This window comes from Nocardia sp. NPDC051832 (assembly GCF_040681285.1).
GTDB lineage: Bacteria > Actinomycetota > Actinomycetes > Mycobacteriales > Mycobacteriaceae > Nocardia.
Window position 1 is genome coordinate 1,423,419 of sequence record NZ_JBFAYL010000003.1, and the last position, 57,671, is coordinate 1,481,089.

Consider the following 57,671-nt stretch of genomic DNA (forward strand, 5'->3'; position numbering starts at 1 on the left):
TACCGACAGCCTCGGCGGTCTTGGCGGTTTCGACGACCTCGCCGTTTTCGGCACCCTCGCCTGCGGGCTTGCGGCGGCGACGACGGCGACGAGCGGGCTGATCCCCGTTGTCCGAATCCGCGTCCGCGTCGGCAGCCTCGGACACGGTCTCGGCGACACCGTTGCCCGACTCGGCCTCGGCGTCCCCGCCCGGCTTGCGCCGCCGACGACGCCGGCGCGCGGGCGCCCCGGACTCATCGGACTCCGAAACCGGCTCGCCCGCAGTACCTTCCGTGCTGACAGCGCCGTTCTCAGCGGCCTCGTCCAGCGGCTGACCGCGCAGCGTGCGGCGGCGGTTGCGCTTGCGCGGGGTCCGGGCCTCGCGTTCCACGACGACGGCGTCCTCGTCGCGCGCGGGCTTGGCCTTGCGGATCTGACCCGTCGCATCGGCGGGGATGCCCAGATCGGTGAACAGGTGCGGGGACCGCGAGTAGGTCTCCACCGGCTCCGGAATACCCAAGCCCAGCGCCTTGTCGATGCCGGCCCAGCGGTTCAGTTCGTCCCAGTCGATCAGCGTGACCGCGACGCCGGTACGCCCGGCGCGCCCGGTCCGGCCGATCCGGTGCACGTAGGTCTTCTCGTCCTCCGGGCACTGGTAGTTGATGACGTGGGTGACGTCGTCGATGTCGATGCCGCGCGCGGCGACATCGGTCGCGACCAGCACGTCGATCTTGCCGTTGCGGAACTTGGTCAGCGCCTTCTCACGCGCGATCTGGCCGAGGTCGCCGTGCACCGCGCCCACCGCGAAACCGCGATCGGCCAGTTCGTCGGCCACCTTCTGCGCGGTGCGCTTGGTGCGGGTGAAGATCATGGTCGCGCCGCGGGTCTCGGCCTGCAGGATCTTGGCGACCAGTTCGCTCTTGTCCAAAGCGTGCGCGCGGTAGATGAACTGCGCGGTCCGGTCGTGCACCGAGGACGCGTGCGCCTCCTCGGCCCGGATGTGCGTCGGCTTGGTCAGGAAGGTGCGGGCCAGGGTGATGATCGGGCCCGGCATGGTGGCCGAGAACAGCATGGTCTGGCGCTTGTCCGGAACCATGGTGAGGATGCGCTCGATATCGGGCAGGAAGCCCAGATCCAGCATCTCGTCGGCCTCGTCCAGGACCAGCACGCCGATCTTGCCGAGGATCAGGTGGCCCTGGTTCGCCAGATCCAGCAGGCGGCCCGGAGTGCCGACGACCACGTCGACGCCGGAGCGCAGCGCGGCGATCTGGGTGTCGTAGGGGCGGCCACCGTAGATCGAGGCCACCTGCAGCGGGCCCTGGTGGTTGGTCAGGTATTTGCTCGCGTTCTCCAGATCGGCGGTGACCTGGATGCACAGCTCGCGGGTCGGCACGATGATCAGCGCGCGCGGCGTGCCGTCCAGCGGCGTGGTGCCGGTATCGGCCGTGGCCACGCGATGCAGCAGCGGGACGCCGAAGCCGAAGGTCTTGCCCATGCCCGTGCGGGCCTGGCCGATGAGGTCCTCGCCGGCCAGCGCCAGCGGCAGCGTCAGTTCTTGAATCGCGAAGGTGCGTTCGATGCCGATCTCGCCGAGTGCGCGGACGATTTCCGCGCGCACTCCTAATTCGGCGAAAGTCGGGGCGGTATGCGTCTCGTCGAGTTCGGCGGTCAACAGCGTGTCCGCCACGCCGGGTTCTTGTTCGACAGTGATCTTGCTCAGGGTTCGTGCCTTCCTCGTATCGCGTCACGCGCGCACGAGGCGTGGGGCGAGCCGGTCGGCCCGCGATGACCACGTATCCGCCTGTGATGTTCACCGTCCGGCCGCTGGCGCGATGTCTGGCCATTTCGAGCGACCTGCAAGCGGTCGCTACGGGTAACGGGTGCCGTCCGAACGGCAGCTACCTGGGACATCGGCGCGGCGCAAGGGTGATGCGGATCTGGTGCGCGCACATTTTCTCGGACGTCGGGATTCGCCGCTTCAAGCGCGAAACTTTCCGTTGTCCACGGTGATTGTAGCGTGATATGGTGCGCGACCCGAATTGCCGCCTCCATAATTCCGAAATTGCGCCGCGGCCGGGATGCGAAATCATGACAAACCGGGCTTGCCTGTTACCGCCGGTACCGGGGTGTGTGAGACATTCTTCTGGTGAGTTTCGCTGACACCGTCACAACTGCCGCGCGCAACGCCTGGGCGCTGACCTTCGGCCCGGGAGTCGAAGCCCCGAATCCCACTCCGTCGACCGTGCTGTCGGACGCGCCGCACCGCACGCTGCGCCGCTTCGAGGGTGACGAATCCATCAGCGCCGCAGATGATTCCGCGGTTCTGCTGGTGCCGCCGCTGGCCGCCCCGGCCACCTGCTTCGACCTGCGCCCGGATCAGAGCCTGGCCCGGTTCCTGCTGGAAACCGGCCGCGCGCCCTACGTCGTGGACTACGGCGAGATCACCTTCGCCGACCGCCGCCTGGGCTTCGAGGACTGGATCGACGAGATCCTGCCCGACGCCATCCTGCGCACCTCGGCCGATCGCGGCGGCGCACCGGTCGACCTGATCGGCTGGTCCATCGGCGGCACCCTCGCGCTGCTCACCGCCGCCGCGCACGCGCACCTGCCGATCCGCTCGATCACCGCCGTGGGCGCGCCCCTGAACTACGACAAGATGACCGGCGTCCCGCAGCTGCGCGCGGTCGCGAAACTGACCGGCGGCATCGGCACCTCCACTGCCGTGCGCGCCATCGGCGGCATCCCCGCCGGGCTCACCCGCGCCGCCTACCGGGTCACCGCCTGGGACCGCGAACTCACCCGCCCCTGGTTCGTGGCGAGCAATATCGCCCGCACCGAAACCCTGGCCAAGATGGAATCCATCGACCGCTTCATGGCCGAGATGCCCGGTTACCCGGGCCGCTTCTACGGACAGCTGTGGGGCCGGTTCATCCTCAACAACGACATCGGCAAGGGCGTGCTGCGGCTCGGCGAACGGACCATCGCGCTGGCCGATGTCACCGCGCACGTGCTGCTGGTCGGCGGGCCCGCCGACGTCATCACCCCGGCCGCGGCTGTCGAGTCCGGTATTCGCACGCTCACCGGCGCGGCCTCGCTGCGCTACGAGACCGCGCCGGGCAGCCACCTGGGCATCCTCACCGGCGAGACCGCCCGGGACAGCACCTGGACATACCTGGACAAATTCCTGTCCGAGCTCTGAGGGGTGCGCGCGCCGCAGGTTTCGCCGGACGCGACTAGGCTGGGCGCTTATGGGAGAACAGAGTTCGGGAGCACCGGGATTTTCGTTGACCGATCAGGCGCTCGCGCCGATCGAATCGGACCATCCCGGCGTCACCGACCTGTTCGCCGTGCTCGCCTACGGCGAGATCTCGGCGTTCTATCGGCTGGCCGAGGAGGCCAAGCTCTCGCCCACGCTGCGCGGCAAGATCGCGGTCGCGAAGATGGCCGCCTCCGAGATGCGGCACTACCAGACCTTGGAGACGGCGCTGTCCGAGCGCGGCGCCGACGCCCTGGAAGCGATGGCGCCGTTCGTGCGCGCCCTGGACGCCTACCACGACTCCACCGACCCCTCCACCTGGCTGGAGTCGATGGTGAAGTTCTATGTCGGTGACGGCATCGCCGCCGACTTCTACACCGAGATCGCGGGCTCGCTGCCCGACGACGTGGCCAACGTGGTGCGCGATGTGCTCGCCGAGACCAGCCACTCGGAATTCGTGGTGGAAGAGGTGCGCGGCGCCGTCGAGACCAGCCGCGCCGAACGGGACCGGCTCACGCTGTGGGGCCGCCGTCTGCTCGGTGAGGCGATCACCCAGGCGCAGTACGTGATGGCCCAGCGTGACGAACTCACCGAGCTGGTGCTCGGCTCGGCCGGCGATCTCAACGGCATCGCCACGCTCTTCGAGCGCATGCAGGACAGCCACGCCAAGCGCATGGCTGTCCTGGGCCTCTGAATCAGCCTGCGGGCCGCGCCAATTGCGCGATCACGAGGTAATTGTTGTCGGTGGGTTCGCCACCGACGACATCGCAATTCGCGAGGATCAACCGGCCCGGCACCGGCTTGCGCAGGTCGTTGTCGCTGAGCAGCGACCCCTTCGCCAGCGGGCCGGCGCTTTCCACCGTGTACTCCAGCACCCCGTTGGGCGTGCGGAGCAGCACCCGGTCACCCGGCTGGACCACCCGCAGCGCCCGGAAGGGCGCGGCGCGTTTCGCGTAGTTGTGCCCGGCCACCAGCACCGTCTGCTTGGTTTCGGTTCCGGGTAAACCACTTTCGCCCCACCACACCGGCAATTCGTTCACCGGATTCAACTGCTGACCGCTCGCGCCGCCGCGCATCAGCTTCTCGGGGTGCAGCGGGCTGCTCAGATACGTCTCACCGCTGGGGGAGCGCAGCTCGATGTCGGTCGGCTCGGCGGGTGCGACCACCGCACCGTCCGCCGCCGCGATGTGCGACGGCACCGGCGCGCGATCCGGCGGCGGCAACGACACACTGTCGTCGCCGCAGCCGGCGATCGCGGCCAGCACGGCCGCGGCCGCCACCCAATAGCGGGCCTTACGCATGCTTCGGGGTTCGCTTGCGGCGCACCACCAGGGTGGTCGCCGTCGCCGCGGCGCCGAGGGCGCCCGCCCCGGCCGCCAGGGCCACCAGCATCGGGAGCTTCGAGCCGCCGTCTGGCGAATCACCGAGCGCCAGGTCGACCGGCGGCAGTTCGCCGGCCAGCGACTCGACGCCGTTGGCGTCGGTCCGGATGTAGTCGACGACCTCGAATTCGCCCTTGCCGTTGAAGATTCCGATCAATTCCAGGCCGGTCGCCACCACGACCACGGCGGTTTCGGTCAGCTTGGTGATCTCGATGCCGGTGAACAGCTGACCACCCAGGATCAGCGTCGCCGCGAGCGCGACGCCCGCGGCGACCGCGGCCGCCAGCTGCGCGTTCAGATCTACCTGGGCCTGCAGCGCGGCGGCCAGGTCCACCTTCGCGGCGTCCAGCTTGACCTGCCATTCGGTGACGAGCGCGGCCGCCGCGTCGGCGTCGAGTTTCAGTTGCAGCGCCAGCTCCGCGCCGGCCTTTGCCGCGGCGTCGAAGGCCGTTGTGGCCGCGAGTTGTAGCTCGGTCAGCTTGGCGGTCGCGCTGGTCACGCCGGCCTGTGCGGCGGCGACGGCCGCGTTCACCTTGATTTCGGTCGCGATGCCGGCCAGTGCCGCCGCCTTCGCCGCGGTCTTCTGGATCGTCGAGATCGCCGCCAGTGCCGCGTCGGCGTCGGCTTGCGCCTTGGCCGCCAGGTCCGCGGCGGCGGTCGCCTCCAGCTTTGCCTGCGCGGCCAGCTCGATTTTCACGCTCGCCTCCGCGCCCGTGGCAGCCGCCGCCTGCGCCTCCAGGGCGGCGGCCTTGTCGGCTGCCGCGCGGGCCGCCGCTGCCGCTTCGTCCGCGGTCTTCTTCGCCGCGGCCGCCGCGGTCTGCGCGGCCGACACGTCGGCCTGGGCCTTGACGGTGACCTGTGTCGCGATGACCAGGTCCTGGTCCGCCTTCGCGGCGGCGGCGGCCGCCCGCGACGCGTCCAGCTTCGCCTGTGCCGAGGTGACGGCCGCCTGCGCGGTGGCGTCACCGGCGTGCGCGGCGGCGGCCGCGACAGCGGCGGCATGCTCTTGCTCGGCGCCGGCCGTGGCCGCGGCGGCAGCGTTCACCGCGAGCGCGGCCTGGGCCCGCGCGTCCACCTCGGCCTGGGTCAGCGGCGTGCTGACCTGCAGTCCGGTCGTGTTCTCGAACCCGAACGTCCCTTGGGCCGGGACCGGCACGTCGAGCGTCGGCACGGTCACCGACGGACCCGGGACGTGCACGGCCACCGACGGCAGCTCCACGGCGGGGGCTGGGAGCTGCACGGTGGGTAACTGCGCTGATGGCACCGGTACCTGCACGGTCACATTCGGCAGCTGCGGGGTCGGCACCGGGATCTGCGTCGGGATGGGCAGGTTCACACCCGGTGCGGTGCTGGACGGCGCTGCCGCGGTGGTGGACGGCGCGGTGGTGCTGGTGGACGGCGCGGCGGTCTCCGAGGTCGGCTCGGCGGCCGCGATGGGCCCGGTAACTCCGGTGGCGAGCGCTAGAACGGCGCCGGCGGCCGCCAGCCGCCGTAGTCGAGACATGGCAATGGAACGCTCCGACATCAGGTTTACGACCCTCTCACTTCGTTGCTTCCGGCGCCGGGAAGCGGGGTCGCCCTTGCCCCGACAACGTCGGGCAACCAGAACGCACGTGCGCCGTGCAGGCGACTTGTTCAGCGCCTGCACGCATGTCGTCCTACAGCGAACAGTTGTTACCGGGTTCTATCGATCAATCTCCGGACACCAGACGCAGGCCGCGCGCGTTCGTCTCGACCTTGTCGGTCAGCCACACGACGACGCTCTGATCGCGGTCCGCGGACATCATCTCGAAGGGCACCTCGACCGTCCCATGCTCGGGATGATCGAAATGCAAAGTGCCGGAAGCGTCTTCGCCGATGCGGTGCGATTTCCACCGTTTCGCGAATTCGGGTTCCTTGCGCAGCGCGTCGATGGTGGCGCGCAGCGTGTCGTCGGCGGGCCAGCGGGCTTTCGCGCGATGCAGTGCCGCCACGAAATGATCCGCGGCCGCCGACCAATCCCGGATTACCTTGCGCGCGTTCGGATTCATGAAGGTGAACCACGCCATATTCGGCCCGTGCCCGCCGTCCAGCAACCCCAGCGGAGTGACGAAATCGGCCCACGCCGAATTCCAGCCGAGCACATTCAAACGACGGCCGACGACGAAAGCGGGCGTCGGGTTCAGCGCCCGCAGAATTGTCTCGATGGATTCCGGCAGTTGCTCCTGTGGCGTGGTGGCGCCGGGGCAGAGGCCGGAGTCCTCGCGACAGGAGGAGGTCGTGCCGGAGGCCAGGGCCAGCATGCTGAAGTGGCGGCGATCGGTGTCGTCGAGCAGCAGCGCGTCGGCGAGGGCGCCGAGCACCGCCGCCGAGGGGTTGCGGTCCCGGCCCTGCTCCAGCCGGGCCAGATAGTCGACGCTGACGCCGGCGCGCACCGCGACCTCCTCACGGCGCAGCCCGGGGGTGCGGCGCCGCCCACCGGTGGGCATCCCGACGTCGGCCGGGCGCAGTTCGCTGCGCCGGGCGATCAGGAAATCCGCGAACAAGTTCTCCTCTGCCACCGTTCCATGGTGCCTTGTCCGCGGATTCCTAGCCTCGCCCTGCCAGTGCCCGGATAACGGCGGTCTGGTTACCCCCGTGCCCCGCGGTGATCGTTGTTGCCATGACAACTTCGGAATCCACCACTGCCACCACGGTCCTGAAGCCCGGCGCCTGGGCGCTGGACACCGCGCATTCGTCGGTCTCTTTCACCATCCGCCATCTCGGCATCTCCAAGGTGCGCGGCGGCTTCACCAAGTTCGAGACCGAGTTCGTCGTGGACGAGTCCGGCGCAGCCACCCTCGGCGCCATCATCTATCTGGACTCCTTCGACACCGGTAATGCTGACCGGGACGCGCACGTGCGCAACGCTGACTTCCTCGATGTCGAGAGCCGCCCCACCCTGACCTTCCGCGCGCTCGAGCCCGTGCAGATCGGCGAGACCTTCACCGTCGAGGGCGAAGCGACCCTGGGGCAGGTCACCAAGCCGGTCACGCTCGAGGTCGAGTGGGGCGGCGTGCAGGAGGTCCCGCAGGCCGGTGAGCGGCACGCCGGGTTCTCCGCGACCGGCAGCATCAAGCGCACCGACTTCGGCGTCGGCGGTCCGATGCCGGGCATGCTCAGCGACAAGGTGCAGATCGAACTCGACATCGAGCTGATCGAACCCAAGTAGTACTTGTTCGCTGTCAGCGCAGACCGGCTGCCGCCCCGGCGCTCACGCCCTGGACTAGCCTTGATTCGACAGCACAGGACTCTAGGTTCGGAGGTTGGCCGTGGAGGTCAAGATCGGTATTTCGGATAGCCCGCGTGAGCTCATCATCAACAGCTCGCAGACCGCCGATGAGGTCGAGGCGCTGGTGTCCGGTGCGCTGAGCGGCGGAAGCGGCATCGTGTCGCTGACCGACGAGAAGGGGCGCAAGTTCCTGATCCAGGCCTCGAAGGTTTCCTACGTCGAGATCGGCACCCCGGCCAGCGGCCGCGTCGGCTTCGCCACGGTCTGAGCCCCCAGAACACGACTGAGCCCCTGCCTCCGAGGAGGACAGGGGCTCAGTCGTATCGGTCGTGGGAGCCGAGCCTCAGGAGCCGAGGCTGCGCGGCACGCCGTCGATCGGGTGCAGCGGCACGTGCGACAGGCCACCCCAGGCCAGCGTGACGGTGGTGTCGATGGCGTCGTCCTTGGGGATCGGCCGGTCGGCTTCCAGCCAGTAGCGGGCGGTGGTCTGGCTCGCGCCGACCAGGCCGACCGCGAGGATGCGGGCGCGGTAGGGATCCAGGCCGGAGTCGTGCGCGACGAGGTCGAAGACCGCGTCCACGCAGGCCTCGGTGGCCTGCTCGACGCGGCGCTGCACCTGCGGCTCGGAGGTCAGATCGGACTCGAAAACCAGTCGGAAGCCTTGCATCTCGTTGTCGACGAAGTCGAAATAGGCCGCGACGGCGGCGCGCACGCGCTGCTTGTTGTCGGTGGTGGAACGCAGCGCCTGGCGCACGCTCGACACCAGCATGTCGACGTAGTTCTGCAGCACCGCCAGATACAGCTCGAGTTTGCTGGTGAAGTGCTGGTAGAGCACCGGCTTGCTGACGCCGGCGCACTGGGAGATCTCGTCCATGCCTGCCGCGTGGTAGCCGCGCAGCACGAAAACCTCACTGGCCGCGTGGAGTAGCTGCTGTCGCCGCTCATCCCGGGGCAGCCTGGTCCCGCGTTTAGCAGGTGCCATGGCCTCGGACGATGATCTACGGGACGGCATCCGGTCCACGAGGTCGGTCATTTCGGCTCTCCCAGTCGAAGCCCCGGCGGAAGGGGTGGTGCACCGGGTATCCCCTGAACGATACCCGGTCGTAGGTCACACGCGGAGCCGGGTTGTACAACAACCCCTACTCCATGAGATATCGCACAGCGAACCTCTGTCGCATCGCGTAGCGAGTCTTTCGTAGTCGCGGTACGGCTCACTTGTCCACTGTGAGAGTCTGTTAGCCGTGACCGACCGAACGGAAACTCCGTCCGGAGGCGGGCGTGACACGCACCGCCCCGGCTCCGTCGCGTCCGGCGTAGAGATCTACGACCCCCTCGGTCTGTACCCGATCGGGGAGGAAGACCAGACGGATCGTTCGCATCAGCCGCTGCGGGCGCGCTGGGATCCGACCGCGCCCGAGGAGGGCAAGAACCGCGCCCACCGCCCGGGCCGGGTAGTGAAGAAGCAGAGCCGGCTGGGCCGCTTCGTGTCCACCTACGGCTGGCGGGCCTACGCGCTGCCGGTGCTGGCCGTGGTCACCGTGCTGGTGGTCGTGGACGCGGTGCGCGGCGGCCCGGACGCGGCCGGCGTCGGCAACCCCGGTTTCGGCGCGCTGAGCCCGCGCGCGGCCTCGGCGGGCATCATCGGCGGCCCGCGGGGCGACGGGCAGTTCCCGACCGATCTGCCCACCGGCGCGCTGCCGCAGGGCGGCGCGTTCACCGATTCGGGTGCGGGCACCTGGCGGGTGGTGCCGGGCACCGCCGAGGTCGGCGCCGACGCGAAGAACGTCTTCACCTACACCGTGGAGATCGAGGACGGCGTCGACACCTCCGGCATCGGCGGCGATCCGGCGGTCGCGAAGATGGTCGACTCCACCCTGGCCAATCCGAAGAGCTGGTCCCACGACAAGCAGTTCGGGTTCCGCCGGATCGACCAGGGGCAGCCCGATTTCCGCATCTCGCTGACCTCGCGCCAGACCACCCGCAAGTCCTGCGGGTTCGACATCCCGATCGACTCCTCGTGCTACAACGCCGACGCCGGCCGGGTGCTGCTCTCGGAGGTGCGCTGGGTGCGCGGCGCGATCGCGTTCGAGGGCGACATCGGCTCCTACCGGCAGTACCAGATCAACCACGAGGTCGGGCACGCCATCGGCTATCACCAGCATCAGCCGTGCGAGACCGACGGCGGGCTGGCGCCGATCATGATGCAGCAGACTTTCGGCACCGAGAACAACGACATCGCCGCGCTGGATCCCTTCGGCATGGTCCCGATGGACGGGAAGCGCTGCCGGTTCAATCCCTGGCCTTATCCGCGGGGCTAACCCCCGTGCATTAGTGGTACGTCCGTACGGGACGATAGAGCGGGAAGAACGGCCCGGCTTCCGGCGTTGCACACGCTGAGCTACGAGGCCTAACCGATTCGAGGAGACTCCGGACCATGTCCTTGGGAACAACAGCATCAGCAAAGCCCCTGCCGCCGCTGGTCGAGCCGGCCGCGGAGCTGACCCGGGACGAGGTGGCCCGCTACAGCCGCCACCTGATCATCCCGGACCTCGGTATGGACGGGCAGAAACGCCTGAAGAACGCCAAGGTGCTGGTGATCGGCGCCGGCGGACTGGGTTCGCCCGCGCTGCTGTACCTGGCCGCCGCCGGTGTCGGCACGCTCGGCATCGTCGAGTTCGACGAGGTCGACGCCTCCAACCTGCAGCGCCAGATCATCCACGGGGAATCCGATATCGGCCGCTCCAAGGCCGACAGCGCGCGGGACTCGATCCTGGAGATCAACTCCGGCATCACCGTCAACCTGCACAAGATCCGCCTGGAGCCCGACAACGCGATCGAGCTGTTCGCCCAGTACGACCTGATCGTCGACGGCACCGACAACTTCGCGACCCGTTACCTGGTCAACGATGCCGCGGTGCTGGCGCACAAGCCGTACGTGTGGGGTTCGATCTACCGCTTCGAGGGCCAGGTCTCGGTCTTCTGGGAGGACGCCCCCGACAACCGCGGTCTCAACTACCGCGACCTCTACCCCGAGGCGCCGCCGCCGGGCATGGTCCCGTCCTGCGCCGAGGGTGGCGTGCTCGGTGTGCTGTGCGCGTCCATCGGGTCGATCATGGTGACCGAGGCGATCAAGCTGCTGACCGGCATGGGTGATCCGCTGCTCGGCCGCTTGATGGTTTACGACGCACTGGACATGAGCTACCGCACCATCAAGCTGCGCCGCGACCCGGAGCGTCAGCCGATCACCGAACTGATCGATTACGACGCGTTCTGCGGTGTGGTGTCGGAGGAAGGGCAGGCTGCCGCGGCCGGCTCCACCATCACCGCGCGTGAGCTGAAGGATCTGCTGGACGCGGGCAAGGAGATCGAGCTGATCGATGTCCGCGAGCCCGTCGAGTGGGACATCGTGCACATCGAGGGCGCGAAGCTGATTCCCAAGGACCGCATCCTCTCCGGTGAGGCGCTCTCGGAACTGCCGCAGAACCGCCCGATCGTGTTGCACTGCAAGACCGGTATCCGTTCCGCGGAGGCGCTGGCGGCGCTGAAGCAGGCAGGGTTCTCCGACGCCACCCACGTGCAGGGCGGAATCGTCGCCTGGGCCAACCAGATCGACACTTCCCTGCCCGTTTACTAGTGGTTTGGGCGCGCCATAGGCGCGTCCTACCAAACTCGGCGGTACCGTACGGCCGTGACTTCTGTGGAACCTCCCGAGCACGTGCGCGCCACGTTCGGTCTGCGCGAAGTGACGCCGGTTGCGTTGGGGGACTGGGACGGTGGCTGGCGCTGCGGTGACGTGGTGCTCAGCCCGGTCGCCGATCACGCCCGCGCGGCGTGGTCGGCGAAGATCCGCGAAACGCTCAAAGTCGACGGCCTGCGGGTGGCCCGCCCGGTGCGCGCCACCGACGGCCGCTACGTCGTCTCCGGCTGGCGCGCCGACACCTACCTGGAAGGCACCCCCGAACCCCGCCACGACGAAGTGGTTTCGGTGTCCCTGCGCCTGCACCAGGCCACCGCCAAACTCGAACGCCCCCGCTTCCTCGTCCAACCCCCCGTCGCCCCCTGGGTCGACGTCGACGTCTTCGTGGCCGCCGACCGCGCCGCCTGGGAACCCGTCCCGCTGCGCAGCCTCCGCGCCGGCGGCACCCTCCCCACCTCTTCCCCCGACGGCCAGCGCAGTATCGAACTCATCGGCCAACTAGCCACGCTCCGCAAACCAGTCCAGGCCGCCCCCCAACTGGTTCACGGAGACCTATTCGGCACAGTCCTTTTCGCCGGCGTCTTCACCCCCGGCCTCTCCGACATCACCCCCTACTGGCGCCCCCCAGCGTGGGCTGCCGGCGTCATCGTCATCGACGCCCTCGCCTGGGGCGGCGCCGACGACGGCCTCCTCGACCGCTGGCGCTCCCTCCCCGAATGGCCCCAAATGCTCTTACGCGCAGTAATGTTCCGCCTCGCCGTCCACGCCCTGCACCCCCGCTCGACGCCCGAAGCCTTCCCCGGCCTAGCCCGCACCGCCGACATGGTCCGGCTGATGCTCTGAACTCAGTTCACTTCGGCATCACCCGCAGCGAATACTCGGCCGGGATGTGGCGCGGCGGGATCAGCGGCGGCCGGCAGTGGTGGTGATGAGGTCGTGCAGGTGACGTTGTAATTCGGGGTGGGGGGCCGGGGTGAGGGTGAATTCGTCGGGGGTGTGGTTGTGCAGGAGATAGCGGCCGTCGTGCGGCAGATAATCGAGCCAGTGCAGGCCGTGGCCGTCGGAGGTGGGGCGGGAATCGATGGCGGGGCCGCGGTAGACGGTGATTTCGCCGAGACCGGAGCGCGGGCGACCGGCGATGCGGCGGACTTCCTCGGTGGGGGAGAGGCGGGTCGGGTGTTTGGCGTATTGGGTTTGTTTCAGGTCGGAGCGGTGACCGGTGACCGCGGGGAAGCGTCCGCCCTCGCATTTGGGTAGGGCCGCAAGGATTTTCGGGACGACGGTTTCGGCGGACCCGTGCACGAGGAGGATGTCGCCGCCGTATTGCTGAGTGGGGCCCGGCTTTTGGATGGCCACCGTGGCCACGTCGCCGACAATGCCGGCGTGTGCGCGGACGACCTGCTGGAAGTCGCGGCCGTACAAGCCGTGGACCTCGACGCGAATGCTGGGTTCCAGCAAGACTTTCAGGGCTTCGAAAAGATCCTGGTTCGCGAAAGGAGCCATTTGCTGGGCAGTACGGGCGCGCAGACGCTCGAAATCCTCGCCTGTTTCGACCGCCGGGTCCTGCACCAGCACCCGGATCGGATACGGCAACCGATCACGTTCGAAGCCCTCGACCGCCATCTGAAACATCAAGCCGCTCAGCTGCCAACGGCGTTCACTCATTCTCTGCCCCGAAACATCACTCGCACCGACACCGTTGCCACTCGAACTAGCCGCCGATCACGCCGCCCGGCGGCAGCACGGGCGGCTGCTTGCCCAGCAACTCGTCACCGCGGTCGTAGATCAAGTAGTCCGGGATCGAATGCTCGTCGTCACCTTCGCCGTTGGCGCGCTGACCGCCCATGCCGCCCATGCCCGGCATGCCGCTGCGGCCGGTGCCGGCGGCGGCCTTGCTGCTGTTCGCCGACCCAGGGACGGCCGTGGTGGCAGGCGTGCCCGAGACGGTTTTCGGCGTTCCGGTGGTGCCTTTGGGGCTTCCGGCGCCCGGTGTGCCCGTGCCTGCCCTCGGCGTGCCGGTACCCGCCCTCGGCGTGCCCGCGCTCGGAACCCTCGAGGTCGGCACCGCCGAAGCCGGGGTGGTCGGGCTACCGGTCGGTGCCTGCGTCACGGGAGAAGTCGTCGGAACCTGGGTGGTCGACGGCGATTGCGTGCTCTGCGGTGTGGTCGAAGCCGGTGACGGTGTGCTGGGGACATCGGTGCTCTGCGGCTTGGTCGACGGATCATCGCTGGGCGATGGCACATTCGACTGCGGGCCCGACGACGGCGACGGGCCGTTGTTCCCCGGATCGTTGACGTTCGGCTTCTTCTCGTCGGTCGTGCTCTTAGGCTCGGGCAGCACAGGCACCGCCTCGGACACCTGCTGCACCTGCGGCGCATAGAACGTCTTCATGACGTAGCGTGCCTGGTTCTCGGCTTCATCGGCCCGGTAGGTGGGGCCCTTGAGAATGCTTTGGGCCGGCAGCGCGTCGATGACCTTGTCGCCCAATGTGAGATTGTCGGGCTTGCCGACCGACTGCTTGGCCTGGCCCAGGTAGCCCTCGATCAAATCCAGACGCTGGCCGACCATTTGGAAGGTAGCGGCCAGTTGGGTGAAGGTTGTGGTGAACTGTTTGGAGGCTTCGACCGCTTTGCTGGCCGACTTACCGTCCCACTTTTCTTCGACGGATTTGTTGACGCCCTTGGTGTAAGTGTCGATCGCGGTCCGCGCGTCAGCGGAAAGTCTGCGCCAGCCGTCAGCCGCGGAATTGATCAGACCCGTGTTGATGCCCTGAAGCTTGTTGTAGAGATCCTCGTGCGACATGGTGTCGAACGGATCGGTCTTGGTGAGCTTCATCTTCGGATCGGGCTGTGCGCCGCTCTCCGACAGCAGACTCGACCATTCCTTGTTGACGATGTCGCGGTCCTGCTGCCAGGTCGAATTCGCCTGGTTGGCTTTGTCCTGGTCGGTGGTCTTGTTCTTGGTCGCTTCATCGGACCCGCCGAAGACACTGCTGATCCAGGAACCCAGGTTCGCCACCATTACTTGTCTCCTGGGTTCACATTGTTGATGTTGGCGGCGTTCTGCTGGTCGCGGTCGCTGAGCTGGCCGATAGCCAGCTTCCAGGTGTCTTCCATCAGGCTGAGCACCTCGATTGCCTCAGTCAGGCGTTTGACGGCGGAATCATCGAAACCATCGGCCTTCTGCTCGAACTTGGCTTTGAGTTCGGTCGCGGAGTCCAATGTGCCCCACCCATCCAAATAAGCCAGGACCTTGGTTTGGTCCAGCATGGCCTGCAGTTGCTTCTTCATCGTCCCGGCGTGGCCCGCGAGCTCGCTGCCAATATCGGTGTCCAGCTTCAGCTGGCCTTCTTTGGCTTCGGTCTTGAACGCCGTCCACGTCCCGATCAAGCTTCCCAGTGTGGCAGCGTCGGTCCCTGTCACTGGTTTCCCCTTCCGCCCCCCGCCCGACGTTGTGCACGCCCCGGCTAGTTCGTGTTGCTGCTAGTTGTCTACCACGGTCATTTCGGGAGGAACGGCTCGAGTGCCTTCCCGTCCTCGATGACAAGGTCGCAAATATCGCGAGCTGTCTGCTCGCCGTGCTTCCACCCGGCTGTAACCATGATCGAGCCTCCTGACATGGGGAGACTCACGTAGCAGCGATCGTCGAAGCGCTTGTCCTTGTGGACGAGCCCAGTTCGGGGGCCGATTGGCACATCGCGGAAGTCGGTCAGCTTGTCGTTGTTCCTCGTATCGGCCAAGCTGTAGATCGAGGAGCCAATACTGACGTAGTACGGCAGGTCGGTCGCCTCCCACTGACAGATCCGGAACGCTGCGGGTCCCGACTGAGCGTCGGTAACCGTGCGCTTGGTCGCGGGATCCGCCCCAGCTGCCCGAATTTTCTCGTCGGAGAGGTCTTTGCATGGGTTATATACCACCGACTTCTCCCCGTTGATCAGAGTCGTATTCGCCCCCGTGGCATTCGCCTCTTCGGTCTTCGGGCTCCCACCCACCGTCGTCCCGCATCCGGCGATCAGCCCGCTGACCGCGACACCGGCAACCATCGTCCGCACCACGATCCCCCTGGACCCAGCGTTGATCGTTCGCATAGCTCTCCTGATGTTCGGCGCGGAGCAACCGTCACATAATCAGACGCACCGGATCCCCCACAGGTTCCCACTCGGGCCCTGCTGACCTTATCCGATTGCCTGCGCGAGGACGAGGCCGCACAAACGCAAAATGCCGCGCCGAGAATTCTCGGCGCGGCATTTTGCGGTGGCGATCAGACGTTGGCGTAGGCCAGGGAGGGGACCCGGCCGATGGCGAACGAGGACCGCAGGTAGAAGAACCAGGTGACGCCGGCCATGACGAGGAAGGCGATGGCGTAGGCCCAGAAGGCCGGGTTCATGCTGCCGAAGTTGATGTTGGACAGGCGGAGTGCTTGCTGGAGCAGGTAGCCGCCGGAGGCGCCGATCGCGCCGATGACACCGATCGCGGCGCCGGCTTGGCGCTTGGCCGAGGCGAGGGCGTCGGTGAGCTCCATGCCGTGCTCGGAGGCGTACTTCTTGGCCACCGCGGAGAAGATCGACGGGATCATCCGGTAGGTGGAGCCGTTGCCGATACCGGTGAGCACGAACAACATCAGGAACGCGGCGAGGTAGAGCGGGAAGCTCTTCAGCTCCAGCGCCGCCAGGATCAGCACCACCGCCACCGACATACCGCCGAAGACGAACACGGTGATCTTCGCGCCGCCGACCTTGTCGGAGACCCAGCCGCCGAACGGACGGCTGAACGAGCCGACGAACGCCCCGAGGAAGGCGAGGTTGCCGAGGGTGGTGATCCAGCCGATCTGCGCCAGATGCGGGAAGTTGGCCTTGATCAGGGTCGGAAAGGCGAAGGAGAACCCGATGAACGACCCGAAGGTGCCGATGTAGAGGAACGACATGACCCAGGTGTGCCGGTTGGTCAGCGCCAGCTTGTAGGACTTGCCGTCGGACTTGGCGGTGGCGATGGAGTCCATGTAGCGCAGCGCGCCGAAGGTGGCGATCAGGATGAACGGCACCCAGACCAGCACCGAGAGTGTGATGCCGAAGCGGTAACCCGCCGGATCCTTCGCCAGCAGATGCGTGCCGAGGGTGATCAGCAGCGGCAGCACCAACTGGGTCTGCGCGACGCCGAGGTTGCCGCCGGCGGCGTTGATGCCGAGGGCCGCACCCTTCTTCCCTTCCGGGAAGAAGAACGAGATGTTGGCCATCGACGACGAGAAGTTGCCGCCGCCGAAACCGGCCAGCGCCGCCAGCACCATGAACACCCACATGGGAGTGCCGGGCTGGTTCACGAAATAGGCCAGGCCCAGGGTCGGGATGAGCAGCATCGCGGCGCTGAACGCGGTGAACGCGCGCCCGCCGAATTTGGGAATGGCGAAGGTGTAGGGGATGCGCAGGGCCGCGCCGACCAGGGTCGGGGTGGAGGTGAGCAGCAACGCGTTGCTCACCGCGACCGGGTTGCCCTTGCCGAGTCCGGCCAGGAAGTCGAACCCGGCCAGGCCCATGCTGGTCACGACGGTGCCCCAGATGACCCAGACCGAGAAGCCCAGATTCTCGGCGAACACCGAGAAGATCAGGTTCTTGCGGGCGGTCTTGTTACCGCCGGATTCCCAGAATTTCGTATTGTCGGGCTCCCAGTGGTCGAGCCAGCGCCCGCGCTTCTGATGCTCGAACCCGGGGGTTTCGGACTGCTGGCCGGTGGCAGCAACTGTGGCAGTCATCGGCTTCCTCTCGATTGCCTCGCTGGTGGGTCGAGTCAAAAGGTAGAAGCCGGTTGTTGCGTCCTAATGGCCTTCGGTGACGTTCCCGGCAAATCGGACTCACATTGGGGAAACGTCGTCGGTGACCAGTTGGTTACCTCAGGTTCCGAATGCGGGACCAGTTGGACTTATGTTTGCTGTCGCAATAAATCCGGTAACTAGCGATCCGGATATTCCGCGATCAGTGACGCGAGGAAACAACGCGCGGCCGCCGCGGCCGCCTCCGGGTCACCTTCGATGATCGCCTGCACCAGTTCGTTGTGCTCGGCGTCGTAGGAATCGTCGGACTTCGAGGTCCGCGCTCGGATGACCTGCTCGATGGTCGGCAGCAGCGAGTCGTAGAACTCGAGGTACACCGCGTTGTGGCTGGCGACCACGATCGCGCGGTGCAACTCCACGTCCGCGGTGATGGCCGCGTGGTTGCCCTCGTCCCACTTGTTCTCGTTGCGCTCGTCGAGCAGCCGGCGCAGCGTCGCGATGTCGGTGTCGTCGCGCCGGCGCGCGGCCAGCGCGGCCGCGTTGGTGTCCAGCGCCAGACGCAGTTCGAGCACGTCGCGCTCTTCCGCGTCGGCGAAGTACTTACCGAGCGTGCCGCCGACCTCCGAGGCGGCGACCACATAGGTGCCGGAGCCCTGCCGCCTTTCCAGCATGCCCGCGTGCACCAGGGCCTGGACGGCCTCGCGCACGGTATTTCGGCCCGTCCCGGTGAGCTCGGTGAGCTCCGGTTCGGTGGGGATTCGAGAGCCGATAGGCCAACGCTCTGAACGGATTTCGGCACGCAGCTGCTCTGTTACCTGGGCAATGAGGCTGGTGCGCCGGACTGGTTGCACCGAAACAGAGTACCGCCCGTCACAAATCGTTGCCTCCTATCGTCGGGTCATCCTATGATTTCCGGGTGACAGCAACTCTCTCGGAAACCACAGTCCACGCGGAAACCGCAACCCCTCGACCCGGCATCGACCGGGTCGAGCGCCGTAAGCGTGGGCTCGTAGAGGGTCGGTTGCTGGTATTGCTGGCGATCGTGATGTCGGCGCTCACGCTGCGTGTCGCAGTCACCGCGTTCAGTCCGCTCGCCGAGCGGATCGGCGCGGATATCGGTTATTCGACCGCCGTCATCGGTGTCTTCGGCATGATCCCGGCGGCCATGTTCGCGCTGTCGGGCCTGTTCACGCCGGTCCTGGTCGGCAAGTTCGGCCTGGAGCGCACCGTGCTGATCGCCATGGTGCTTGCCGGCGGCGGCATGCTGATCCGGGCCGTGGTCCCGAACACCGGCGAACTCCTGGCTTTCTCCGCGCTCGCCCTGGCGGGCATGGGTATCGGCAACGTCGTGATCCCGCCACTGGTCAAGCGCTACTTCTCCGATCGGCTCGCGATCGTCAGCTCGCTGTACATCACGATGGTGCAGCTGGGCACGGTCATCCCGGCGCTGATCGCGGTCCCGGTGGCCAACGCGCACGGCTGGCGGATCTCGCTGGGCCTGTGGGCCGCGATCGGGTTCGCCGCGGCGCTGCCCTGGGTCTGGGTGCTGCGCGCCCGGCGCGGGCACGACCTGGCCGACACCACGGCGCTGCCGTCCGACGACGAGCCCAAGGGCCAGGTCTGGCGGTCGCCGCTGGCCTGGGGCATGGCCGGCATGTTCGGCATGACCTCGCTGATCACCTACGCCATGTTCGCCTGGCTGCCGCGCATCCTGGCGGACGCGGGCGCCAGCGACGCCTTCGGTGGCACCATGGTCGGACTGTTCGCCCTGGTCGGGCTGTCGGCGGCGTTCACCGCGCCGACGCTGGTGGCCAAGGTGCGCAACCCGTTCCCGTTCGTTCTCGCGTTCGCCGCGTGTTTCTTCGTCTCCTTCGCGGGTCTGCTGATCGCGCCGATGAGCGTGCCGCTGCTGTGGGTGGTGCTGCTGGGCCTGGGCCCGAGCACCTTCCCGATGTGCCTGACGCTGATCAACATGCGCACCCGGAGTTCGCAGGGTTCGGCGGCGCTGTCCGGTTTCGCCCAGGGTGTCGGTTACGCCGTGGCCTGCTCCGGTCCGCTGGTGTTCGGCATGCTGCACACCGCCTCCGGCGGCTGGGCCGCGCCGTTCGCGCTGCTCGTCGTCGCGGTGCTGGTGATGCTGGCCGGTGCGTGGCAGGCGTGCAAGCCGCAGCTGCTCGAAGACACCTGGCGCTGATTCGAGTTGCGCGCCCGGGGGTGTGGCCGCATGATGGTGCGCGTCACACCTCACGGGGTTTCCTTTTCGATTTCGGGTCTTATTCACCGGCGGAAACCCTTGTGTCACATGCCCGAAACATTCCGGCGAAACTCACCCCGCTGACCGGAGATTCGTGAGCAACCGTTGATATAGCGGCAATTCAGGGCGACATTCCGGCAATACCCGTTTCCTACCGTTGGGCCTAACCGAATCCTTCGGGTTGGACACAGGTGGGAGGCCCTTGTTGAGCACGCTGACGCGTAACCGCAACATCGAGCACTGGGATGCCGAGGATGTCGCCGCCTGGGAAGCCGGCGGCAAGGACGTCGCCAAGCGGAACCTGATCTGGTCCGTGATCGCCGAGCACGTCGGATTCTCCGTCTGGTCCATCTGGTCGGTGATGGTGCTGTTCATGCCCACCGACAAGTACGGCATCGACGCGGCCGGCAAGTTCTTCCTGATGGCGGTGCCGACGCTGACCGGCGCGGTCCTGCGCATCCCTTACACCGTGGCCACCGCCAAGTTCGGCGGGCGTAACTGGACGGTGTTCTCCGCGGTGCTGCTGTTGATCCCGACGCTGCTCACGCTGTACTTCATCAACCAGCCGGGCACCTCGTACACCACCTTCCTGATCGTGGCGGCGTTCGCCGGTTTCGGTGGCGGCAACTTCGCGTCCTCGATGACCAACATCAACGCCTTCTACCCGCAGCGACTCAAGGGCTGGGCGCTGGGCATGAACGCGGGCGGCGGCAATATCGGCGTCCCGGTCATCCAGCTGCTGGGCCTGCTGGTCATCGCCACCCTCGGCAACGACTACGCCTCGCTGATCTGCGCGATCTACCTGGTCTTCGTGGCGATCGCCGGTATCGGCGCGGCGCTGTACATGGACAACCTGACCAATCAGAAGGCCGACCTGTCCTACATGGTCTCGGCGCTGAAAGTGCCGCAGTCCTGGGCGATCGCGTTCCTCTACATCGGCACCTTCGGTTCGTTCATCGGCTACAGCTTCGCCTTCGGGCAGGTGCTCCAGCTCAGCTTCAAGGCCGGTGGCGATACCGCCGTGCAAGCCACGCTGCACGCCGCGCAGATCGCCTTCATCGGCCCGCTGCTGGGTTCGCTGGCCCGCCCCTACGGCGGCAAGTGGGCCGACCGGATCGGCGGCAGCAAGGTCACCCTCTATGTCTTCGGCGCGATGATGGCAGCCGCGGTGTTGGTGGTCGCGGCGAGCACGCTGGGTGACCGCAACGGCGGAGTGCCCTCCGGTGGCGCGATGGTGGCGCTGGTTATCGGATTCATCGCCCTGTTCGTGCTCTCCGGATTCGGCAACGGCGCGGTCACCAAGATCATCCCGTCGGTCTTCGACGCCAAGTCCCGCGGCCTGGACCTGCCCGAGGCGGCCCGCGCCGCCTGGTCGCAGAACTGCGCGGGGGCACTCATCGGTTTCGTCGGCGCCATCGGCGCGCTCGGCGGCGTCGGCATCAACCTGGTGCTGCGCTCCTCCTACGCCTCGACCAACTCCGCGACCACCGCGTTCTGGGTCTTCATGGCCTTCTATGTGGCCTGCGCCGCGGTCGTCTACCTGGTCTTCCTGCGCCGTCCCCGCGCTACCGACTCCGACATCGTGGCCGAGGCCGAAGCCCTGGTCCTCGAAGCCGAAAGCACCTCTTCCAGCTCGTCGGCTCGCGCCTGACACCCGACCCCATCCAGGGAGGACATCTCATGAACAACGAATCCCGCAAGACCGCGGTGGTCGTCGGCCATGGCATGGTCGGGCACCGCTTCGTCGAAGCCCTGCGTGCCCGTGACGAGGCCGGCCAGTGGCAGGTCGTCGTCCTCAGCGAGGAAGCTCAGCCCGCCTACGACCGTGTCGGACTGTCGTCCTACGTCGGCGCCTGGGACCCGAAAGAGCTTGCGCTGCAAGGCAACACCTATGACGGTGACGTGCTGGTGGATCTGCGCCTGGGTGTGAAGGCCGACGCCATCGACCGGGAGGCCCGCAAGGTCACCACCTCCGCCGGCGCCGTGATCGGCTACGACGCGCTGGTGCTCGCGACCGGTTCGTACGCCTTCGTGCCGCCGGTGCCGGGTCACGACTCCGAGGGCTGCTACGTCTACCGCACTCTGGAGGATCTGGACGGCATCCGGGCCGCGGCCGAGGCCGCCGGGCCGGGCGCGGTCGGCCTGGTGGTCGGCGGCGGTCTGCTCGGCCTGGAGGCCGCCAACGCGCTGCGCCTGCTCGGGATGACCCCGCACGTGGTGGAATTCGCGCCGCGGCTGATGCCGGTGCAGGTCGACGAGGGCGGCGGCGCCATCCTGCAGAAGCTCGTCACCGACCTGGGCCTGCACGTGCACACCGGCGTCGGCACCTCGGCGATCGCGGTCGTCGAGGACGCTCCGGCCGCGGAACGGCTGGAGATCACGCTCTCCAACGAGACCGCGGTGCGCGCCGCGGTGGTCGTCTTCGCCGCCGGCATCCGGCCCCGCGACGAGATCGCCAAGACGGCCGGCCTGGAGGTCGGTCCGCGCGGCGGCGTCATCACCGACCTGGGCCTGCGGACCTCCGATCCGAACATCTACGCCGTCGGCGAGGTCGCCGCGATCGAGGGCGTCTGCTACGGCCTGGTCGCCCCCGGCTACACCACCGCCGAGATCGTGGCGGACCGACTGCTCGGTGGCGCGGGCGAATTCCCGGGCGCGGACCTCTCGACCAAGCTGAAGCTGCTCGGGGTGGACGTGGCCAGCTTCGGCGACGCCTTCGGCGCCACCGAGGGCGCGCTGTCGGTCGTGCTGCACGACGCCGCGAAGGGCACCTACGCGAAACTCGTTGTCTCCGATGACGCCAAGACCCTGCTGGGCGGCATCCTGGTCGGTGACGCGTCGGCCTACGCCGCACTGCGGCCGCTGGTCGGTTCCCCGCTGCCGGCCGATCCGGCCGCGCTGATCTCCCCGACCGGCGCCGAACTCGGCGCCGACGCGCTGCCCGACGAAGCCCAGATCTGCTCCTGCAACAACGTTTCCAAGGGCTCGATCTGCGGCGCCATCGCCGAGGGCGCCTGCGACGTGCCCGCCATCAAGAGCTGCACCAATGCCGGAACCTCCTGCGGCGGTTGCGTTCCCATGCTCAAGAAGCTGCTGGAGCAGTCCGGCGTCGAGGTCTCCAAGTCGCTGTGTGAGCACTTCGCGCAGTCGCGCGCCGAGCTGTTCCACATCGTGCAGTCGACCGGCATCCGGAAGTTCTCCGATCTGATCGCCCGGCACGGCAAGGGATCCGGCTGCGATATCTGCAAGCCGACCGTCGCCTCCATCCTGGCCTCCACCTCGAGCGATCACATCCTCGACGGCGAGCAGGCGGCGCTGCAGGACACCAACGATCACTTCCTGGCCAACCTGCAGAAGAACGGCACCTACTCGGTGGTGCCGCGGATGCCCGGCGGTGAGGTCACCGCCGAGCAGCTCATCACCATCGGTGAGGTGGCCAAGGAATTCGACCTGTACGTCAAGGTCACCGGCGGCCAGCGCATCGACCTGTTCGGCGCGCGAGTGGACCAGCTGCCGTTGATCTGGAAGCGCCTGGTCGAGGCCGGCATGGAATCCGGTCACGCCTACGGCAAGTCGCTGCGCACCGTGAAGAGCTGCGTCGGGTCCACCTGGTGCCGCTACGGGCAGCAGGACTCGGTCGGCATGGCCGTGCTGCTCGAAAAGCGTTACCGCGGTTTGCGTTCCCCGCACAAGCTGAAGCTGGCGGTGTCGGGTTGCGCGCGGGAATGCGCGGAGGCGCGGGGCAAGGACGTCGGTGTCATCGCCACCGAGAACGGCTGGAACCTGTACGTCGGCGGCAACGGCGGTCTGACCCCGAAGCACGCGGTGCTGCTGGCCGGTGAGCTCGACGACGAGACGCTGATCCGCTACATCGACCGCTACCTGATGTTCTACATCCGCACTGCCGACCGTTTGCAGCGCACCGCGCCGTGGCAGGAAGCGCTCGAGGGCGGCATGGATTACCTCAAGCAGGTCGTCTGCGAGGACAGCCTCGGCATCGCCGCGGATCTGGAGCAGGCGATGGCTCAGCATGTCGATGGCTACCGCGACGAATGGGCCGCGGTGCTCGACGACGAGGAGAAGCTGTCGCGCTTCGTGTCCTTCGTGAACGCCCCGGCCGAGGCCGATCCGACGATTTCGTTCGACGACAGCGGCGAGCGGAAGGTGCCGGTGCTGTTGGGTACGCCACAGTACTCACCCACCCCGCCGACTTCGTCGGCTGCCATCCCCCTGGTCCCGACTGCTACGCCCGGGAAATGACGGCTTAACCCCATAGAAACAGGACGCCGGTACCAATAGGTAAGGCGTTTGGAGGATGACACCGATGACCGTGATCGATACCCCCGGCATTGCACCAGCTACCACCATCGGGTGGACGCAGGCCTGCCGTCTCGACTACCTGATCCCCGGCCGCGGCGTTGCGGTGTTGCTGAGAGGTGGCCAGCAGGCCGCGTTGTTCCTGCATACGGACGGCACTCTGTACGCCGTAGGCAATATTGATCCGTTCGGTCGGGCCGCGGTGATGTCACGTGGGCTCGTCGGTGACCGCGGCGGTGTGCCCGTAGTGGCTTCGCCGCTGCTCAAGCAGGCGTTCTCGCTGCTCGACGGCCGCTGCCTGGACGACGAAACCGCAGCGCTGCCGGTCTACGCGGTGCGCGTGGACGACGGCATCGTGTCCGTGGCCAACGCGCCGGCGGAGACCCCATGACCGCCGCCGACCAGGGAGCTTGCCTGGCCGGGTTCACCATCGGGATCACCGCGGCCCGCCGCGCCGAGGAATTCGGCACACTGCTGACCCGCCGCGGCGCGAATATCGTCAACGCGCCGGCCATTCGGATCATTCCGCTGGCCGACGACACCGAACTGGAGCGGGTCACCCGCAAGCTCGTCGACGAACCGCCGCAGATCACCGTCGCCACCACCGGCATCGGTTTCCGCGGCTGGATGGAAGCCGCCGAAGGCTGGGGCCTGGCCGAGGAACTGCGCGCCACCCTGGCCTCGACCCGGATGCTGGCCCGCGGCCCGAAAGCCAAGGGCGCCATCCGCGCCGCGGAACTGCGCGAGGAATGGTCGCCGGCCTCGGAGTCCTCGGCCGAGGTGCTCGACCACCTGCTCGCCGAAGGCGTCGAAGGCGTGCGCATCGCCGTCCAATTGCACGGCGCCACTACCGAATGGGAGCCGGTTCCGGACTTCTGTGAGGTATTGCGTTGTGCTGGTGCGGATGTCGTGCCGGTACCGGTGTACCGGTGGACGCCGCCGCAGGATCAGGGCCCGATGGATCAGCTGATCGAGGCGATCGTCACCGCGAACCTGGACTGCGTCACCTTCACCAGCGCCCCCGCGGTGGCCTCACTGCTGATGCGCGCCAAGGAAACCGGGCTGTTGGAAGGCGTGCTGCACGCGCTGCGCGGCCGGGTGCTGCCCGCCTGCGTCGGACCGATCACCGCGGCCCCGCTGGAAGAGCTCGGCGTGCCGACCTCGATGCCGGGCCGGGCCCGGCTGGGCGCGCTGGCGCGGCACGTCGCCGAGGAACTTCCTCGGCGCGCCAACCGGATTCAGGCCGCGGGCCATCTCATCAGCGTGCGGGGCGCGTGTGTCGTCGTCGATGGGACGGTGCGTCAGCTGGCGCCCGCGCCGATGGCGTTGATGCGCTCACTCGCCCGGCAGCCCGGCCGTGTGGTGTCGCGGGAGGACCTGCTGTCCGCACTCCCCGGCGGCGGTGACGACACCCACGCCGTCGAGACCGCGATCGCCCGCTTGCGTGCGGGCCTGGGCACGCCGAAAGCCATTCAGACAGTGGTGAAGCGGGGCTACCGGCTCGCGCTGGACGCCGCCGACTGCGCCGACGACGACGTTCGCCCGGCGGCGCGCCCGCACGGCATCGCCGCCCCGGTGCGCTCGCCGCGGTACGCCCAGACGATGGGCAGCTGGTGACGACCCCGGCGCTGGTGCTCGTGGCGCACGGCACCAGAAGCGCACGAGGCGTCGAGATGATCGCCGCGCTCGCCGAGGCGGTGGCCGCCGAATTGCGTGCTCCGGCCCGCGGTTCCGCGGAATTGGGCTCGGTTCGGCAGCTGTCCCGGGAATTCGGCGCCGCGGTTTCGGGGCGTGGCGCCGCTGCCGTGCATCGCTGCGGCGGTTCCGAGGCGGTCACTCCGGCGCGCGAATGCTGCGCCGTCGTTCGCGAGCCGGAGTCCCCCGCGGTGCGTACCGCTTTCGTCGATGTGCTCGGCCCGTCGCCGTCGGAGGTCCTGCGCGACCTGCACGCCGGCCCGGAAGCCGTTCCCGCCGTGGTGGTTCCGGCCTTCCTGGCCTCGGGTTACCACGTCTACCAGGACGTCCCGCGCGAGGTCACCGAGAGCTCGCATCCCGCGGCCGTCGTCACTCCGGCCATGGGCCCGGACCCCGCGCTGGCCCGCATCATGGCGCTGCGCCTGCGCGCGGCGGGCTGGCGTCCCGGCGACGCGGTCGTCTTCGCCGCGGCCGGTTCCTCGGACGCTCGCGCTCGCCACGATGTCCGCCGCGCGGCCGCCATGCTGACCGACCACCTCGGCGCTCCGGTCCGCATCGCCTACGTGGCCACGGGCACGCCCCGGGTCCCCGAAGTCGTTGCCGACCTTCGTGATTCCGGCGCCGGACGCGTCTTCATCGCGTCCTACCTGCTCGCCCAGGGCCTGTTCCAGCAGCGCCTGCACGACGCGGGCGCCGACGGCGTCGCCGAACCCATCGGCGTGCACCCGGCCGTGGTCCGGCTGATCGCCGACCGCTACCGGACCGCCGCCCGGGATCTGACCCAGGCGCGCTCGGCCTCCTGAACTTGTCGGTGCCCTGGTCCACACTGTGACCTATGGCATACGACGAAGAGCTCGCCGAGCGGATCCGGGAACTCGTCGAACCCGGCCCGCACCTGGTCGAGAAGAAGATGTTCGGCGGTCTCGCCTTCCTGGTGAGCGGTCATATGGCCGTCGCCGCCAGTGGCAAGGGCGGCCTGCTGGTCCGCGTCGACCCGAAGGAAGAAGACGACCTGCTCGCGGCCGACTATGTCGACATCATGGTGATGGGCGGTCGCGAAGCCCACGGCTGGCTGCGCGTCACGCCCGAAGCCGTCGACGACGATGAGGTGCTGCGCGAGTGGGTCGATCGCGGCGTCGCCTACGCCCGATCACTTCCGCCGAAGAAGAAGTAGAAATTTCGACATAGTTCGGGCGTACGACCAAGCGTGACAAACCGGTAGAAAATGCAGCTGCCGAGGTCGAGTTTCCGCGATACAGTTTCCCCGCGCTGTACGGCGCGGTCGGTTAGGGAGGACTCGACCATGGTGGAAAGCAGTGGTCCGGGCGACGTGACCCAGCCGTCGGATCGGCCGGGGGGTGATTCGGGTCCGCCGACGCTGGATCGGGTTGTCGCCGAACATGGTCCGATGCCGGAGTCGATGGTGCGCGGCATCGGGGTGCGGCTCGCCGAAGCGCTGGCGGCCATGCACGCGCTGCGACAGGTGTTCGGGGATCTGCGGCGCGAAACAGTGCTGGTGGATGCCGATGGAGCCCGGCTCGGCCGGGCTCAGCTGCCCGCCGGCCGGCAGGTATCGGCTGCCGACGACGTGTACGCCCTGGGCGGCGTGCTGGTGTTCGCCGCGACCGGGCGCACGCCCTTCCAGGAGCAGGGGCTGGACGCGCTGCCACCCGGCTTGCGAACGGTGTTGCGGGACTGCCTGTCCGACGACCCCAGCCGCCGCCCCAGGGCGGACGAGCTGGCGCGGGCGCTGGCGGACACCCCGGCGCAGACCACGCGGCTCGCGCCGCCACCGTTCCCCGGCGATGCGCAGGCCACGCAGCGACTACTACCGGAAGTACCTGCGGTGCCGCCACAATACGATGCCGCACAGCCGGATTCACGCACCCGGCTTCCGTGGATCATCGCCGCTGTCTGCGGCCTGCTCGTAGTGATCATTCTGGCGACCGTCGGGGTCGTCGCGGCGACGCGCGACAACGACGACGCTCAGGCGGCAGCCGCTCCGAGTGCCGGTCTCAGCGGAAAGGCCGATCCAGCAAAGAAATACACCGCCGCGAGTCTCGGCGACGCGTGCGCTCTGCTGGATCTGCCCGCCGCGGAGAAAGTGATCGGGAAGCAGAGCGGGACACCGCTGGGCGACAAGATCGAACTACCGTCGATCGCGGACACGCTCTCCTGCAACACGATGAACGACCACGGGTTCATCATGTTGCACATCGAGGTGTCGGATCAGATGACGATGGTGCGGCAGCTCTACGACCTGCACCGGGCCACGGGCCTCGGCACCACCGGATCCGGAGTTACCGCCAAAACCGTGAGCGGGATCGGTGACGACGCCTATCTCGTTGTGCACGAACCCAATAACGGCAACAGCCAGCAGATCAGTTGCCAGCTCGGATTCCTCCAGGCGAACGTGATCGCCATCGTGAACCTGTATCTGTCCGAGGACGACGGCAGTACCCGCGACAAGCTGACGGAATACTGCCAGCATCAAGCCAGGACCGTGCTCGGGAGACTGAAGTGACGCGGGCGAAGGGACCGTGGTTGGCGGCGGCCGTGAGCGTACTTGTTCTGGCCGCGACCGTGGTGTTCGCGGTAGTGATCCTGTCGGGCAGCGACAGCGTGGACAAGAGCGCCGCGGGCAGCACTTCCACCACCACCTATCAGCCCGGCCCCCAGTCCATCGACAAGGCGGGGAAGTACAAGCCCGGCAAAGTCACCAATGCCTGTTACGCGGTGGATCTGCCCGCGATCGCACGTCTCGGTTACCCGGCGAAGGGCGAACCCGTGCACGAGGAAACCGATACGGGCACCGGCGGTTCCCTCGAATGCTCCGCCGATTTCGAGAACGCGAGCTTCGCCGGCCAGGCGAACTTCGACTGGGATTCCGACAATAGCCTCTTCGAGGAGTCCAAGGCCCGCGCCATCGCGGCCCCTCCGGCCGATACCACCGCGGCCGCCATCGCCGGGCTGGGTGAGTCCGCGTACTACACGATGGCAGACCGTAGCGGTGCGAACCGCACCGATATCGAGGTGAAAGTGGAGGCGAAGGACTCGAACCTGTTCGTGCGCATCACCTTCCGCGTGTCCGGCTTCGATATCCAGGCCGATCGCGAGGCGGTGCGGCAGGCCGCCGAATTCCAGGCGCACACCATGCTGGTCCGGCTGCGGTGACCACCGAGACCGTCGGGCCCTACCGAGTGCTCGGCCGGATCGGCTCCGGCGGCATGGGCGACGTCCTGCTCGGCCGATCACCCGGCGGACGGCAGGTGGCCATCAAGCTGGTCCATCGGCATCTGGCGCACGACACCGAGTTCCGCGCTCGATTCGCCCGCGAAGTGCAAGCCGCCCGTGCGGTCGGCGGCTTCTACACGGCCGCGGTGGTGGATGCCGACTGGGAAGCGACCCAGCCGTGGCTGGCCACGGAATACATTGTGGGACAGTCGTTGAAGCAGCTGGTGACCGACCACGGCCCGCTCCCGGAGGAGTCCGTGGCGGAGCTCGCGGCCGGGATCGTCGAAGCCCTGTCGGCGATTCACGCGGCGGGCGTGACGCACCGGGATCTGACGCCGGGCAATGTGCTGCTCACCGAATCCGGACCGCGCGTCATCGATTTCGGCATCGCGAAGCTGATCACCGAGACCCGGGCGGTCACCGCCACCGGCGCCCTGATCGGCACGCCCGGCTACATGTCGCCGGAGCACGTTCTCGGCGGCGCGGTCGGGCCGGCCAGCGATGTGTTCTCGCTCGGCTCGGTGCTCACCCTGGCCGCCACCGGGCACGGGCCGTTCGAGGACAAGAGTACGGCGCGGGTGCTGGACCGGGTCGCGCACGCCGCGCCGAACCTGGACGGGCTGCGCGAAGGGCGACTGTATCGAATCATCGTGGCCTGCTTGAACAAAGACGCCGACGCGCGACCGTCGACGGCGGATCTGCTGGCAGCGCTGGGAGATCAGCACGCGGAAACGGCCCCGCACCGATGGCTGCCGCCGCCGATGATGCAGGCGGTGGCGGCGCCGCCGCCGGTCGAACCGGTGGAACCCGAGCGCAGGACGAACCGCCGGATGGTGCTGGCCGCTGCCGGAGCGGGCCTGGCGATGCTGGCGGGCGCAGCCGTCGCGAGCAAGGTCGCCGTGGACCGGATCCACGTGAAAAGCCCTGCCGCCCAGCGAAGTCCGGGCGGAACGCTGCGGTGGAAGGCCGATATCGGGACATTCGTCGGCACCATTTCTGAAAAGAATCCGCCTGCGGTCGACGCCAATTCGGTCTACGCCGCGAGTATCGACGGGTCGGTCTACGCGTTGGATCTCGCTGCCGGCGCGGAGCGGTGGAAAGCCCCCATGGACCAGCAGCCGGCGCAAGGGCCGGTGCATTTCGGTGGAAAAGTGTTCGCCACCAATAGCAAACGCGGTCTCTGCGCCTTCGATGCCGCGACCGGAAACAAACTGTGGGAAAGAGACGACTTCAGCGGCGCCGTCGCGGCCGACGGCGGAATGGTGTTCAGTGCGCTGTCCGGGATGAGCAACGGGATCGTCGCCTTCGACGCCGCGACCGGGGACCAGCGGTGGATCGCGCTGACCGATGGCGACACCGCCACGGTGCCGATCGCCGCCGGCGGCGGTGTGGTCGTGACGGTGACCAAGGCTGGGGAACTGTGCCTTCTGGACGCCGCGTCGGGCGCGGTGCGCTGGCGGGTCAGCGATGAGAAGGACCGGTTCTACGGTTTGCAGACCCCGGTGGTGTCCGGTGGCGCCGTCTTCCTGCCGACCTCGAACACCTTCCGCTCCTACGATGTGCGCACCGGTGCGGAGCTGTGGCGGGTCGACCAGGACGCGGACGTGCTGGCGGTAAGCGGTGACACCGTCTTCATATCCGGCTACGACCGCGCCTACGCCTTGGACGCGAAGGAGGGCACCGTGAAGTGGTTGTATCGCGGCAAGCCCCAGATGACCCGCGCGCTCGCGGTGGGCACTGACTCGGTGTACTGCGTCAATGACAAAGTGCTGTACACGCTGGACATCGACTCCGGCGACGAGCGCTGGACCTTCACCGCCGACGCCGAGCTGGGCGGTGTCGCGTTCGGATCCGGCACTGTCTACGCGGTGTGCGACGACCGCAATCTCTACGCGATCAACGCATGAACGCGCCGCAGATTCCGCAGCCGGTGCAGCGACTGGCCGACGACGATCCCCGCAGCATCGGCAAGTATCGGCTGCTCGGGCGGCTCGGGTCGGGCGGTATGGGCGCGGTATTCCTCGCGGTGTCGCCGGGGCGGCGGCTGGTCGCGGTCAAGCGGGTGCACCCGCACCTCGCCCGGGACCGGGAGTTCCGGCAGCGCTTCGCCCGCGAGGTACAGGCCGCGCGGGCGGTGGGCGGATTCCACACGCCCGCCGTCGTCGATGCCGACGTCTCCGGTGCGCTGCCGTGGAGCGCGACCGAGTACATCGCCGCGCCGGCGCTGGACCAGGTCGTGGCGCGATTCGGGCCGCTGCCGGTGGAATCGGTCTGGGAACTCGCGCGCGGCATGGCCGAAGCGTTGCAGGCCATCCATGCCGCGCGGGTCGTGCACCGCGATCTCAAACCGTCGAATGTGCTCATCGCCGCTGACGGCCCGCGGGTCATCGACTTCGGCATCGCCCAGGCCCTGGGTGACGGCCAGACCGTCACCCTCACCGGCGGCGTGATCGGCACGCCCGCCTACATGTCGCCGGAGCAGGCGCGCGGTGATTTCACCGGACCAGCGAGCGATGTGTTCGCCCTGGGGTCGGTACTGGTTTTCGCGGCCTCGGGTCGTGGACCGTTCGGCGACGGTGACGCCATGGCACTGCTCATGCGGGTGGCCAACGGCGCACCGGATCTCGCCGGAGCGCCACCGGGAACACTCGGTGACATCGTGGCGCACTGTCTTTCGGACAACCCGGCGGATCGGCCGCGCCCGGCCGATCTGCTCGCCGTGTTGAACCGGCCGGCCCGGCCCGCATCGCTGGACTGGCTACCGCCGGAGGTATCGGACGGCACCCGCGCGTACTCGCGTGCCATCGATGACATCACCCAGCACGCCGACTTCGAAGTCGTGCCCGCGACGCGGCGGCGGTTCCGGCCCGAACTGCTGATCGCGCTGCTCGCGGTCATCATCCTGGTCGTGGCGGGCGGTCTCGCCTATAGAACCCTGAGTGATTCCGGAAGTAACACGGCCACAACAACTTCGATCGCACCGACGATCGCCGCGGCCAAACCGGTCCGGATTCCGGCCGAGGTGAGCCCGCGCACGCTGTCCCTTTCCGCCGACGGCTCCCAGCTCTTCGTCGTCGGTACCACCGGCGGCGCCGAGTTCCTCAGTAAAGTCGGCGGCGTCCAGTTCATCGACACCAAGACGAATGCGCCCCTCCGCACCGTCAAATTCGATCTGGACAAAACCGAGAAGTTCGATCTGGACACGTCCGACGCGGCGGTGGTCGCCCCGGACGGCCGCCGCATCTACGCGCCGTCGAAAGCCCGAAAGGTCGTGCGGATCCTGGACGGGGTGACCGGGGCGGAGATCGGTGAGCTGGGCCCGGTCGAGGCGCCGCGGGTCGCGGGGATATCCCGGGACGGCAAGCTGATCTACCTACCCGACGGCGACGGACTCGCGGTATTCGACGCCGAAACAAAAGCCCGTGTCGGAGCACGCATTCCGATCGGTCGCGCGCCTGGTCGAATCTGGCCGGCCCCGGATGGCGGCAAGTGGTTCATCAGCGAATACGGCCTGCTGAATCTCGCCATGAAGGACATCACCGTCTACAAACCCGGCACCGGTGCGGTCACCACCCTCGAAATCGGCACCAGCCCGCACGACCTCGCCTTCTCCGTCGACGGCACCCGCGCCGCCGTGGCCACCTTCAACGCCAACCGCGTCATCCTGATCGACACCGCCACCGAAACCGTCACCGGCAGCGTCGATCTCGGGACCCACACCGCCGGCGTCGCCCTCTCCGCCGACGGCTCGCGCGCCTACGTCGCGTTGCTGTCCACCGCGACCGTATCCGTCATCGACACCGCGACCGCGACCGTCATCGATACCGTCCGAGCCGACCAGGAACCCCAGAGCATGGCCCTCTCCGCCGACAATCGGCTCTATGTAGCCAACACCGGATCCAGCTCGGTCTCCGTCATCGCCCTGGGCTGAATTACGAGCGCCAGCGTTCCGGGGTGACCGGGGCTTCCCAGGCGCCGGCGTAGCGCTTGGTGTCGGGGGCGTTGGATTCCTTGGCGCGGTACACGATGTAGGGGCGGGTCAGGTAGCCGATGGGGGCGCTGAACATGTGGACCAGGCGGGTGTAGGGCCACATGCCGAGCAGGGCGAGGACGACGAGGCCGTGGGCCTGGAAGGTCCACGGCGTGTCGACCATCAGTTCCGGCTGCGGGTTGAGGGTGAAAAGGCTGCGGAACCAGGGCGATACGGTTTCGCGGTAGTTGTAGGTGCCCCACAGCAGGTTGCTGCCCCAGGTGTTGAGCAGGCCGGTGACCAGGGCGGCGGTCAGCAGGCCGTACATCAGCTTGTCGTTGCCGGTGGTGGCTTTGCGCACCGCGGTGACCCGCCAGCGCCGGTACAGCAGGATGCCGACGCCGGCCAGCACCATCAGTCCCGCGACGGATCCCGCGCCGACCGCGATGATGTGGTAGGTGTGCTCGGAGATCCCGACCGCGGCGGTCCAGGATTCCGGGATCAGCACGCCGAGCACGTGCCCGCCGAAGACGCCGAGCATCCCGAAGTGGAACAAGGGGCTGCCCAGGCGCAGCAGCCGGCTCTCGTAGATCTGGGAAGACCTTGTGGTCCAGCCGAATTGGTCGTTGCGGTAGCGCCAGACGTGCCCGAGTACGAACGAGGTGAACGCCACATAGGGCAGGATCAGCCACAGTTCGGTGGGCAGGTGCGGGACGTAGTTCATCGGCGGCCTCCGGCAGTGTCGAACAGGGCGGGATCCATGGCGAAGGGATCCAGGCCGACCTCTTCCTCGGGGGGACCCTGGGCCGCGAGTTCGGCGATCTTGCGACGGTCGGCGGTGGTCAGCGGCGGCAGCGTCGCGACCACGGCGCCGAGAAGCCCCGAGTAGGGAGATCCGGTGTCGGACAGCGACAAGCGCAGTAACTCGATCACCGGAAGATGCTCGCCGAGCAGCCGTTCGCCGCCGATCGGGTCGACGGTGGCGGCGAACTCCAGCAGCACCGGAAGATGGTCGGGCAGTTCGTGATCCCCCAACTCCACGCCCGCGTGCTTATAGGCGTGCTTGAACCGCAGCAACGCCATCCCGCGCTTGCGGGTGTCGCCGTAGGCGTAGAACGTCAGGTGCATGCTGGCGCGCCGGCGCAGGTCGAAGGTTTCGACATAGGACGCCGCGAGCTCCAGCGGCGGGGTGGTCCGCAGATGGTCCAGCAGTACGCTGAAGTATGGCCGCATGTGCTCGGGCAATTCGGCGGTGGCGCTGGACAACTGGTCCAGCATCCCCAGCACCGACTCGTTCGGGTAGTCCAGCAGCAGCGCCGCCATCCGCCAGACGAGGCGCCGTTCGTGCTCGGAGATCCGGATCGCGGGCTCGGGTCTGCGCCGCACTTTCAGCAAACTCATTGCGCTGCTCCGTTGACGGTGACGGACGGCGATCCCGGCCCGGCGCCGTTGCCGGCCGGGATCGTCGTGCCGTTCGCGGCAGCGCCGTTGCTGCCGTTGCTCGTCTCGCCGTGGGATCCGGAACCACGGGTCCCGTTGGCTCCGGATCCGTTGGCGCCAGCGCCATTTGCCGACCCCCCTGCGGTCGGTATCAGCCCGCTGGTGCTCTTCCCATCCCAGTTCAGCAGGTTGATCCGATTCGATTTCTCTTCGGGCGCGGCGCCATTGGTGTCGGTGAGGTGAAACTTCTCCACCATCTGATCGAACGCGGTCATGCCGGGCCCGCCGTCGGTGTCCAGGCTGCACCCGGTGGCGAGCGCGTCGAGCTGATGCGCCTCCGAACCGGCCCCGTTCGGAATCACGTAGCGGTCTTCGTATTTCGCGATCGCGAGCAACCGGTACATCGCCTCGATCTCCTCGGGCTCGAGCCGCACGTTGGGCGCGATCGAGGGATCGGGTTCCTCACCGAGATTGACCGACCGCATGAACGCCCGCATCCCGGCCAGCCGCTGCAACGCGGCCCGCACCGGGCCGACGTCGCCGGCGGTGAACAGTTCGGCCAGGTACTCCACCGGAATGCGCAGCGCGTCGATGGCGCCGAACAGGTTTCGCGCGTCCTCACCGTCGTGCCCGGTCTCCGAGAGCACGTCGACCACCGGCGAGAGCGGCGGCACGTACCAGACCATCGGCATGGTCCGGTATTCCGGATGCAGCGGCAGTGCGATCTGGTAGTCGACGATCAGCTTGTAGATCGGCGAATTCTGAGCTGCCTCAATCCATTCCGGCGAGATTCCGGCGCGCTCGGCCTCGGCGACGACGCGTGGATCGTGCGGGTTCAGGAACACCCCGAGCTGCGACGGGTACAGGTCCTTGGTGTCGGTGACCGAGGCCGCCTCCTGCACCTTGTCCGCGTCGTAGAGCATGACGCCGATGTAGCGCAGCCGCCCCACACAGGTCTCCGAGCACACCGTCGGGATGCCGACTTCCACGCGCGGGTAGCAGAAGGTGCATTTCTCCGCCTTGCCCGTCTTGTGGTTGAAGTAGATCTTCTTGTATGGGCAGCCGGTGACGCATTGCCGCCAGCCGCGGCACTTGTCCTGATCGACCAGGACGATGCCGTCCTCGGCACGCTTGTAGATCGCGCCGGACGGGCACGACGCCGCGCACGACGGGTTCAGGCAGTGCTCGCAGATCCGCGGCAGGTAGAACATGAAGGTCTCTTCGAACTCCAGTTTCACCTTCTCCGACAGCCGTCCGAGCAGCGGGTCCTTACCGACCTGCTCCGGGCCGGAGCCGAGATCGTCGTCCCAGTTGGCGCCCCAGGTGACTTGCGTATCCTCGCCGGTGATCAGCGATTTCGGCCGCGCCACCGGAACGGTGTCGGTGGGCGGGCTGGACAGCAGGTTGTCGTAGTCGTAACTCCACGGTTCGTAGTAATCCGACACTGTGGGCATGTCGGGATTGGCGAAGATGTTGAGCAGCCGCTTCATGCGCGAGCCCGACTTCAGGGTCAGCTTGCCGCGCTTGGTGAGCGTCCAGCCGCCCTTCCACTTCTCCTGGTCCTGATACTGCCGCGGATAGCCCTGTCCCGGACGGGTTTCCACATTGTTGAACCAGACGTACTCGGTGCCGCCGCGATTGGTCCAGGCCTGCTTGCAGGTGACCGAGCAGGTGTGACAGCCGATGCATTTGTCCAGGTTCATCACCATGGCCATTTGTGCCATAACGCGCATAACTCAGTACTCCACCTTCTGCGAGCGGCGGCGAATCGTGGTGACCTCGTCGCGTTGATTTCCGGTGGGGCCGTGGTAGTTCAGCGCGAAGGACTGCTGGGCGTACCCGCCGATGAGATGTGAGGGCTTGATCATGATCCGGGTCAGCGCGTTGTGGATACCGCCGCGCTTGCCGCGTCCGGCCTGCTTCTCCGAGGTGCCCTCGATGCGCGGTACGTCCACGGCCCGGTCCTGGGCGTGATACATGAACACGGTGCCTTCGGGCATGCGGTGCGAGACGATGGCGCGCGCCACGACGATGCCGTTGCGGTTGATCGCCTCGATCCAGTCATTGTCGGCGACACCGATTTTCGCGGCGTCCTTCTCCGACATCCAGATCGACTGGCCGCCCCGGGACAGCGTGAGCATGTGCAGGTTGTCCTGGTAGGCGGAGTGGATCGACCATTTCGAGTGCGGCGTCAGATACCGCACGGTGACGCCGTTCTCGCCGACATCGCCGACGCCGGGTTCGCTGAACAGCGCGGTCATGTCCAGCGGCGGCCGGAAGATCGGCAGCTGTTCGCCGAGTTCGATCATCCAGTCGTGGTCGAGGTAGAAGTGCTGGCGTCCGGTGAGGGTGTGCCAGGGCTTCAACCGCTCGGTGTTGATGGTGAACGGCGAGTACCGCCGGCCGCCGGTCTCACTGCCGGACCATTCCGGCGAGGTGATCACCGGAACCGGCCGCGCCTGGGTGTCCTTGAAGGTGATCTGCTTGCCCTCGTGCTCGGCGGCCAAGTCGGCGAGCTGGGTGCCGGTGCGCCGTTCCAGCGCCTCGAAACCCTCCACGGCCAGGCGGCCGTTGGTGGTGCCCGACAGCGCCAGGATCGTCTCGGCGGCGTGCGTGTCCTTCGCCAGCGACGGACGGCCCTGTGCCACACCGGAAACCACGGCGCCGTTGACCCCGGTGAGGTAGGCGACCTCTTTCTCGGGGTAGGTGGTGATGCCCTTGGTGGTGACGCCGAGCGTCTCGACCAACGGCCCCAGCGCGGCCATCTTCTCCGCGATGTTCGGGTAATCGCGCTCCACCACCACGAGTTTCGGCATGGTCTTGCCCGGAATCGGCTCGCACTCACCGGCTTTCCAGTCGAGCACGCGACCGCCGGCCTGTGCCAGCGCGTCGGGGGAGTCGTGCTGCAACGGCACCGCGACGATGTCGGTGCGTTTGCCCAGGTGCTTTTCGGCCATCCAGGAGAACCCGCGCGCGATCCGATGGAACGCGTCGAAATCGGTCTTGGCCTCCCACGGCGGCGAGATCGCCGGGGAGAAGGCGTGCACGAACGGGTGCATGTCGGTGGAGGACAGGTCGTGCTTCTCGTACCAGGTGGCGGCGGGCAGCACGATGTCGGAGAACAGGGTGGTGCTGGTCATCCGGAAGTCCAGCGACAGCAGCAGATCCAGCTTGCCGGTGGGCGCCTCGTCGCGCCACACCAATTCCTGCGGCCGGACGCCGGTGGCGTCGGTGGTCTGCACATTGGAGTCCGCGCCGAGCAGGTGCTTGTGGAAGTACTCGTTGCCCTTGCCCGAGGAGCCGAGCAGGTTGGCCCGCCACACGGTGAGCACGCGCGGGAAGTTCTCCGGCGCGTCGGGATCCTCGCAGGCGAACCGCAATTCGTCGGACTTCAACCCGTCGACGATGTGGTCGGCGGCCGACTTGCCCGCGGCCTCGGCCTCATCGGCCAGATCGAGCGGGTTGCGGTTGAAGGTGGGGTAGCTCGGCATCCACCCGAGCCGGCTGGCCAGCGCGATGTTGTCGGCGGCGGTGCGACCGGCGAACACGCCCTTGCCGAGCGGTGAGGCGAAGGACTGCGAGGTGAACGGATCGTAGCGCCACTGGTCGTTGGTCAGGTACCAGAACACGGTGCCCTGCATCTGCCGCGGCGGGCGCTGCCAGTCCAGTCCGAAAGCCAAGGTGGCCCAGCCGGTTACCGGACGGCACTTCTCCTGGCCGACGTAATGCGCCCAGCCGCCGCCGTTCACGCCCTGACAGCCCGTCAGCAGGGTGAGGGTGAAGAAGGCCCGGTAGATCTGGTCGGAATGGAACCAGTGGTTGGTGCCCGCGCCCATCAGAATCATGGACCGGCCGCCGGAACGGTCGGCGTTGTCGGCGAATTCGCGCGCGATCCGGATCGCCTGTTGCGCCGGAACGCCGGTGACGCTCTCCTGCCAGGCCGGCGTGTAGGGCTGACCGGCGTCGTCGTAGCCGGTCGCCCAGTCGCCGGGCAGGCCGTCGCGGGCCACGCCGTACTGCGCGAGCAGCAGGTCGAACACGGTGGTGACGCGGCGGCCGGCCACCATGCGCGTGGGCACGCCCCGCACCATCACACCGGCGGTGTCGGTGTCGAAGCGCGGCATCCGCACCGCGATCGATTCCGCACCCTCGGTGCCGTACAGCGTCAGCAGCGGGTCGACACCCTCCAGGTCGAGGTTCCACTTACCGGCGTCCTCGGGCGTGAACCGATGCCCCAGCGAGCCGTTCGGCACGACCGGCGCACCGGCCTGGTCGAGCAGCACCGGCTTGTGCGCCGCGGTCTCGTCGGCGGCGCCCAGATCCGCCGCGGTGAGGAACTTTCCGGCCAGCGCGCCGTCGTGGTGGTAGTTGCCCTCGGCGTCCCATCCGGCCGGATCGTCCAGGCAGACCAGGTACGGCAGGTCGGTGAACTTCTTGATGTAGTCCAGGAACCGCGGCACCTGCTTCTCGACGAAGAACTCCCGCAGGATCACGTGGCCCATCGACATGGCCAGCGCCGCGTCGGTGCCCGGCCGGGCGGCCACCCACTCGTCGGCGAACTTGGTGTTGTCGGCGTAGTCGGGGGAGACCACCACGACCTTCTGACCGCGGTAGCGCGCCTCGGTCATGTAGTGCGCGTCCGGGGTCCGGGTCACCGGGACGTTGGAACCCCACATGATGAGGTAACCGGCGTCGAACCAGTCCGCCGATTCCGGCACGTCGGTCTGATCGCCGAACACCTGCGGCGATGCCACCGGCAGGTCGGCGTACCAGTCGTAGAAGGAGAGCATCGAGCCGCCGAGCAGCGAGATGAAGCGTGCGCCGACGGCGTGGCTGACCATCGACATCGCGGGAATGGGGGAGAAGCCCGCCACCCGGTCCGGCCCGTACTTCTTGATGGTGTGCACATGGGCGGCGGCGGCGATCTCGGCGGCCTCCCACCACTCGGCCCGCACGAACCCGCCCTTGCCGCGCGCGAACTTGTAGCGCTTGGCCTGTTCCGGGTCCTCGACGATGGATTCCCAGGCCAGCACCGGATCCTTGAGGCGTTCCTTGGCCGCCCGGTAGAGCTCCAGCAGCACACCGCGCACGTACGGATACCGCACGCGCGCAGGCGAATACGTGTACCAGGAGAAGGACGCGCCGCGCGGGCAGCCGCGCGGTTCGTACTCGGGCTTGTCCGCGCCGACCGAGGGGTAGTCGGTCTGCTGCGATTCCCAGGTGATCACGCCGTCCTTGACGTAGATCTTCCAGGAGCAGGACCCGGTGCAGTTCACGCCGTGCGTGGAGCGCACCACCTTGTCGTGTGCCCAGCGGTCCCGGTAGAACTCGTCGGCGCCGCGGCCGCCCACCTTGTGCAGGCTGCGGTGATCCGTGGAGATCTCGCCGCTCTGAAAATATTTACCCAGCCGGAGGAGGGCATCACCGGCGGCAGCGGATGGCAGGCTTGCAGAATTAACCACGACGCCCCCTTCGGGTGAGTGAATCGGGCTGATGTCCCGACTCTAAGGAGGGTTGGACGCGCGGCAAAATGATTCTCTCACAGCTTGCGGGGGCCGACTGTGCGTTGTGAGGTCGGCGCAACACACCGGTCACTGCGCGGTTGCGACGAAACTCACTCGCCATCGATGCGACCAGGCTATACGCGGGCTGACCGGGCGAAATACGGCTTCCGGCAGGTGTTTCGGGGGCTTGGCGGTGAAGCTTTGGAAACCGGGGGTTCTCGGCCGCTTAATATTTGTTTACACAACCGCGGAGCCTCTCGCGCCCCCTTGACGGCGTGCCGGAGGGTCTGGGATCGCCCCGTCCGGGGACCATCTTTATCGATCTTCTATCTATTCGCTCGAGGTTTGCCGGATATTCGGGCCGAGCAGATTATTCTGCATTCATGCAGCGATTCGAGGCGGTGATCGAGGCGGCCAACGGCGGTGGTGCGTACGTGCCGGTGCCCGCCGCGGTCATCGCCGCGCTGGGCGGAGGCGGGCGAATCAAGGTGCAAGCGACCTTCGACGACATCGCCTACCGCGGTTCCATCACGAACATGGGGGCGGGCCCGTGCCTGGGCATGCTCAAGGGGATCCGCGACGAAATCGGCAAGGGGCCCGGTGACGCTGTCGTCGTCACCGTCGCACCCGACACCGCAGCACGCACCGTCGTGGTCCCCGAGGATCTGGCCATCGCCCTGGAAACCGCCGGAGTGCGTGCCGGTTTCGACCAGCTGTCCTACACCGACCGGCGTCAGCTGGTCGCCGCGATCACCGAGGCCAAGCGCCCGGACACCCGGGTTCGCCGTATCGAGAAAGCTGTCGCCGCGTCTAGCTGAAGGAGTTTGTGCCGTGCCACGCAAAACCGACATCGCTGACGATCACCTACTACGGCCGCCGAGTTTCGGCGGCCTGCTCCGCAGACTGCGGGACGAGCGCCACATGTCCCGGGAGAAGCTGGCCTTCGCGGCGGGGGTGAGCGCCAGCTACATCACCCACCTCGAAGGCGGCGACCGCGAACATCCGACCCGGGCGGTGGTGGACGCGCTCATCGGCTACCTCGACGGCATCCGCCCGCTGCTCCCGGTCGAGCGCCGCCATCTCTACGATCTCGCGGGCCTCGTCGAGGACGCGTTCCCGAGCGTGGAGAAACTGCGTTCGGCGATCGACGAGGACATGCGCCGCGGCCTGCTCGTGCATCGCCCCAATGCCGCCGGCTACATCGATACCCGCTGGAATGTGTTGTCCTGCAACGATGTCTACGCCGACATGTTCCCCGGCCTGACCGAAGACGTGAACGTGCTGCGCTGGTTCTTCGGCAACGCGATGTCCAAGCAGGTCATGGTCGAGTGGGAGCGTGAGGCGGGGCTGACCGTCGCCTGGCTGCGCGGCCTGATCGGCCAGACCGGCGACACCGCGTGGGCCACCTCGCTTCTGGAGGAACTCGGGAGCTACCCCGAGTTCCGCCGGATGTGGTCCGTCGGCAGCACCGCTTACGGGCGTGAGACCCCCGATATGCAGCTGCGCGACTTGCGCACCGGTGAGACCTACAACTTGTCCGTGCAGATGTTCCGCGTGGACTCCACCAACCATCCGGGCCGGATGCAGTTCTTCCTCGGCATCCGCCAGCCCGGCATGGTGGACGCGACCTAGGGCCGGACCTCCGCGAAGGTGTCGACCCACCGATGCGGCGGGCGAGGCGGATTGGGTTCGCCGGGGCGGTGGACGCCGACGGCGGACCAGCCCGCTTCGACCGCCGCGTCGAGTTCGGCGGGGTGGTCGGACAGGAACAGGATCTGCGCGGGCTCGACGCCGATCACGCCGGCGATCTTCTCGTAGGAGGCGGCTTCGCGCTTCGGCCCGGCGCTCGCCAGGTCGAAGTATCCGCTGATCAGCGGGCTCAGCGTGCCGCCGCGCGCGAATTCGAACCAATCTTGTTGATTGCGCACCGAACCCGAGGAATAGACGAACAGTCGCGACCCCGCGGCGTGCCAGGCCGTGAGGGCGGGCGCCACGTCGGCGAAGAACTCGCCGTGCAGCGCGCCGGCCCGGAACCCTTCCGCGCAGATGATGCCCTGCGCGGTCTTCAGCGGCTCCGCTTTCACGTCGGAATCGAGCCAGTCCCGCAGGATTTCGGCGACCTGCGCCGGATCCGCGTCCGGCCGGGCGGCGCTCTCGCGGGTACCGGCGATCACGGAAGCCGCTGCGCCGGAGGCATTCTCGGCCAGCCACTGCGGCAGCCGGGCGCGCGTGTACCCGTACAAATCCTCGCGCACCGAGCTGGTGGGACTGGTCGTCCCCTCGATATCGACGACGATGGCCTTCATCGAGCCGCCAGTAGTTCGTCGAGGGTCGGGAACCCGGCGCTGATCTTGTCTCCGGTGAAGTCGCCGATCCAGCCGTCCTCCTCCTCGAAGAACCGCACCGCGACGAAATCGGGCCGGGTACCCATGTCGAACCAGTGCAGGGTGCCCGCGGGCACCGACACCAGATCGCCCGCCTCGCACACCGTGGCCAGCACTTCGTCCCCGAGGTGCAGGTAGAAGCAGCCGCGGCCGGCGGCGAAGAAGCGCACCTCGTCCTCGGCATGGCGATGCTCGTCGAGGAACTTCTGGCGCGCCCCGGCGGCGATGGCCGGCCACTCCGGGTTCGCGTCGTCGGGATGGATCCGGGCGATGTCGATGTGGCGATAGCGGCCCGAGGCGTTCAGGGTCGCGATGCGCTCGGCGTATTCGGCGAGCAGTTCGTCCGACGGGATGGTGGACGCGTTGTCCAGGGTCGGCCAGTGCCCGAAAGTGATACCGCGCGCGGCCAATTCGGCGGCGATGACGGCGTCGTCGGTGGTGCGGACCTTGACGTCGGCGGCATCTCCGGCGGCCATCACCTGTAGCAAAGTCATTGTCTTATCCAATCTCTGGGTGCGTGGCGGACGGGGCATACGCGTGCCGGCGGCCGGTGCGGATCACCAGCTCACACAGCGCCTCCAGGCATTCGGCGCGATCGCGGGCCCTGGATAGATTGTCCCCCCATGCGGTGATGCCGTGGCCCGCGATGCCCAATACCGGCGGGGCATCCGGATTCTCGCGCAGGTATCGCTCGATGTCCGCGCCGATCCGGGGGACATCGGGCCAGTTCGGGAACACCGGGATATCGATGGCGTCGGAGCGGCCGAGGCCCTTGATGAGCTCGAAGCCGGTGATCCGCAAGGTGGTGAGTTCGTCCGGCGCGCCCACCTGGGTGGAAAGGGTTGTCGCGTAAGGGGAGTGGACGTGGACCACCGCCTGCGCGCCGGTCGTGCGGTAGACGGCGGTGTGGATGGTTGTCTCCGCCGAGGGCTTGCGTCGCTGTGCGCCGATCGGCTGCGCATCGGCGATCGAAACGGTCACCATGTCGTCCGCGGTGAGCTCACCCTTGGACAGGCCGCTCCCGGTGACGACGGCCGAATCTCCGGCCCGCACCGAGATATTGCCCGCGGTGCCCGGCATCCAGCCGCGCTGGTACAGCTCGCGCGCGATATCGGCGACGGCCACACCGTCTCCGGTGTCGCCACCGTAGACGACGCCCAGCTCGGTGACCACCGCCGTGATCAGCTCCGCGGGCGTCACGTCGAAGGCCGGGTTGAACACCGCGGTGCCCTCGGGAGCCGTTGCGACACCGGCGAATCCGGTGACCTCCGCGGCCGCGCGCTGCTCGACGACGATCTCCGCGCCGGTCGCCATCCGCGGATCCCGGGTCGATTCCGGCGCGACGACGACGAACGGAATCCCGTGGTGCCGCGCCGCGATGGCCAGGGCGTAGGTGCCGATCTTGTTCGCCACGTCGCCGTTGGAGGTGACCCGATCCGCGCCGACGATCACACAGTCGACCTGGCCGGTGCCCATCGCCCACGCGGCGGCCGAGTCCATGGTGAGCCGGTGCGGAATTCCGGCCTCGGCCAGCTCCCACGCGGTCAGCCGCGCGCCCTGCAGCAGCGGACGGGTCTCGTCGACGATCACGTCCTCGATCCGCCCGCGCTCGTGCAGTACCCGCAGCGTTCCGATGGCGGTACCGAACGCGCTGGTCGCCAGCCGCCCGGTATTGCAGTGGGTGAGCATGCGCAGCGGCCGGTCCGGCAGCAGGCGCTGCACCAGATCGGCGGCGTGGGTCGCGGCGGCCCGGTTGACGCGGCTGTCCTCGGCGAGAATGTCCAGGGTTTCCGCGAGCACCGCGTCCGCGCCGTCGGCGATCTTGGCCGCGGCCCGCCGGACGGCCCACGCCAGGTTCACGGCGGTCGGGCGTGCCTCGGCGATTCGCTGAGCCTCGGTCTCGGCCCGTGCGATATCGACGACACCCGCGGCGGTATGCGCTCGGGTCGCGATGACCACGCCGAACGCGCCCGCGATCCCGATCGCCGGGGCCCCGCGAATGGCCAGGGTCTTGATGGCATCGATGATCTGATCGACGGTCGACAACCGCAGTTCGATGACCTCATGCGGCAACCCGCGCTGGTCGATGGTGACCAGCACACCGTCGTCCCAGACCAGGGAGCTGTCTTCCATCGGACGCATCCTTCTCGCGTAGTGCCGCATTCTGCCTGGTAAACGGTATCCGAACGGGGGTTGGCAGCCGAAACCGACCTCAGCGCTCCCCGTCGTCATTCGGCGACGAACTCCGCCTCCCGCTCCACCGCCTCGATCGTGGCCTGCGGGACCTGGATCGGTCCCGGGGTGTAAGTGACCGCGCGCAGATCACCGCTGTAGCGGAACGGGCCGCGCCGTTCCCGCAGGTCCCAGGAGACCGGGCCGCGGGCGTCGACGCCGACGGAGATGCCGGTCCACGGCGCCATCCCGACGAGTTGCACCTGGTCGCGGAGTTCGGCCTGCTGTGCGCCTGCTTCGATCCGGAAGTCCCAGCGCAGTCGCGGGCGGACCGCCGCCGATACCGTGATGCGCTGGAGGCCCGGGGTGAGCTCGGCGGCGGTGCTGCCGTAGACGCCATAACTGTTGACGCCCAGGATGACTCGGCCGTCCTCGATGTAGATCAGGTAGCCGCCGAGCGGGTCGCCGTGTGCGACAAGGACACCTTCCTCGCCGGGCTGATAGCCGCCCAGGTGCACGTCGATGGTGAAGTCGCGGAAGGCGATCAGGCGCTGGGAGCGGTAGCGCTCCAGCGTCGGGGTGCCGGGCAGCAGGCGCAGCGGTGCCGCGAAGCGGGCTTCCTCCGGGCGGCGGCGGGCCAGATCCTGACGCGTGAGCAGCGGGAAAACGGTGTTGTTCCAAGCGGATTCGTCCCAGGCGGCGGCCAGTTCAGCGGCCTTCTCCGGGTGCCGCTCCGAAAGATCGTGCAGCTCGGTCGGATCCGCGCGCACATCGAACAGCTGCCAGTTCGGGGCATCCACGTCGCGGCCGGGTTCATGCAGCGACAGTAGTTTCCAGCCGTCTCGGTAGAACCCGCGATGGCCGGTCATCTCCGAGTACTGCTCGGTGTGTTCGGTGACCGCCCGCGGATCGCGCAGCAGGCGGGCGGCGGAGACGCCGTCGAAGTCCTTGGCGGGCAGCCCGTTCCGGACCGTGGGCCGCTGGAGTCCCGCCAGGTCCAGCAGGGTCGGCGCGAGATCGGTGACATAGGCGTATTCCTGCCGGATGCCGTTGTCGTCCGCGGCGCGCGGCAGCCCCTTCGGCCAGGACACCAGCAGCGGCACCCGGACGCCGCCGGCGAAGGTCTGCCCCTTGTAGAAGCGGAACGGTGTGTTGGAGGCCTGGCCCCAACCGCGCGGATAGTGCACGCCCAGCCGGGCGCTGCCGATCAGCTCCTCGTCGTGCGGTACGTCACCGACCCAGCCGGGGTCGTCGACGTGGGCGAACTCGGCGAAATAGCTGCGGGTGCCTTCCGGCCCGCCCTCGGCGGTGCCGCCGTTGTCGGAGGTGAACACCACGATGGTGTTGTCGAGTTCGCCGAACTCCTCGACCACGTCCAGGACGCGGCCCAGGCTCTGGTCGATGCTGTCGACCATCGCCGCGTACACCTCCATGTACCGGGCGAAGCGCCGCTGCTCGTCCGCGGTCAGCGAATCCCATTCCGCCGCTTCGTAACCGGGCTCGGTGTTGCGCGGCTTCTGCTGGGTCCCGGCGGGAAACAGGCCCTCGGCCAGCTGGGCGGCGAACCGGCTCTGCCGCAGCTTGTCCCAGCCCTCGGCGTAGCGGCCGCGGTACTTGTCCAGGTCGGCCGGCTTGGCCTGGAGCGGGCCGTGCATGGCGACGTGGGCGAAGTACAGGAAGAACGGTTTCGCCGCGTCGTGGGCGCGCAGATCCTTGAGATAGGAGATCGCCTTGTCGGTCAGATCGTCGGTGAGGTAGTAGCCCTCCGGGTACTCCTCGACGTCCACCACCGAGGAATCCGACACCAGCTGATTCGGGTAGTAGAAGGAATTCAAACCTTCCAGCGAGCCGTAGTAGCGGTCGAAACCGCGCTGCGTCGGCCACGAATCCCGATGCGCCGCGGGATTCATCGTCGCGTCGCGCACCAGATGCCACTTGCCGACCGCGTAGGTGGCGTAGCCGTTGCCGCGCAGGATCTCCGGCAGGGTGAGCACATCGTCGGCCAGTTCCAGCCGCAGTCCCGGATAGCCGGGATCGGCGTTGGCGACGAACCCGAAACCCGCGCGGTGCGCGTTGATTCCGGTCAGCAGCGCCGCGCGCGAGGGCGAGCACAGCGGCGTGGTGTGGTAGTTCGACAGTCGAATACCGGTGGCGGCCAGCCGATTCAGCGTGGGCGTCTCGATCTCGGAGCCGAACGGGCCGATATCGCTATAGCCCATATCGTCGACCAGCACCACGATGATGTTCGGCGCGTCGGCCGGGGCGGTGGGCGGATAGGTCCACTCGGGGGTGGCGTCGGCGGTGGTGCGGCCGATCCGTCCACCGAAGGACTCGTAGCCGCGGGCATGGGGTGGCACAGGCATTGGATCAGTAGAAACTGATAAATCCCCAGGTCACCATGTTTTGACGCACGGTGCGTGGAACCGGTGCCAGGAGCTTGCTCGCAGTGTTAGCTTCACCGTCATGCACCCGGACCAATGCTGCGCACCGCACGCCGCCGGTTGCTGTTCGCGCCGGGCCCGCGCCTGCCGTCCCTGACTGCCCTGTCCAGGCGTCACCAGCGTCCGCCCTGTCTTCGCGGCGCTCCATCTCTCGAGGAATCGTCAACCATGAGTTCTACTCCTGGCGCGCCGATCGGCCGCCGTAACTTCCTGCGCAACACCGGTATCGCCGCTTTCGCGATCCTCGGCACCGGTGCGCTGGCCGCCTGCACCTCCGCGGTGAACCAGCAGCGCGGCGGCGCCGACAACGCGGCGCCCGTGCGCGGCGGCACGCTGAAGTACGGCGTCCTCTTGGACTTGGTGCCCGCCAATATCCTCACCAACACCGGCACTACGCCCTATGTCGTGGGCCTGGTGTTCGAGTCGCTGGTGCGCTATCCGCACGACAGGCTGGAGCCGCGGCCGCTGCTGGCCGAGAAGTGGACGCTCGCGCCCGAGGGCACCTCGATCACCCTGGAGCTGCGCGAGGACGTGAAGTTCCACAGCGGTCGGCCGTTCACCTCCAAGGATGTCGAGTTCTCGCTGCGCACCTATGCCGACGCGAAGTGGTCGGCGCAGCTGAAGAGCACCGCCGCCGCCATCACCGGATTCGACACCAGCGATCCGCACAAGATCGTGCTGACCTTCGCGCATCCGCTGGGCAATATCTTCGATCTGCTGGACACCGTGCCGATCCTGGACCGCGAATCCGTCGACCAGCTCGGCACCGGCGAAAAGATCGTCGGCACCGGTCCGTTCCGCTTCGTGCAGCGAATCCCTAACTCGCAGATCGTCTTCGAGCGGAACCCGGACTACTGGGTGCCGGAGCGGCCCTATCTGGACCGGGTCGAGCTGTCGGTGATCCCGGACAGCCAGGCTCAGCTCAACGCGCTCAAGTCCGGCCAGCTGCACTACGCGGACGGCATCACCTATCGCGATGTGGAAAACCTCGGCAAGACCGACGGTTTCCGGACCTTTCCGTTCGAGGGCGCAGAGCTCCAGGTGTATGTCGGTGTGAATGTGCAGGATCCGGCGCTCTCAGACGTGCGGTTGCGCCAGGCCATCGCCTACGCCATCGATCGGGAGCGGATCGTCAGCGAGGTCTTCCGGGGCGCCGGTTACCCGGTGAACGTGCCGTGGCCCAAGAGTTCTCCGGCCTTCGACGCCGCCCGCAACACCCGCTACGCCCGCGATGTGAACAAGGCGAAGCAGCTGATCGCGCAGCTGCCCAAGCCGCCGAAGATTCCGCTGACCTACAGTTCGACGGTCGGCACGCACGAGGCGTCCGCGCAGATCGTGCAGGCCGATCTGGCCGAGATCGGCCTCGAGGTGGAACTCGTGCCCACCGACAACGCCACCTTCGTCCGGCAGCTGATCGGGGCGCAGTTCCCCGGTCTGTGGCTGACCGACCATTCCTGGGCGCAGTTCGTGCCGTCCACGCTCACGGTGAGCGCGTATCCGTTCAACGCGCGCAAGAACGCGTCCCGCTATGAGTCGCCCGCCTATGTCACGGCGGCCGATGGCGCGTGGAAACTGAAGCAGGGCATCGGATCCGAGGCGACGCAGGCCTACCAGGCGCTCAGCGATCAGCTGCTGGAGAGCCTGTTCCTGATCGAGATCGGCGTCCGGTTCCCGCAGGGCGCGCAGACCAAGAAGCTGCACGGCTTCAACTGGACCAAGCGCCGGGAGTCCGTGCTCACGGAGGCGTTCCTGGCATGACCGCGTATCTGCTGCGCCGGGTGCCGTCGGCGGTGGCGGTCCTGTTCGGCGCTTCGGTGCTGATCTTCCTGCTGTTGCGCGCGGTACCGGGCGACCCGGCGAGCACGCTGGCCGGACCGGATGCGACACCGGAATCGATTGCCGCCATTCGCCATCAGCTCGGACTCGACCGATCCGTGCCGGCCCAGTACGTGAGCTGGCTGCGCGGGGTGTGCACCGGTGATCTGGGCCGGTCCTACATCATCGGGGGGCAGATCGGTGACCTGATCGCCCGCGGCCTCACCAATACCCTGGTGCTGGCCGGTTCCGCCCTGGTGCTCGCGGTGACGGCGAGCCTCACGGTGAGCCTGTCCGCGGTGCTGTGGGAGCGGCGCTGGCTCAATGCCGTGGTGGCCGCGGCCAATACGGTCGCGGTGGCGGTGCCCGCGTTCGTCACCGGCGTGCTGCTGGTGCTGGTGTTCGCGATCGCCCTGCCGATCCTGCCCGCCGGCGGCATCCCGCCGAAGGGGTTCGCGGCGCACCCCGACATCACCGCGCAATACCTGCTGTTGCCCTCGATCTGCCTGGCGCTGCCGGTGGGCGCGGCGCTGACCCGGTTCCTCACCGAGGCGCTGCGGACCGAACTGGGAAAGCCCTATGTCCTGACCGCGCGGTCGCTGGGCATTTCACACCGGGAGATCGTGACGCGCGGAGCGCTGCGAAACGCCTTGCCCACCATGCTGACCGTGCTCGGCATCCAGTCCGGCGCGCTGCTCGGCGGCGCGGTGCTGGTCGAGGCCACCTTCGCCTGGCCGGGGATCGGGCAGCTCATCGAACAGGGGATCAACCGGCGCGACTATCCGGTGGTGCAAGCGCTGCTGCTGTTCTCGGTGGCGGTGTTCGTCGCCATCCAGCTGACCACCGACATCGTGCACGCCTATCTGGATCCGCGGATTCGGATCGGAGGCAGAGCATGAGCGAGGTACTGGAGGCGACGCCGGAAAACGCGGTCCCGGAATCGAATTCCGCCCACCCGCGATGGCATGCCCTGCGCAGGGGGCAGGGTCTGGCCGGTGTGCTGCTGGTCGGCGGGATCGCGCTGCTCGGGCTACTGGCCGGGGTGCTCGCGAAATATGATCCACTGCAGCAGATCCCAGCGGCGAACCTGCTCGGCCCGAGCGGTGCGCACTGGTTCGGTACCGACAACCTGAACCGCGATCTGTTCGCGCGGGTGCTGCACGGCATCCGCGTGAATCTGTTCGTCGGATTCGTGGCGGTCCCGCTCGGGGCCGTGCTCGGTTCGCTCGCGGGGCTGCTGTCCAGCCTGAACTCGATCGCCGATGTGATCACCCAGCGGGTGTTCGATCTGCTACTGGCGTTCCCGGCCTTGATCCTGGCCATCGCGCTGGCCGCGGTCACCGGTCCGGGCGTGCACACGGTGATCATCGTGATCGTCGCGGTAGAGGTGCCGTTGTTCGGCAGGCAGATTCGCACCGCGATCCTGGCCGTGCGCGAACAGCCGTTCGTCGAGGCGTCCGAGGTCATCGGGGCCGGGCCCTGGTGGACCTTGCGCAAGCACGTGCTGCCCAACGTACTCGAGCCGCTCGGTGTGCAGTTGGCGCTGTCGATGTCGCTCGCGGTGTTCGTGGAGGCGGCGATGAGTTTCATCGGGATCGGCGTGCGGCCGCCGGATCCCTCGCTCGGCGGAACCATCGCCGACTCCATCGCCTATCTCGACGCCAACCCGGCGTTCGCGGTGGGGCCGCTGCTGGTGGTCTCCGGCCTGACGCTCGGTTTCCTATTGATCGCACAGGCACTGGGCCGGGCCCGGAGGATCGCATGAAAACACCAGTGCTCGAAACGGATTCGGGCATCGCCCAGCCGGAGCTCGTGGCGAATCCGGACGCGCCGGTGCTGGCGATCCGGAACCTGAAGGTGCACTTCGGATCTCGTACGGTCGTGCACGGTGTCGACGTCGCCGTGCGGCCCGGCGAAGTGGTCGCACTTGTGGGCGAATCGGGATCCGGCAAGTCGCTCACCGCGCGGGCGGCTCTCGGCCTGCTGCCCGCGGGCGCCGCGGCGACCGGCTCGGTCCGCCTCGTGGACACCGAAGTCGTCGGCGCTTCGGAAGCGGAGTTGCACGCGCTGCGGGGCATCCGCGCCGCGATGGTGTTCCAGGAACCGCAGACCGCGCTCAACCCGGTACAGAAGGTCGGCACACAGCTCATCCAAGCGCTGCGCGCGCACCATGCCCGGACCGCGCAGGGTGCATTGTCGAAACAATCGGCCCGCACCCGCGCGGTCGAACTGCTGCGGATGGTCGAGATCCCCGAACCCGAACGCCGCCTCGATTGGTACCCCCACCAGCTCTCCGGCGGCCAGAAACAGCGCGTCGTCATCGCTCTGGCACTTTCCGGCGAACCCGACCTGCTGATCGCCGACGAACCAACCACGGCCCTGGACGTCACCGTCCAGTCCGAAATCCTGGACCTACTACGCACCCTGCGCCGATCCCACAACACCGCAGTACTTTTCATCACCCACAACCTGGGCGTCGTAGCCGAAATCGCCGACCGCGTTGTGGTACTACGTTCCGGCCGCGTAGTCGAAGAGCGTTCCGTGCACGACCTTTTCACCAACCCCCACGCGGCCTACACCCACGAACTACTGGCCTCGGTACCGCGCCTCCCGGAGCCGGCCGAATCCGCGCCGAACGGTGCGGCCGGCGCCGCGTTCGATGTGGCAAGCGAGTCCGCCCAGGGTGCGGCTGAAGCGGTGCTGCGGATCAGCGATCTGAGTGTCGTCTATCGGGGTCGCGGTAGCGGCAAGGATTTCCAGGCTCTGCGCGGTATTTCGCTGACTCTCGCGCCGGGCGAAGTGGTGGGGCTGGTGGGCGAATCCGGCTCGGGGAAAAGCACGTTGGGGCGGGCTGCACTGGGGCTTGTGCCCGCGGAAGCGGGGTCGGTCGAGCTGACGGGTATCGCGCTCGGCGGCTTGGGCGAACGGGATCTGCGGGCTTTGCGTAAGCATGTCGCGCTGGTGCACCAGGATGTCACCGCCTCGCTCGATCCGCGCCGCAGTATCGAAGACGCGATCGGTGAACCACTGCGTGTGCACCGGGCGGCTTCCGGCGCGCTGTTACGCGAAAAGGTCGGGGCGCTATTGGAATCCGTGCGGCTGCCGCGCGACTACGCGTCACGCCGCCCCGGCGAACTGTCCGGCGGGCAACGCCAGCGTGTGGCGCTCGCACGTGCGCTGGCCTTGTCCCCGCGGCTGCTCGTCGCCGATGAACCGACCAGTGCGCTCGACGTCTCGGTGCAGGCGCAGGTGCTCGACTTGTTCGCGGATCTGCGCGCCGAATACGGCTTCGCCTGCTTGTTCATCAGCCATGATCTGGCGGTGGTGCATCAGGTCGCCGACCGGGTCGTGGTGCTGCGGAGCGGCGAGATCGTCGAAACGGGAGCTGTGGCAGCCGTTTTCCGAAATCCGGAGCACGAGTACACCCGCGCGCTGCTGAACGCGGTCCCGGTGCCGGACCCCGAGCTTGCGCGGCGCGGTCGATAGCGGGCCCGGCCCGGCGGGCGTTGACCAGCCTAAACTGAGCCGGTGACCGAGAAGCAGCTGCGGATAGGCATGGGTCGGCGCGGTGGCTGGCTCGCACTAGTGGGCGGCATCGCCGCGTTCGGAGTGCTCGAAGCGGTCGTTCTGCATCTGATCGTGGAAGCCGTTGCGCCGCGATCTGTTGTGTTGGTGGTGGACGTGGTGGCCGGTTCGTTGACGCTGCTGTTCGTCGTCGCCGTGGCATCGCCGACGTGGAGCGTGCACCGGGTGACCGCGGGTGCGCTGCGGGCCCGGTTCGGCTGGCTGGCGGCGGCGAACGTGCCGCTCTCGGCCATCGCCTCCGTCACCCCGTACCAGCCGACGGTGCGGCGTCCGGCACAGCTCGGCTTGGATTTCGACGAGGACACAGGCCTGTTGTCGCTGATCCGGTCGCCGTCGTCGCCACTGCTGCGAGTCGAGTTGACGACCGCCGTCGCGGCCCGGACTCAGCTGCTCCAGCGAGTGTCCGCTCGCGCGCTACTGCTGAGCACGGATGACCCGGAGCGCCTCCGCGCGGCGCTGCTTCCCAAGTAGAAGCGGGCATCGGGCACTTTTCGGTGTCGCAACGGTGGTACGGAACCGGTGGCCTAGCCCGGCAGTTCCGCGCGCAACTCTGCGGCGCGCTTGCGCGGGTCGTAGTCGGGCCCGACGCCGTCGACCAGCACCAGGTTTCCGTCGATGTGGTCGGCGCGCAGCGGGAGGATCTCCTGATAGGCGGGGGAGTCGTACCAGGCGCGGGCGTGCTCGACGTCGGGGAATTCCATCAGGACCATGGTTCCCGGCCACTCGCCCTCCAGGACTTCCAGCGGCGGTCCGTGCACGAGGAAACGGCCGTCGAACGGGTCCATGGTGGCCTGGATGCGCTCCAGGTATTCTAGTATTTCGACGTGTGGGCGGCGGGTGTGCAGGTGCGCGAAACCATAGGCGGGCATTGGCGTTTCCTTCGAGGAGGGGGTCGCCTCGACGGTAGGTGCCGCCATCACCCTTGCCAATTACCTGAGAGGTAATGCTCCGGCGTCAGCTGTGCAGCGGGAGGAATTCGACCGGGGTGCCGTCTGTGGCGTGCGCGGGGACGATGACCAGCCCGTCGCGATCGATCAGCCCGCCGAGGTGGGCGGTGGAGTGCTGCGGTTCGGCGAGGAAACCGCCGAAGGGCGCGCGTCGGGCCGGAATCACGCGGGGTATCGGGCCCGCGACGGAGTAGGCGTTGTGCAGCGGGCCGATGTGGGGGCGGTTCGCATGCGCTCCGGTGCGGCCTTCGACGATGGCGGGAGCCAGCGCCATCAGCGTGGCGACGGCCGCGAACGGATTCCCAGGAAGGCCGAGAAGTGTTGTGCGGGAGGAAAGTTCGGCCACCACCGTGGAACCGCCGGGCCGCAGTTCCAGACGCGGCACCAGCAGTTCCGCCGCCGCCCGGGCGATCGCGCCGCGCAACTGATCGGCCGCGCCGCCACCGGTCGCACCGACAATGACCAGCAGATCGAATTCACCTGCCGTGCTGAGGACATCGTCGAAGCCGCTGGGTGTGTCACGCAGATGTACCCGGTCCACGGTGCGAATGCCGTACCAGGACAGCATATCCGGAAGAATCGGTCCGATGGAGTCGCGAGTCTGACCGGTCTGCAACGGACCGTCACTGCGAATCTCGTCACCGGTCATGATGATTCGGGCGCGCACCGGACCGCGCACCAGCGCCTCGGTCACCTCGACGCTCGCCGCGGCCGAGATCAGGCCGGAGGTAACCAGGGTGGCCTCAGCGGCGATCAAATCGCCGGGGCCGCGGTCGTCGCCACGTCGGCGGATATCGTCGCGCACCGGCGAATCGGGCAGCCGTTCGAGCACGTTGTCCGCTGTGACACTGGTGAATTCGTCCCGCAGCACAGCGGTGGTTCCATCGGGCACATGCGCTCCGGTCGCGATGCGCACCGCCTCGCCGGACAACAGCCCGACCGGGCGCTGACCACCCGCGAAGCCGATATCGCGCCGCAACTGCCAGGGACCGTCACCGGCGACGGCATACCCGTCCATGGCGGACACATCGAACCGTGGCAGTGCCCCGGCGGCGAGAATCGGCGCGGCGAGCGCCGCGCCACGCACGGCCCGCAGCTCGGTCTCGTACGCGGTGAGCTTGGAAAGTCTGGCGCGCAGCAGATTTCGCGCTTCATCGAGCGGTAGCGGCCGCCCGGAAGGCGCTTCGCCGGTGCTTTCGGCCGCGACTTCGCGCCGCGGGGCGGCACCCTCGGCCGCCGCCTGCGCCCGCCGCACCTCCTCGACGGTGTCGCAATCGGCGACCCCCGACAGATGCACGGTCACCGTCTCATCCGGAACCAGCGCCTTCATCGGCTGATTCACCAGCGAATCCAGTTGCGCCAGTGCCGAAACCAGCGCCGACCGCCGCCACACCCCGATCAGATACTGCGGCCGCCCCGACTTGTCCGCCGCGAACACCGCGTCCGCACCGGTTTCGCTCTCCTGCCTGAGCAATTCACTGATCGCGGTGTCGGTCAGGAACGGCATATCCGCGGCCAGCACCACCACCAACGGCGCCGGCTCCGGATGCAACGCATGCAACCCGGCCTCGATCGCCGCCACCGGCCCAGACCCCGGCGGCACCTCGCGCACCTGCAAAACCGCCGGATCCAACTCCGCCCGATACGGCCCGACCACCACGGTCCGCGCACACCCCCCAACCGCCGCGAGCGCCGCGTCCAGCATGGACCGGCCGCCGATCACGATCGCCGGCTTATCCACCCCACCCATCCGGCTGGCCCGCCCCCCAGCGAGCACAATCGCGTCGGCGGCGGTCACGATAGGCGAGTCGAGGCTAGAGACAACATGGCCGACATGCTAATTCGTCCACCCGCCCCACCCCGCACACCCGCCCGCTCCTCGGCAAGCCGCCCCAGCTCAGCGCCCTGATTTCGGCGGGTCGATCTGGTCGCCGGGGCCAGATCCTGAGGAAGCCGGGGCGGTGCCGCCACGGCTTCATCAGGATCAGCTGACCGGCATCGGAATCACACCGGGGTGAAGTCGGAATAGGTTGTCAGGACGCTGAATTCGTTGGTTTCCGGGTCGGCCAAGGTGAAGGCGTCGGTGGCGAAGTCGGGTTCGGCGGTGATGAGCGGGGTGGCGCCGGCGGCGCGCAGCCGGCGGACGTCCTCGGCCGGGTTGCCCGCGGGGAACGAGGTCAGGTTGAGGCGTAGTCGGTTGCGGCCGGACTTCTCGTCCGGGGTGCGGACGAATTCGAGCCAGCAGCCCAGGCCGGTCGCCGAGCGCAGGCCCGCCACTTCGGATCCGGTGTGGGTGACCGGCCAGCCCGAGGCGGTCGACCAGAATTCGGACAGGCGGGCCGGGTCGCGGGTGTCGACTACGATGGCGGCGACCGCGCCGGTGTCGACGTAGTGCTCGCGGGGTTCCAGGACGCAGAACTCGTTGCCCTCGGGATCGGCGAGCACGACCCACGGGACGCTGCCCTGGCCGATGTCGATGCGGCGCGCGCCCAGCGACAGGGCCCGATCGACCTGGACGCGTTGATGATCCACCGAACGGCTGGCCAGGTCGAGATGGATGCGGTTCTTGCCGACTTTCTGCCGGGTCGCCGGTAGGAAGGTGAGGGCGATGTCCAAGCCGGCGGGGTCGGGAGCGGCCACATCCACTTCGTGCGGGCGGTCCAGCGTCACCGCCCAACCCAGCAATTCGGCCCAGAAATCCGCGACGGCCCGGGGCCGGTCTGCCTCGAACACGACACACGCCAGTCGAGTGGACATCCGACAACGGTAACCCGAACGGAGTGGCTAATCCGGAAGTTCGGGAAACCGGAAACGTGCGTCCCGCAAGTCCACTCGTCCGTCCCGGATCGGGACACCCTCCTCGGCGAGTCGTCGCAGCTGGCGATGCGCGAGGTGCGCAGCGGGTTTGCCGCTCGCGCCGAGCACGCGGTGCCACGGCAGATCGGCGGAGTCGGTGCGCATGATCCAGCCGACGGTGCGCGGGGTGGACAACCCGGCCGCCGCGGCGATGTCGCCGTAGGTGGCGACCCGACCGGGCGGGATCTGTGCCACCAGGGCGCGCACCAGCTCGATCTGAGCATCGGTGGTGGGCATGGCTTACAGCGCCGCGCGGAGCAGCGCCGCCGTCTCGGCGGGCCGGGCCTGCGACACCATGTGATCGCAATCGAACTCGTGCACCGTCAGCCGGGCGCCCAGGTGCGCGGCGAGCGCCGCGCGGAACGCCGGAGTCACGAACGGCGGCTGCACCTTCATCGCCTGCACCAGCACCGTCGGCAGGTCGGCGGGCGGCAGCACGAACTCGCGCGCCAGCTGGCCCCAGTAGGAGGTGATCGCGGGCACACTGAGCCGCCAGGCCACCCGTCCGTCCGCGGTCGGCACCAGGTGCTCGGCGAGTTCGGCGTCCAGCACCCGGGATTCGACGTCGTGCCAGGCGCTGGCCAGCTTGTCCTGCCGGGCGTGCTCGAGGTCGGCGTAATCCGGATGGGTGATGCCGCGCACCGCGATGTCGTGCAACAGGCCCGGCTCGAGCGCGATCGCGGGATCCAGCAGGACCAGGCCGCGCACTAGTTCGGGATGCCGATGGGCCAGGTGGATCGCGCTCGCGGCCCCGAACGAATGGCCCACCACCAGCACCGGTTCCGCGGTCTCCGCGGCGAGCAGTTCCACCAGATCGGCCACGATGGTCTCGAAATCCCAGGGCGGCAGCGCGGTGGAGCGGCCGTGCCCACGCAGATCCGGCGCGATGATCCGGACGTCGGGCAGGTGTTCCTCGGCCAGCGCCGCCCACCGCTTCCCGTGCCCGGTCAACCCGTGTAGCGCCAGCAGCACCGGCCCCGTGGCAGGCCCGAATCGATGAACATGCAAAGTCGACACCCGCCCCATTCTGTCGGCTCCGCCGCCCGCCCGCATGCGCGGTCCGTCAGGAGCCGGATCCGGCGCTCCAACTGGCATGCTGCGCAACCTGTTCCGGATCGGAGAGCAGATGCGGGTCGCTGCCGTCGCGGTTCATCACCCAGATTTCGGCGCCGCTCTCCGGCGCCGACCGCGCGCGGGTGTAGACGATCTGCGCACCGTCCGGGGAGAAGGCCGGATGCACGGTCCAGTCGTCGGTGAGCGCCCGGACGCCGGTGCCGTCGGCGTTCATCGCGTACAGCTCGGACCGGTTCTTCCCGCCCCGGTTGCTGGCGAACACGATGGTCGCGCCGTCCGGGCTGAAGACCGGGTTGCTGTTGAAGTGCGGGTCCGCCAGCAGTTGCCGGGCGCCGGTGCCGTCGGCGGCCATCACCCAGATCGCGCCGCCTCGGGTGAAGGCGATCGTGGAACCGTCGGGTGCGAAGGCCGGACTCTGCGAGGACGCCTGGTTCGGACCGGTGGGGGCCGGCAGGTCGCCGAGTTGCCGCAATTCGCCGCCGTCGGTGTTCATCACGAAGATCGCGCCGCCGCGCGCGAAGGCGATCCGGGTGCCGTCGGCGGAGAAGGTGGGGTCGTATCCGCCTTCGGCGAGCTTGCGCAGACCGCTGCCGTCCGGCGCCATGGTCGAAATCCAGCCGCCGCCGATCACCAGCTTGGACCCGTCCGCGGCGAA

Annotated in this window: 49 protein-coding genes and 1 pseudogene (1 of these 50 only partly in view); 25 read left to right on the forward strand and 25 right to left on the reverse strand. The window is 68.0% G+C overall.

Annotated elements, in window-relative coordinates:
- Window positions 1-184: 184 nt before the first annotated feature.
- Window positions 185-1,699, reverse strand: a pseudogene (locus AB0M14_RS24295) (DEAD/DEAH box helicase); the annotation flags it as partial.
- Between the two features lie 426 nt (window positions 1,700-2,125).
- Between AB0M14_RS24295 and AB0M14_RS24300 the strand changes: the two are divergent.
- On the forward strand, window positions 2,126-3,178 hold the full coding sequence (locus AB0M14_RS24300; RefSeq protein WP_364998546.1) for an alpha/beta fold hydrolase: 1,053 nt from the start codon (window positions 2,126-2,128) through the stop codon (window positions 3,176-3,178).
- Between the two features lie 49 nt (window positions 3,179-3,227).
- Window positions 3,228-3,929 carry a ferritin-like fold-containing protein gene (locus AB0M14_RS24305; RefSeq protein WP_364998547.1) on the forward strand — a complete coding sequence of 234 codons (702 nt, stop codon included), beginning with the start codon at window positions 3,228-3,230 and terminating at the stop codon, window positions 3,927-3,929.
- Window position 3,930: 1 nt separating this feature from the next.
- Here the strand turns inward: AB0M14_RS24305 and AB0M14_RS24310 are convergent, their stop codons facing one another.
- The 3 genes from AB0M14_RS24310 to AB0M14_RS24320 all read right to left on the reverse strand — a co-directional run bounded on the left by AB0M14_RS24310 (window position 3,931) and on the right by AB0M14_RS24320 (window position 7,157).
- The gene (locus tag AB0M14_RS24310) at window positions 3,931-4,536 is read right to left on the reverse strand and encodes a sortase (RefSeq protein ID WP_364998548.1); all 606 of its coding nucleotides are present in this window, start codon (window positions 4,534-4,536) and stop codon (window positions 3,931-3,933) included.
- Window positions 4,529-6,121 carry a hypothetical protein gene (locus AB0M14_RS24315; RefSeq protein WP_364998549.1) on the reverse strand — a complete coding sequence of 531 codons (1,593 nt, stop codon included), beginning with the start codon at window positions 6,119-6,121 and terminating at the stop codon, window positions 4,529-4,531. Before AB0M14_RS24315 ends, AB0M14_RS24310 begins: the two co-directional genes overlap by 8 nt.
- Before the next feature lie 187 nt (window positions 6,122-6,308).
- Complete coding sequence (locus AB0M14_RS24320; protein WP_364998550.1) at window positions 6,309-7,157, reverse strand: helix-turn-helix transcriptional regulator; 849 nt, start codon at window positions 7,155-7,157, stop codon at window positions 6,309-6,311.
- Window positions 7,158-7,258: 101 nt separating this feature from the next.
- On the opposite strand from AB0M14_RS24320, the gene AB0M14_RS24325 reads away from it, so the two are divergent.
- Complete coding sequence (locus tag AB0M14_RS24325) at window positions 7,259-7,807, forward strand: YceI family protein (protein ID WP_364998551.1); 549 nt, start codon at window positions 7,259-7,261, stop codon at window positions 7,805-7,807.
- A 100-nt stretch (window positions 7,808-7,907) separates the two neighbouring features.
- Window positions 7,908-8,135: a DUF3107 domain-containing protein gene (locus AB0M14_RS24330; protein ID WP_364998552.1), complete on the forward strand. Its 228-nt coding sequence runs from the start codon at window positions 7,908-7,910 to the stop codon at window positions 8,133-8,135.
- Between the two features lie 75 nt (window positions 8,136-8,210).
- On the opposite strand, the gene AB0M14_RS24335 is transcribed toward AB0M14_RS24330, so the two are convergent.
- Window positions 8,211-8,900 carry a TetR/AcrR family transcriptional regulator gene (locus tag AB0M14_RS24335; RefSeq protein WP_209888199.1) on the reverse strand — a complete coding sequence of 230 codons (690 nt, stop codon included), beginning with the start codon at window positions 8,898-8,900 and terminating at the stop codon, window positions 8,211-8,213.
- A gap of 286 nt (window positions 8,901-9,186) precedes the next feature.
- Between AB0M14_RS24335 and AB0M14_RS24340 the strand changes: the two genes are divergently transcribed.
- The 3 genes from AB0M14_RS24340 to AB0M14_RS24350 all read left to right on the forward strand — a co-directional run bounded on the left by AB0M14_RS24340 (window position 9,187) and on the right by AB0M14_RS24350 (window position 12,407).
- Entirely contained in the window at window positions 9,187-10,185 is a 999-nt protein-coding gene (locus tag AB0M14_RS24340; RefSeq protein WP_364999057.1) for a DUF3152 domain-containing protein, read from the forward strand.
- Window positions 10,186-10,301: 116 nt separating this feature from the next.
- Complete coding sequence (moeZ, locus tag AB0M14_RS24345) at window positions 10,302-11,501, forward strand: adenylyltransferase/sulfurtransferase MoeZ (protein WP_364998553.1); 1,200 nt, start codon at window positions 10,302-10,304, stop codon at window positions 11,499-11,501.
- Window positions 11,502-11,555: 54 nt separating this feature from the next.
- Window positions 11,556-12,407 carry a TIGR02569 family protein gene (locus AB0M14_RS24350; protein WP_364998554.1) on the forward strand — a complete coding sequence of 284 codons (852 nt, stop codon included), beginning with the start codon at window positions 11,556-11,558 and terminating at the stop codon, window positions 12,405-12,407.
- A 60-nt stretch (window positions 12,408-12,467) separates the two neighbouring features.
- On the opposite strand, the gene AB0M14_RS24355 is transcribed toward AB0M14_RS24350, so the two are convergent.
- From AB0M14_RS24355 to AB0M14_RS24380, 6 genes are all read right to left on the reverse strand, one after another.
- Window positions 12,468-13,229: an ESX secretion-associated protein EspG gene (locus AB0M14_RS24355; RefSeq protein WP_364998555.1), complete on the reverse strand. Its 762-nt coding sequence runs from the start codon at window positions 13,227-13,229 to the stop codon at window positions 12,468-12,470.
- Between the two features lie 46 nt (window positions 13,230-13,275).
- Window positions 13,276-14,586, reverse strand: coding sequence for a PPE domain-containing protein (locus AB0M14_RS24360; protein WP_364998556.1), 1,311 nt, complete (start codon window positions 14,584-14,586; stop codon window positions 13,276-13,278).
- The gene (locus AB0M14_RS24365) at window positions 14,586-14,987 is read right to left on the reverse strand and encodes a hypothetical protein (RefSeq protein ID WP_364998557.1); all 402 of its coding nucleotides are present in this window, start codon (window positions 14,985-14,987) and stop codon (window positions 14,586-14,588) included. The genes AB0M14_RS24360 and AB0M14_RS24365 overlap by 1 nt, the downstream gene beginning before the upstream one ends.
- A 77-nt stretch (window positions 14,988-15,064) precedes the next feature.
- Window positions 15,065-15,652: a DUF3558 domain-containing protein gene (locus AB0M14_RS24370; RefSeq protein WP_364998558.1), complete on the reverse strand. Its 588-nt coding sequence runs from the start codon at window positions 15,650-15,652 to the stop codon at window positions 15,065-15,067.
- A gap of 173 nt (window positions 15,653-15,825) precedes the next feature.
- The gene (locus tag AB0M14_RS24375) at window positions 15,826-17,310 is read right to left on the reverse strand and encodes an MFS transporter (RefSeq protein ID WP_364998559.1); all 1,485 of its coding nucleotides are present in this window, start codon (window positions 17,308-17,310) and stop codon (window positions 15,826-15,828) included.
- Window positions 17,311-17,507: 197 nt separating this feature from the next.
- Entirely contained in the window at window positions 17,508-18,179 is a 672-nt protein-coding gene (locus AB0M14_RS24380) for an FCD domain-containing protein (protein ID WP_364998560.1), read from the reverse strand.
- Window positions 18,180-18,373: 194 nt separating this feature from the next.
- Here AB0M14_RS24380 and AB0M14_RS24385 point away from each other — a divergent pair, with 194 nt between their 5' ends.
- From AB0M14_RS24385 to AB0M14_RS24435, 11 genes are all read left to right on the forward strand, one after another.
- A complete protein-coding gene (locus AB0M14_RS24385) occupies window positions 18,374-19,522 on the forward strand; it encodes an MFS transporter (protein WP_364999058.1) in 1,149 nt (382 codons plus the stop codon).
- Window positions 19,523-19,784: 262 nt separating this feature from the next.
- The gene (locus AB0M14_RS24390) at window positions 19,785-21,233 is read left to right on the forward strand and encodes a nitrate/nitrite transporter (RefSeq protein WP_364998561.1); all 1,449 of its coding nucleotides are present in this window, start codon (window positions 19,785-19,787) and stop codon (window positions 21,231-21,233) included.
- Window positions 21,234-21,262: 29 nt separating this feature from the next.
- A complete protein-coding gene (nirB, locus tag AB0M14_RS24395) occupies window positions 21,263-23,842 on the forward strand; it encodes a nitrite reductase large subunit NirB (RefSeq protein ID WP_364998562.1) in 2,580 nt (859 codons plus the stop codon).
- Window positions 23,843-23,906: 64 nt separating this feature from the next.
- A complete protein-coding gene (gene nirD / locus AB0M14_RS24400; RefSeq protein WP_364998563.1) occupies window positions 23,907-24,290 on the forward strand; it encodes a nitrite reductase small subunit NirD in 384 nt (127 codons plus the stop codon).
- Window positions 24,287-25,516 carry a uroporphyrinogen-III synthase gene (locus AB0M14_RS24405; protein WP_364998564.1) on the forward strand — a complete coding sequence of 410 codons (1,230 nt, stop codon included), beginning with the start codon at window positions 24,287-24,289 and terminating at the stop codon, window positions 25,514-25,516. Before nirD ends, AB0M14_RS24405 begins: the two co-directional genes overlap by 4 nt.
- Window positions 25,510-26,397, forward strand: a complete 888-nt coding sequence (locus tag AB0M14_RS24410) for a CbiX/SirB N-terminal domain-containing protein (RefSeq protein WP_364999060.1) — start codon at window positions 25,510-25,512, stop codon at window positions 26,395-26,397. The genes AB0M14_RS24405 and AB0M14_RS24410 overlap by 7 nt, the downstream gene beginning before the upstream one ends.
- 32 nt (window positions 26,398-26,429) lie before the next feature.
- Window positions 26,430-26,768: a TfoX/Sxy family protein gene (locus AB0M14_RS24415; protein WP_364998565.1), complete on the forward strand. Its 339-nt coding sequence runs from the start codon at window positions 26,430-26,432 to the stop codon at window positions 26,766-26,768.
- 129 nt (window positions 26,769-26,897) lie between these two features.
- Window positions 26,898-28,118: a hypothetical protein gene (locus AB0M14_RS24420; RefSeq protein ID WP_364998566.1), complete on the forward strand. Its 1,221-nt coding sequence runs from the start codon at window positions 26,898-26,900 to the stop codon at window positions 28,116-28,118.
- Between the two features lie 32 nt (window positions 28,119-28,150).
- Window positions 28,151-28,768 (forward strand): hypothetical protein, encoded by a 618-nt coding sequence (locus AB0M14_RS24425; protein WP_364998567.1) that lies wholly within the window; start codon window positions 28,151-28,153, stop codon window positions 28,766-28,768.
- Window positions 28,765-30,735 (forward strand): PQQ-binding-like beta-propeller repeat protein, encoded by a 1,971-nt coding sequence (locus tag AB0M14_RS24430; protein WP_364998568.1) that lies wholly within the window; start codon window positions 28,765-28,767, stop codon window positions 30,733-30,735. Before AB0M14_RS24425 ends, AB0M14_RS24430 begins: the two co-directional genes overlap by 4 nt.
- Window positions 30,732-32,759, forward strand: coding sequence for a serine/threonine-protein kinase (locus AB0M14_RS24435; protein ID WP_364998569.1), 2,028 nt, complete (start codon window positions 30,732-30,734; stop codon window positions 32,757-32,759). The genes AB0M14_RS24430 and AB0M14_RS24435 overlap by 4 nt, the downstream gene beginning before the upstream one ends.
- A gap of 1 nt (window position 32,760) precedes the next feature.
- Here the strand turns inward: AB0M14_RS24435 and narI are convergent, their stop codons facing one another.
- From narI to AB0M14_RS24455, 4 genes are read right to left on the reverse strand one after another with little or no spacing between them, the layout of a single operon-like run.
- Window positions 32,761-33,522 (reverse strand): respiratory nitrate reductase subunit gamma, encoded by a 762-nt coding sequence (narI, locus tag AB0M14_RS24440; protein ID WP_364998570.1) that lies wholly within the window; start codon window positions 33,520-33,522, stop codon window positions 32,761-32,763.
- Entirely contained in the window at window positions 33,519-34,199 is a 681-nt protein-coding gene (narJ, locus tag AB0M14_RS24445) for a nitrate reductase molybdenum cofactor assembly chaperone (RefSeq protein WP_364998571.1), read from the reverse strand. The genes narI and narJ overlap by 4 nt, the downstream gene beginning before the upstream one ends.
- On the reverse strand, window positions 34,196-35,971 hold the full coding sequence (gene narH, locus AB0M14_RS24450; RefSeq protein WP_364998572.1) for a nitrate reductase subunit beta: 1,776 nt from the start codon (window positions 35,969-35,971) through the stop codon (window positions 34,196-34,198). The genes narJ and narH overlap by 4 nt, the downstream gene beginning before the upstream one ends.
- Before the next feature lie 3 nt (window positions 35,972-35,974).
- Window positions 35,975-39,700: a nitrate reductase subunit alpha gene (locus tag AB0M14_RS24455; RefSeq protein WP_364998573.1), complete on the reverse strand. Its 3,726-nt coding sequence runs from the start codon at window positions 39,698-39,700 to the stop codon at window positions 35,975-35,977.
- Between the two features lie 425 nt (window positions 39,701-40,125).
- On the opposite strand from AB0M14_RS24455, the gene AB0M14_RS24460 reads away from it, so the two are divergent.
- A complete protein-coding gene (locus AB0M14_RS24460) occupies window positions 40,126-40,560 on the forward strand; it encodes a YdeI/OmpD-associated family protein (protein WP_364998574.1) in 435 nt (144 codons plus the stop codon).
- A gap of 13 nt (window positions 40,561-40,573) precedes the next feature.
- A complete protein-coding gene (locus tag AB0M14_RS24465) occupies window positions 40,574-41,374 on the forward strand; it encodes a helix-turn-helix transcriptional regulator (RefSeq protein WP_364998575.1) in 801 nt (266 codons plus the stop codon).
- Here the strand turns inward: AB0M14_RS24465 and mtnC are convergent.
- The 4 genes from mtnC to AB0M14_RS24485 form a co-directional block, all read right to left on the reverse strand.
- Complete coding sequence (mtnC, locus tag AB0M14_RS24470) at window positions 41,371-42,048, reverse strand: acireductone synthase (protein WP_364998576.1); 678 nt, start codon at window positions 42,046-42,048, stop codon at window positions 41,371-41,373. The genes AB0M14_RS24465 and mtnC overlap by 4 nt on opposite strands.
- Entirely contained in the window at window positions 42,045-42,620 is a 576-nt protein-coding gene (locus AB0M14_RS24475) for a cupin (protein WP_364998577.1), read from the reverse strand. The genes mtnC and AB0M14_RS24475 overlap by 4 nt, the downstream gene beginning before the upstream one ends.
- 4 nt (window positions 42,621-42,624) lie before the next feature.
- Window positions 42,625-44,259 carry an S-methyl-5-thioribose-1-phosphate isomerase gene (mtnA, locus tag AB0M14_RS24480; protein WP_364998578.1) on the reverse strand — a complete coding sequence of 545 codons (1,635 nt, stop codon included), beginning with the start codon at window positions 44,257-44,259 and terminating at the stop codon, window positions 42,625-42,627.
- 95 nt (window positions 44,260-44,354) lie between these two features.
- Complete coding sequence (locus AB0M14_RS24485; protein ID WP_364998579.1) at window positions 44,355-46,661, reverse strand: arylsulfatase; 2,307 nt, start codon at window positions 46,659-46,661, stop codon at window positions 44,355-44,357.
- 246 nt (window positions 46,662-46,907) lie between these two features.
- Here AB0M14_RS24485 and AB0M14_RS24490 point away from each other — a divergent pair, with 246 nt between their 5' ends.
- The 5 genes from AB0M14_RS24490 to AB0M14_RS24510 are packed head-to-tail and all read left to right on the forward strand — an operon-like array spanning window position 46,908 to window position 52,610.
- Window positions 46,908-48,497, forward strand: coding sequence for an ABC transporter substrate-binding protein (locus AB0M14_RS24490; protein WP_364998580.1), 1,590 nt, complete (start codon window positions 46,908-46,910; stop codon window positions 48,495-48,497).
- Window positions 48,494-49,453 (forward strand): ABC transporter permease, encoded by a 960-nt coding sequence (locus AB0M14_RS24495; protein ID WP_364998581.1) that lies wholly within the window; start codon window positions 48,494-48,496, stop codon window positions 49,451-49,453. The genes AB0M14_RS24490 and AB0M14_RS24495 overlap by 4 nt, the downstream gene beginning before the upstream one ends.
- The gene (locus AB0M14_RS24500; protein WP_364998582.1) at window positions 49,450-50,319 is read left to right on the forward strand and encodes an ABC transporter permease; all 870 of its coding nucleotides are present in this window, start codon (window positions 49,450-49,452) and stop codon (window positions 50,317-50,319) included. Before AB0M14_RS24495 ends, AB0M14_RS24500 begins: the two co-directional genes overlap by 4 nt.
- A complete protein-coding gene (locus AB0M14_RS24505) occupies window positions 50,316-52,040 on the forward strand; it encodes an ABC transporter ATP-binding protein (protein WP_364998583.1) in 1,725 nt (574 codons plus the stop codon). Before AB0M14_RS24500 ends, AB0M14_RS24505 begins: the two co-directional genes overlap by 4 nt.
- A gap of 42 nt (window positions 52,041-52,082) precedes the next feature.
- A complete protein-coding gene (locus AB0M14_RS24510; RefSeq protein ID WP_364998584.1) occupies window positions 52,083-52,610 on the forward strand; it encodes a hypothetical protein in 528 nt (175 codons plus the stop codon).
- 53 nt (window positions 52,611-52,663) lie between these two features.
- Here the strand turns inward: AB0M14_RS24510 and AB0M14_RS24515 are convergent, their stop codons facing one another.
- The 6 genes from AB0M14_RS24515 to AB0M14_RS24540 form a co-directional block, all read right to left on the reverse strand.
- Window positions 52,664-53,008: a DUF1330 domain-containing protein gene (locus AB0M14_RS24515; protein WP_364998585.1), complete on the reverse strand. Its 345-nt coding sequence runs from the start codon at window positions 53,006-53,008 to the stop codon at window positions 52,664-52,666.
- An 85-nt stretch (window positions 53,009-53,093) separates the two neighbouring features.
- Window positions 53,094-54,884, reverse strand: coding sequence for an NTP transferase domain-containing protein (locus tag AB0M14_RS24520; protein WP_364998586.1), 1,791 nt, complete (start codon window positions 54,882-54,884; stop codon window positions 53,094-53,096).
- A 206-nt stretch (window positions 54,885-55,090) separates the two neighbouring features.
- A complete protein-coding gene (locus AB0M14_RS24525) occupies window positions 55,091-55,843 on the reverse strand; it encodes a VOC family protein (protein WP_364998587.1) in 753 nt (250 codons plus the stop codon).
- 27 nt (window positions 55,844-55,870) lie between these two features.
- Window positions 55,871-56,179, reverse strand: a complete 309-nt coding sequence (locus AB0M14_RS24530) for an MGMT family protein (RefSeq protein WP_364998588.1) — start codon at window positions 56,177-56,179, stop codon at window positions 55,871-55,873.
- A 3-nt stretch (window positions 56,180-56,182) separates the two neighbouring features.
- Window positions 56,183-56,968: an alpha/beta fold hydrolase gene (locus AB0M14_RS24535; protein WP_364999061.1), complete on the reverse strand. Its 786-nt coding sequence runs from the start codon at window positions 56,966-56,968 to the stop codon at window positions 56,183-56,185.
- Window positions 56,969-57,005: 37 nt separating this feature from the next.
- Window positions 57,006-57,671, reverse strand: the 3' portion of a protein-coding gene (locus AB0M14_RS24540; protein ID WP_364998589.1) for a hypothetical protein. 225 nt of this gene lie beyond the right edge of the window; 666 of the gene's 891 nt are visible here — the last part of the coding sequence; the start codon falls outside the window, past its right edge; the stop codon is at window positions 57,006-57,008.

Bases quoted from the DNA above. Each gene is read 5' to 3' on its own strand.
- AB0M14_RS24305 (WP_364998547.1), top strand. From the start codon at position 3,228: ATGGGAGAACAGAGTTCGGGAGCACCGGGATTTTCGTTGACCGATCAG.
- AB0M14_RS24310 (WP_364998548.1), bottom strand. From the start codon at position 4,536: ATGCGTAAGGCCCGCTATTGGGTGGCGGCCGCGGCCGTGCTGGCCGCG.
- AB0M14_RS24315 (WP_364998549.1), bottom strand. From the start codon at position 6,121: ATGTCTCGACTACGGCGGCTGGCGGCCGCCGGCGCCGTTCTAGCGCTC.
- AB0M14_RS24325 (WP_364998551.1), top strand. From the start codon at position 7,259: ATGACAACTTCGGAATCCACCACTGCCACCACGGTCCTGAAGCCCGGC.
- AB0M14_RS24335 (WP_209888199.1), bottom strand. From the start codon at position 8,900: ATGACCGACCTCGTGGACCGGATGCCGTCCCGTAGATCATCGTCCGAG.
- moeZ (WP_364998553.1), top strand. From the start codon at position 10,302: ATGTCCTTGGGAACAACAGCATCAGCAAAGCCCCTGCCGCCGCTGGTC.
- AB0M14_RS24355 (WP_364998555.1), bottom strand. From the start codon at position 13,229: ATGAGTGAACGCCGTTGGCAGCTGAGCGGCTTGATGTTTCAGATGGCG.
- AB0M14_RS24360 (WP_364998556.1), bottom strand. From the start codon at position 14,586: ATGGTGGCGAACCTGGGTTCCTGGATCAGCAGTGTCTTCGGCGGGTCC.
- AB0M14_RS24370 (WP_364998558.1), bottom strand. From the start codon at position 15,652: ATGCGAACGATCAACGCTGGGTCCAGGGGGATCGTGGTGCGGACGATG.
- AB0M14_RS24375 (WP_364998559.1), bottom strand. From the start codon at position 17,310: ATGACTGCCACAGTTGCTGCCACCGGCCAGCAGTCCGAAACCCCCGGG.
- AB0M14_RS24385 (WP_364999058.1), top strand. From the start codon at position 18,374: ATGTCGGCGCTCACGCTGCGTGTCGCAGTCACCGCGTTCAGTCCGCTC.
- nirB (WP_364998562.1), top strand. From the start codon at position 21,263: ATGAACAACGAATCCCGCAAGACCGCGGTGGTCGTCGGCCATGGCATG.
- nirD (WP_364998563.1), top strand. From the start codon at position 23,907: ATGACCGTGATCGATACCCCCGGCATTGCACCAGCTACCACCATCGGG.
- AB0M14_RS24405 (WP_364998564.1), top strand. From the start codon at position 24,287: ATGACCGCCGCCGACCAGGGAGCTTGCCTGGCCGGGTTCACCATCGGG.
- AB0M14_RS24415 (WP_364998565.1), top strand. From the start codon at position 26,430: ATGGCATACGACGAAGAGCTCGCCGAGCGGATCCGGGAACTCGTCGAA.
- AB0M14_RS24420 (WP_364998566.1), top strand. From the start codon at position 26,898: ATGGTGGAAAGCAGTGGTCCGGGCGACGTGACCCAGCCGTCGGATCGG.
- AB0M14_RS24435 (WP_364998569.1), top strand. From the start codon at position 30,732: ATGAACGCGCCGCAGATTCCGCAGCCGGTGCAGCGACTGGCCGACGAC.
- narI (WP_364998570.1), bottom strand. From the start codon at position 33,522: ATGAACTACGTCCCGCACCTGCCCACCGAACTGTGGCTGATCCTGCCC.
- narJ (WP_364998571.1), bottom strand. From the start codon at position 34,199: ATGAGTTTGCTGAAAGTGCGGCGCAGACCCGAGCCCGCGATCCGGATC.
- narH (WP_364998572.1), bottom strand. From the start codon at position 35,971: ATGCGCGTTATGGCACAAATGGCCATGGTGATGAACCTGGACAAATGC.
- AB0M14_RS24460 (WP_364998574.1), top strand. From the start codon at position 40,126: ATGCAGCGATTCGAGGCGGTGATCGAGGCGGCCAACGGCGGTGGTGCG.
- mtnC (WP_364998576.1), bottom strand. From the start codon at position 42,048: ATGAAGGCCATCGTCGTCGATATCGAGGGGACGACCAGTCCCACCAGC.
- AB0M14_RS24475 (WP_364998577.1), bottom strand. From the start codon at position 42,620: ATGACTTTGCTACAGGTGATGGCCGCCGGAGATGCCGCCGACGTCAAG.
- mtnA (WP_364998578.1), bottom strand. From the start codon at position 44,259: ATGGAAGACAGCTCCCTGGTCTGGGACGACGGTGTGCTGGTCACCATC.
- AB0M14_RS24485 (WP_364998579.1), bottom strand. From the start codon at position 46,661: ATGCCTGTGCCACCCCATGCCCGCGGCTACGAGTCCTTCGGTGGACGG.
- AB0M14_RS24490 (WP_364998580.1), top strand. From the start codon at position 46,908: ATGAGTTCTACTCCTGGCGCGCCGATCGGCCGCCGTAACTTCCTGCGC.
- AB0M14_RS24495 (WP_364998581.1), top strand. From the start codon at position 48,494: ATGACCGCGTATCTGCTGCGCCGGGTGCCGTCGGCGGTGGCGGTCCTG.
- AB0M14_RS24500 (WP_364998582.1), top strand. From the start codon at position 49,450: ATGAGCGAGGTACTGGAGGCGACGCCGGAAAACGCGGTCCCGGAATCG.
- AB0M14_RS24505 (WP_364998583.1), top strand. From the start codon at position 50,316: ATGAAAACACCAGTGCTCGAAACGGATTCGGGCATCGCCCAGCCGGAG.
- AB0M14_RS24515 (WP_364998585.1), bottom strand. From the start codon at position 53,008: ATGCCCGCCTATGGTTTCGCGCACCTGCACACCCGCCGCCCACACGTC.
- AB0M14_RS24525 (WP_364998587.1), bottom strand. From the start codon at position 55,843: ATGTCCACTCGACTGGCGTGTGTCGTGTTCGAGGCAGACCGGCCCCGG.
- AB0M14_RS24530 (WP_364998588.1), bottom strand. From the start codon at position 56,179: ATGCCCACCACCGATGCTCAGATCGAGCTGGTGCGCGCCCTGGTGGCA.
- AB0M14_RS24535 (WP_364999061.1), bottom strand. From the start codon at position 56,968: ATGGGGCGGGTGTCGACTTTGCATGTTCATCGATTCGGGCCTGCCACG.